At 62.1% G+C, this 56723-nt stretch carries 52 protein-coding genes (1 of these 52 running past the window's edge); 19 read left to right on the plus strand and 33 right to left on the minus strand.

Annotated features, from left to right (window positions below; translation table 11 throughout):
* Window positions 1-498: 498 nt before the first annotated feature.
* A complete protein-coding gene (locus MU848_RS11180) occupies window positions 499-1986 on the plus strand; it encodes a lipopolysaccharide biosynthesis protein (RefSeq protein WP_247231952.1) in 1488 nt (495 codons plus the stop codon).
* Window position 1987: 1 nt separating this feature from the next.
* Here MU848_RS11180 and MU848_RS11185 read toward each other — a convergent pair whose 3' ends face one another.
* Window positions 1988-2416, minus strand: coding sequence for a CBS domain-containing protein (locus tag MU848_RS11185; protein ID WP_097090508.1), 429 nt, complete (start codon window positions 2414-2416; stop codon window positions 1988-1990).
* Between the two features lie 74 nt (window positions 2417-2490).
* On the opposite strand from MU848_RS11185, the gene MU848_RS11190 reads away from it, so the two are divergent.
* Together MU848_RS11190 and MU848_RS11195 are read left to right on the plus strand one after the other, a co-directional pair.
* Complete coding sequence (locus MU848_RS11190; protein ID WP_097090509.1) at window positions 2491-2790, plus strand: hypothetical protein; 300 nt, start codon at window positions 2491-2493, stop codon at window positions 2788-2790.
* Window positions 2783-3160 (plus strand): acyl-CoA thioesterase, encoded by a 378-nt coding sequence (locus tag MU848_RS11195; RefSeq protein WP_097090510.1) that lies wholly within the window; start codon window positions 2783-2785, stop codon window positions 3158-3160. Before MU848_RS11190 ends, MU848_RS11195 begins: the two co-directional genes overlap by 8 nt.
* A gap of 87 nt (window positions 3161-3247) precedes the next feature.
* Here the strand turns inward: MU848_RS11195 and MU848_RS11200 are convergent, their stop codons facing one another.
* The 4 genes from MU848_RS11200 to hisS all read right to left on the minus strand — a co-directional run bounded on the left by MU848_RS11200 (window position 3248) and on the right by hisS (window position 7642).
* Window positions 3248-4024 carry a DUF4167 domain-containing protein gene (locus tag MU848_RS11200; RefSeq protein WP_247231954.1) on the minus strand — a complete coding sequence of 259 codons (777 nt, stop codon included), beginning with the start codon at window positions 4022-4024 and terminating at the stop codon, window positions 3248-3250.
* A 425-nt stretch (window positions 4025-4449) separates the two neighbouring features.
* On the minus strand, window positions 4450-5277 hold the full coding sequence (gene prmC / locus MU848_RS11205; protein WP_247231956.1) for a peptide chain release factor N(5)-glutamine methyltransferase: 828 nt from the start codon (window positions 5275-5277) through the stop codon (window positions 4450-4452).
* The gene (gene prfA / locus MU848_RS11210) at window positions 5274-6365 is read right to left on the minus strand and encodes a peptide chain release factor 1 (protein WP_380800712.1); all 1092 of its coding nucleotides are present in this window, start codon (window positions 6363-6365) and stop codon (window positions 5274-5276) included. Before prfA ends, prmC begins: the two co-directional genes overlap by 4 nt.
* Window positions 6365-7642 (minus strand): histidine--tRNA ligase, encoded by a 1278-nt coding sequence (gene hisS / locus MU848_RS11215; RefSeq protein ID WP_247231959.1) that lies wholly within the window; start codon window positions 7640-7642, stop codon window positions 6365-6367. Before hisS ends, prfA begins: the two co-directional genes overlap by 1 nt.
* Window positions 7643-7794: 152 nt before the next feature.
* Between hisS and MU848_RS11220 the strand changes: the two genes are divergently transcribed.
* Both MU848_RS11220 and ppa read left to right on the plus strand, forming a co-directional pair.
* Window positions 7795-9714, plus strand: a complete 1920-nt coding sequence (locus tag MU848_RS11220) for a M61 family metallopeptidase (RefSeq protein WP_247231961.1) — start codon at window positions 7795-7797, stop codon at window positions 9712-9714.
* 41 nt (window positions 9715-9755) lie between these two features.
* Window positions 9756-10298 carry an inorganic diphosphatase gene (ppa, locus tag MU848_RS11225; RefSeq protein WP_097090516.1) on the plus strand — a complete coding sequence of 181 codons (543 nt, stop codon included), beginning with the start codon at window positions 9756-9758 and terminating at the stop codon, window positions 10296-10298.
* Window positions 10299-10484: 186 nt separating this feature from the next.
* Here ppa and yczR read toward each other — a convergent pair whose 3' ends face one another.
* A complete protein-coding gene (yczR, locus tag MU848_RS11230) occupies window positions 10485-11948 on the minus strand; it encodes a MocR-like transcription factor YczR (RefSeq protein WP_247231963.1) in 1464 nt (487 codons plus the stop codon).
* Between the two features lie 145 nt (window positions 11949-12093).
* Window positions 12094-12555: a hypothetical protein gene (locus MU848_RS11235; RefSeq protein WP_247231965.1), complete on the minus strand. Its 462-nt coding sequence runs from the start codon at window positions 12553-12555 to the stop codon at window positions 12094-12096.
* 86 nt (window positions 12556-12641) lie between these two features.
* Between MU848_RS11235 and gyrB the strand changes: the two genes are divergently transcribed.
* Window positions 12642-15149: a DNA topoisomerase (ATP-hydrolyzing) subunit B gene (gene gyrB, locus MU848_RS11240; protein ID WP_247231967.1), complete on the plus strand. Its 2508-nt coding sequence runs from the start codon at window positions 12642-12644 to the stop codon at window positions 15147-15149.
* Window positions 15150-15182: 33 nt separating this feature from the next.
* Here the strand turns inward: gyrB and MU848_RS11245 are convergent, their stop codons facing one another.
* From MU848_RS11245 to MU848_RS11255, 3 genes are all read right to left on the minus strand, one after another.
* A complete protein-coding gene (locus MU848_RS11245; RefSeq protein ID WP_247231969.1) occupies window positions 15183-16442 on the minus strand; it encodes a pilus assembly protein TadG-related protein in 1260 nt (419 codons plus the stop codon).
* 82 nt (window positions 16443-16524) lie between these two features.
* Window positions 16525-16941 carry a TadE/TadG family type IV pilus assembly protein gene (locus tag MU848_RS11250; protein ID WP_247231971.1) on the minus strand — a complete coding sequence of 139 codons (417 nt, stop codon included), beginning with the start codon at window positions 16939-16941 and terminating at the stop codon, window positions 16525-16527.
* Window positions 16938-17483 carry a TadE/TadG family type IV pilus assembly protein gene (locus tag MU848_RS11255; RefSeq protein WP_247231973.1) on the minus strand — a complete coding sequence of 182 codons (546 nt, stop codon included), beginning with the start codon at window positions 17481-17483 and terminating at the stop codon, window positions 16938-16940. Before MU848_RS11255 ends, MU848_RS11250 begins: the two co-directional genes overlap by 4 nt.
* 93 nt (window positions 17484-17576) lie before the next feature.
* On the opposite strand from MU848_RS11255, the gene MU848_RS11260 reads away from it, so the two are divergent.
* On the plus strand, window positions 17577-18152 hold the full coding sequence (locus MU848_RS11260; protein ID WP_247231975.1) for a COG3650 family protein: 576 nt from the start codon (window positions 17577-17579) through the stop codon (window positions 18150-18152).
* Here MU848_RS11260 and MU848_RS11265 read toward each other — a convergent pair.
* On the minus strand, window positions 18149-20560 hold the full coding sequence (locus MU848_RS11265; protein WP_247231977.1) for a ligase-associated DNA damage response DEXH box helicase: 2412 nt from the start codon (window positions 20558-20560) through the stop codon (window positions 18149-18151). The genes MU848_RS11260 and MU848_RS11265 overlap by 4 nt on opposite strands.
* A gap of 165 nt (window positions 20561-20725) precedes the next feature.
* Between MU848_RS11265 and MU848_RS11270 the strand changes: the two genes are divergently transcribed.
* Both MU848_RS11270 and MU848_RS11275 read left to right on the plus strand, forming a co-directional pair.
* Window positions 20726-22051, plus strand: coding sequence for a cystathionine gamma-synthase family protein (locus tag MU848_RS11270; RefSeq protein ID WP_247231979.1), 1326 nt, complete (start codon window positions 20726-20728; stop codon window positions 22049-22051).
* On the plus strand, window positions 22048-22986 hold the full coding sequence (locus MU848_RS11275; RefSeq protein ID WP_247231981.1) for a 2-hydroxyacid dehydrogenase: 939 nt from the start codon (window positions 22048-22050) through the stop codon (window positions 22984-22986). The genes MU848_RS11270 and MU848_RS11275 overlap by 4 nt, the downstream gene beginning before the upstream one ends.
* An 11-nt stretch (window positions 22987-22997) precedes the next feature.
* On the opposite strand, the gene MU848_RS11280 is transcribed toward MU848_RS11275, so the two are convergent.
* A complete protein-coding gene (locus MU848_RS11280) occupies window positions 22998-23672 on the minus strand; it encodes an HAD family hydrolase (RefSeq protein WP_247231983.1) in 675 nt (224 codons plus the stop codon).
* A 99-nt stretch (window positions 23673-23771) separates the two neighbouring features.
* Here MU848_RS11280 and MU848_RS11285 point away from each other — a divergent pair, with 99 nt between their 5' ends.
* The 4 genes from MU848_RS11285 to MU848_RS11300 are packed head-to-tail and all read left to right on the plus strand — an operon-like array spanning window position 23772 to window position 27345.
* Window positions 23772-24881 (plus strand): ABC transporter permease, encoded by a 1110-nt coding sequence (locus MU848_RS11285; protein ID WP_201515446.1) that lies wholly within the window; start codon window positions 23772-23774, stop codon window positions 24879-24881.
* Window positions 24881-25753 carry an ABC transporter ATP-binding protein gene (locus MU848_RS11290; protein ID WP_097090529.1) on the plus strand — a complete coding sequence of 291 codons (873 nt, stop codon included), beginning with the start codon at window positions 24881-24883 and terminating at the stop codon, window positions 25751-25753. Before MU848_RS11285 ends, MU848_RS11290 begins: the two co-directional genes overlap by 1 nt.
* A 3-nt stretch (window positions 25754-25756) precedes the next feature.
* On the plus strand, window positions 25757-26719 hold the full coding sequence (locus MU848_RS11295; RefSeq protein WP_201515445.1) for an MlaD family protein: 963 nt from the start codon (window positions 25757-25759) through the stop codon (window positions 26717-26719).
* 11 nt (window positions 26720-26730) lie between these two features.
* Window positions 26731-27345, plus strand: coding sequence for an ABC-type transport auxiliary lipoprotein family protein (locus MU848_RS11300; protein ID WP_201515444.1), 615 nt, complete (start codon window positions 26731-26733; stop codon window positions 27343-27345).
* A 51-nt stretch (window positions 27346-27396) separates the two neighbouring features.
* On the opposite strand, the gene pepN is transcribed toward MU848_RS11300, so the two are convergent.
* The 7 genes from pepN to MU848_RS11335 form a co-directional block, all read right to left on the minus strand.
* Complete coding sequence (gene pepN / locus MU848_RS11305) at window positions 27397-29997, minus strand: aminopeptidase N (protein WP_247231992.1); 2601 nt, start codon at window positions 29995-29997, stop codon at window positions 27397-27399.
* Between the two features lie 69 nt (window positions 29998-30066).
* A complete protein-coding gene (locus tag MU848_RS11310; protein WP_201515442.1) occupies window positions 30067-30996 on the minus strand; it encodes a ParB/RepB/Spo0J family partition protein in 930 nt (309 codons plus the stop codon).
* The gene (locus tag MU848_RS11315; protein ID WP_097090534.1) at window positions 30993-31775 is read right to left on the minus strand and encodes a ParA family protein; all 783 of its coding nucleotides are present in this window, start codon (window positions 31773-31775) and stop codon (window positions 30993-30995) included. The genes MU848_RS11310 and MU848_RS11315 overlap by 4 nt, the downstream gene beginning before the upstream one ends.
* Window positions 31772-32413, minus strand: a complete 642-nt coding sequence (gene rsmG / locus MU848_RS11320) for a 16S rRNA (guanine(527)-N(7))-methyltransferase RsmG (protein WP_247232001.1) — start codon at window positions 32411-32413, stop codon at window positions 31772-31774. Before rsmG ends, MU848_RS11315 begins: the two co-directional genes overlap by 4 nt.
* Window positions 32410-34260: a tRNA uridine-5-carboxymethylaminomethyl(34) synthesis enzyme MnmG gene (gene mnmG / locus MU848_RS11325; protein WP_247232003.1), complete on the minus strand. Its 1851-nt coding sequence runs from the start codon at window positions 34258-34260 to the stop codon at window positions 32410-32412. Before mnmG ends, rsmG begins: the two co-directional genes overlap by 4 nt.
* A 59-nt stretch (window positions 34261-34319) precedes the next feature.
* The gene (gene mnmE / locus MU848_RS11330; RefSeq protein ID WP_247232005.1) at window positions 34320-35597 is read right to left on the minus strand and encodes a tRNA uridine-5-carboxymethylaminomethyl(34) synthesis GTPase MnmE; all 1278 of its coding nucleotides are present in this window, start codon (window positions 35595-35597) and stop codon (window positions 34320-34322) included.
* Window positions 35598-35604: 7 nt separating this feature from the next.
* Window positions 35605-35859: a DUF6489 family protein gene (locus tag MU848_RS11335; protein ID WP_097092615.1), complete on the minus strand. Its 255-nt coding sequence runs from the start codon at window positions 35857-35859 to the stop codon at window positions 35605-35607.
* 146 nt (window positions 35860-36005) lie between these two features.
* Between MU848_RS11335 and MU848_RS11340 the strand changes: the two genes are divergently transcribed.
* Both MU848_RS11340 and MU848_RS11345 read left to right on the plus strand, forming a co-directional pair.
* Complete coding sequence (locus tag MU848_RS11340; RefSeq protein WP_247232007.1) at window positions 36006-36704, plus strand: dienelactone hydrolase family protein; 699 nt, start codon at window positions 36006-36008, stop codon at window positions 36702-36704.
* 14 nt (window positions 36705-36718) lie between these two features.
* A complete protein-coding gene (locus MU848_RS11345; RefSeq protein ID WP_247232009.1) occupies window positions 36719-37696 on the plus strand; it encodes a quinone oxidoreductase family protein in 978 nt (325 codons plus the stop codon).
* 47 nt (window positions 37697-37743) lie between these two features.
* On the opposite strand, the gene MU848_RS11350 is transcribed toward MU848_RS11345, so the two are convergent.
* The gene (locus MU848_RS11350) at window positions 37744-38463 is read right to left on the minus strand and encodes a YjbE family putative metal transport protein (protein WP_247232011.1); all 720 of its coding nucleotides are present in this window, start codon (window positions 38461-38463) and stop codon (window positions 37744-37746) included.
* Between the two features lie 21 nt (window positions 38464-38484).
* Window positions 38485-39741, minus strand: a complete 1257-nt coding sequence (rho, locus tag MU848_RS11355) for a transcription termination factor Rho (RefSeq protein WP_097090538.1) — start codon at window positions 39739-39741, stop codon at window positions 38485-38487.
* 283 nt (window positions 39742-40024) lie between these two features.
* On the opposite strand from rho, the gene MU848_RS11360 reads away from it, so the two are divergent.
* On the plus strand, window positions 40025-40960 hold the full coding sequence (locus MU848_RS11360) for a retroviral-like aspartic protease family protein (protein WP_380800716.1): 936 nt from the start codon (window positions 40025-40027) through the stop codon (window positions 40958-40960).
* A gap of 6 nt (window positions 40961-40966) precedes the next feature.
* Here MU848_RS11360 and MU848_RS11365 read toward each other — a convergent pair whose 3' ends face one another.
* The 6 genes from MU848_RS11365 to MU848_RS11390 form a co-directional block, all read right to left on the minus strand.
* The gene (locus MU848_RS11365; protein WP_247232013.1) at window positions 40967-43042 is read right to left on the minus strand and encodes a transglycosylase domain-containing protein; all 2076 of its coding nucleotides are present in this window, start codon (window positions 43040-43042) and stop codon (window positions 40967-40969) included.
* Window positions 43043-43153: 111 nt separating this feature from the next.
* A complete protein-coding gene (gene msrB / locus MU848_RS11370; RefSeq protein WP_097090540.1) occupies window positions 43154-43558 on the minus strand; it encodes a peptide-methionine (R)-S-oxide reductase MsrB in 405 nt (134 codons plus the stop codon).
* 39 nt (window positions 43559-43597) lie between these two features.
* A complete protein-coding gene (holA, locus tag MU848_RS11375; RefSeq protein WP_247232017.1) occupies window positions 43598-44623 on the minus strand; it encodes a DNA polymerase III subunit delta in 1026 nt (341 codons plus the stop codon).
* The gene (gene lptE, locus MU848_RS11380) at window positions 44620-45111 is read right to left on the minus strand and encodes an LPS assembly lipoprotein LptE (protein ID WP_201515433.1); all 492 of its coding nucleotides are present in this window, start codon (window positions 45109-45111) and stop codon (window positions 44620-44622) included. The genes holA and lptE overlap by 4 nt, the downstream gene beginning before the upstream one ends.
* A 97-nt stretch (window positions 45112-45208) precedes the next feature.
* A complete protein-coding gene (gene leuS / locus MU848_RS11385; protein WP_247232019.1) occupies window positions 45209-47725 on the minus strand; it encodes a leucine--tRNA ligase in 2517 nt (838 codons plus the stop codon).
* Between the two features lie 86 nt (window positions 47726-47811).
* On the minus strand, window positions 47812-48261 hold the full coding sequence (locus MU848_RS11390) for a DUF3576 domain-containing protein (protein ID WP_097092617.1): 450 nt from the start codon (window positions 48259-48261) through the stop codon (window positions 47812-47814).
* Between the two features lie 224 nt (window positions 48262-48485).
* Here MU848_RS11390 and MU848_RS11395 point away from each other — a divergent pair, with 224 nt between their 5' ends.
* Window positions 48486-49214, plus strand: a complete 729-nt coding sequence (locus MU848_RS11395; protein WP_097090544.1) for a hypothetical protein — start codon at window positions 48486-48488, stop codon at window positions 49212-49214.
* A 202-nt stretch (window positions 49215-49416) separates the two neighbouring features.
* Here MU848_RS11395 and MU848_RS11400 read toward each other — a convergent pair whose 3' ends face one another.
* Window positions 49417-49977: a thiamine phosphate synthase gene (locus tag MU848_RS11400; protein WP_247232021.1), complete on the minus strand. Its 561-nt coding sequence runs from the start codon at window positions 49975-49977 to the stop codon at window positions 49417-49419.
* A gap of 23 nt (window positions 49978-50000) precedes the next feature.
* On the opposite strand from MU848_RS11400, the gene MU848_RS11405 reads away from it, so the two are divergent.
* Window positions 50001-50735 carry a YggS family pyridoxal phosphate-dependent enzyme gene (locus tag MU848_RS11405; RefSeq protein WP_247232023.1) on the plus strand — a complete coding sequence of 245 codons (735 nt, stop codon included), beginning with the start codon at window positions 50001-50003 and terminating at the stop codon, window positions 50733-50735.
* Here MU848_RS11405 and MU848_RS11410 read toward each other — a convergent pair.
* A complete protein-coding gene (locus MU848_RS11410) occupies window positions 50713-53502 on the minus strand; it encodes a TonB-dependent receptor (protein WP_247232031.1) in 2790 nt (929 codons plus the stop codon). The genes MU848_RS11405 and MU848_RS11410 overlap by 23 nt on opposite strands.
* A 185-nt stretch (window positions 53503-53687) precedes the next feature.
* Window positions 53688-54347: a ligase-associated DNA damage response endonuclease PdeM gene (gene pdeM / locus MU848_RS11415; RefSeq protein ID WP_201515427.1), complete on the minus strand. Its 660-nt coding sequence runs from the start codon at window positions 54345-54347 to the stop codon at window positions 53688-53690.
* A gap of 64 nt (window positions 54348-54411) precedes the next feature.
* Here pdeM and trhO point away from each other — a divergent pair, with 64 nt between their 5' ends.
* Window positions 54412-55239 (plus strand): oxygen-dependent tRNA uridine(34) hydroxylase TrhO, encoded by an 828-nt coding sequence (gene trhO, locus MU848_RS11420; RefSeq protein WP_201515426.1) that lies wholly within the window; start codon window positions 54412-54414, stop codon window positions 55237-55239.
* Here trhO and MU848_RS11425 read toward each other — a convergent pair.
* The 3 genes in view from MU848_RS11425 to MU848_RS11435 are tightly spaced (at most 4 nt apart) and all read right to left on the minus strand, a layout consistent with a single transcriptional unit that may run on beyond the window.
* Window positions 55230-55940 (minus strand): M48 family metallopeptidase, encoded by a 711-nt coding sequence (locus MU848_RS11425; protein WP_247232033.1) that lies wholly within the window; start codon window positions 55938-55940, stop codon window positions 55230-55232. The genes trhO and MU848_RS11425 overlap by 10 nt on opposite strands.
* Window positions 55921-56346 carry a YcgN family cysteine cluster protein gene (locus MU848_RS11430; RefSeq protein WP_247232594.1) on the minus strand — a complete coding sequence of 142 codons (426 nt, stop codon included), beginning with the start codon at window positions 56344-56346 and terminating at the stop codon, window positions 55921-55923. Before MU848_RS11430 ends, MU848_RS11425 begins: the two co-directional genes overlap by 20 nt.
* A 4-nt stretch (window positions 56347-56350) precedes the next feature.
* Window positions 56351-56723 carry the 3' portion of an SCO family protein gene (locus tag MU848_RS11435; protein WP_247232042.1) on the minus strand. 284 nt of this gene lie beyond the right edge of the window, so the window shows 373 of its 657 coding nt (coding positions 285-657); its start codon lies off the right edge, out of view; it ends in the stop codon at window positions 56351-56353.

Below are 56723 nucleotides of genomic sequence, written 5' to 3' on the forward strand. Positions count from 1 at the left end.
GTATTAGGCATGCCGCCAGCGTTCGTTCTGAGCCAGGATCAAACTCTCAAGTTTGATGTCCGATCTCGATCCAGGAGGAATAATCCCAAACCGAAACCGCTCATTTCTAGGAGCCATTCCTGCACAAATCTTACATGGTGTGTAAGGACATTGTGAGGATGGCTGATTTAACTGAGTACCCTACGCCTAGAAGCCGTAAGAACCCAGGGCCGCCGCCCACATGTCCCTTCATCATACTAACAATGTCAAAGAGCCATCCAAACATCGAAGCGGACAACCGATGTTCCCCGATCCTTGCGTTCCGGGGGACTGGTGTCCGACTATGTTGGCGACCGGCCGTTTCAGCGCCGTGTTGGCGTCGTTCCGTCCGGTGAGGCGGCATATATGGAGGGGTTCTCGAACCGTCAAACAGTTTTTGCATTTTTGTTTCAGAAATTTTTGGACTTCCTCCTTTAGGGGTCGATCGGGCGCATGGTGCGCCAGAGGAATGGGTTTAGAATGGCTTTGCAGGATGCTGACGCAGATGATGCGGGCTTTGGCGCGCGCATAAGAAGCGCGCTCTTCTGGCGATCAGGCAGCCAGATCCTGTCGCAGATGATCAGTTGGGTCGTCACATTGGCAGTGATCCGGCTGCTCGATCCTGCGGATTACGGCCTGTTCGCGATGACGCAGGTGATCCTGAACTTCGCGACTTTCCTCAACGGCTATGGATTGGTGAGCGCGCTGGTTCAGTCGGAGACGCTCGATTCGCATAAGCTGCGGCAGGCGTTTGGCATCATGCTGCTGCTGAACGGCGGCCTTGCCCTAGCACAGCTGATGATCGCGCCGTGGGCAGCCGATTATTACGACCAACCCATGGTGGCGGACCTGCTGCGGGTGCAGGCGCTGCTTTACCTGTCGACTCCCTTCATCTCCATCCCTGAAGCGCTCATGGGGCGGGCGCTGGATTTCAAGCGGCCCGCCCTGGTCAACCTGATAGCGGCAGCGGCATCAGCCGCTGTAGCCCTGACAGGTGCGCTGTCAGGATGGGGGGTCTGGACGCTGGTATTTGCGCCGATGGCGGGCTTTTGGGTCAAGGCGGTGGGCTATATCATCGCTACCGGCTTCCGGCCGATTCCCAGCTTTGATTTTCGGGGTACGGGCGCGATGGTCGCCTATGGCGCGTCGCTGCTGGGCGGCCAGCTTTTCTGGATCATCCAGAGCCAGGCGGATATCTTCATCGGCGGTCGCGCGCTCAATCCCCATCAGCTTGGTCTTTATGCCGAAGCACTCTTTCTGACGCAGATCTTCGTGTCCAAATTCATCCCCCCGCTGAACGACGTCGCCTTTCCCGCCTATGCGCGGATGCAAAAGGATCCGGCGCGAATCGCATGGTCATTCTGCAAGGCCGTGCGGCTGCTGCTGCTCATTTCCTGCCCGGTATATTTAGGCATGGCGGTTACTGCCGAGCCGTTGGTGGAAACCCTTTTCGGAGCGAAGTGGCTTGAAATGGCGCCCTTTGTGTCGGTCCTAGCGCTCGCGATGCCGTTCATGACGCTGCAGGTCATGTTCGCCCCGGTAAGCAATGCCCTCGGGCGTCCTGGGATTACGGCGCGAATCGCCGCCGTGGGGGCTGTGCTGATGCCGATCGCATTCCTGCTGGGCATTCGATTCGGAGCGATCGGCTTGGCCTGGGCGTGGCTTGGGGCCTTCCCGTTGCTGACCGCGGTCACTGCGCGCCTAGCCGGGGGAGCGATGGGATTGCGGCTGATGGACCTGATTCGCGCTGCGGCTCCGGGCCTTGGTTGTTCCATTATGATGGCGGGGATAGTGCTGATTGTCGATTCGCTGCTGCCCCCACTGCCGGCACTGGTGCGGCTTTGCGTCCTGGTGCCTTCAGGCGCCTTCGCCTTCCTTGCCGCGCTGATGCTTTGCGCGCGCGGTACATTGATGGAACTCGTCAGCCTGGTGGTGAGGCGGACAGCGCCACAGCCCGCCCCGGCCTGACTTACGCCGACTGTATGTAATCGCGCAGTGCTGCTGCTTCCGATTCGATGCTGTCGATCCGGAATTTGACGAGGTCGCCAATCGACACGAGACCTGTCAGCCTACCATCGACCACAACAGGAAGGTGGCGGACCCGCTTCTTCGTCATGAGTGACAGGCAATGGATCACCGGAGTCTTGTCATCGGTGGTTATGGGAGGGGCGGTCATCACATCCCCCACCCTGCGTTCCAGCACCGACGCGCCATCTCGCGCAATTTGATGGACGAGGTCGCGTTCGGAGAAAATCCCGAGCACCTGACCATCATCGACAACAGGCACGCAGCCGATCCGCCGTTCGGACAAGAGCTGGACTACCGATAGCACGCTGTCCTCCGGTCGGACCTGGGTGACCTCATGGCCTTTGCCCTGCAGAATCGCGGTGATCGTCATGCCCCGTCTCCTTGCGTTCAGACATTATGCGTCCGTCCCTTGATGATCCCACTTTCGTTCCCCAAAGAAAAGGGATGAGAGATAAACAGGGCCTGGACGATCCACGGATCGCAGCGACCGCCTGGGGGCGGTTTCGGCGCATCATGCTTTGGATGGCGCTTGGCGGAGCCTTGTGCGTTGGCGTGGCACTGGGCTGCCTTCGCCTATGGGCTGGCCCGATGCCCTTGCACATGGTCCTGGCCACCGTCATCGGCGTCTGGTTGACCTTCATGCTGGGGACCGGCCTGATGGCCTTGGTATTCCTTTCGAGTGGGACGGGCCATGATGATCAGGTCATGGACCCGCTGAAGGACGAGGTATCCATCGATGACTGAAAAGAGGGGCGAGCTGGTTCTGCGGGTGGTGCCCGGCATTACCGAGATCAACAGCAACGGCCATATTTTCGGCGGATGGATCTTGAGCCAAATGGATATCGCCGGAGGGATCGTGGCGGGCCGATTGGCTGAAGGCGCAGTGGCGACGGTGGCTATCGACGGCATGAAATTCATTTCGCCGATGCTGCTGGGCGATATTGTCACGGTCTATGCGCATGAAGAACGGCGCGGTCGAACGTCCCTCGGCATTCGCGTTGACGTGGTGGCGACACGCGGGACGGATCAGCGGCAGATCGACCTGACGAGCGGTATCTTCACCTTCGTCGCGCTTGACGATCAACATCGGCCACGCGTGTTGCCCGCGCGCTGAATTGCCGCAGCCGAAAGGAAAAAGGGAGCGGCGCATACGCCACTCCCTTCAAAATCCCATCGCCGTTATCCGAAGCGAGACGCTAGATCATTCCGCCGCTTCGGCAGCCGGACGCGCGCGGCGCGTACGCTTGCGCGGCGCTTCCTCGGCAGCGGGCTCGCTGTCATTGTCGGCACGGGCGATCGAAGGCGGCAGGACGGAAAGGTCGAGCCCTTCGCTGCCTTCAGACTTCGCCACATCCGCCTTCCGGGGACGGCCGCGACGGGCGCGGGGCGCTTCCGCTGCTGCCGCAGCTTCCGTTTCAGCCTGAGGTTCAGGCGCACGCTCTGCGACCGGTGCCGGAGCTTCCGGGGCTTCTTCGTCCTGCCGCTCGGCCACTTCATAGGCTGGGCGCTCGCGGCGCGGGCGGTCGCGGCGGTTACGGTTGTCGCGATTATCCTGCTGGTCACGCTGCTGATCGCGGCGGCGATCGCCTTCATAGCCACGCTCGAACTGCTGCTGCGGTTCGCTACGATTGTCGTCGCCCGCGAAGTCCGGGGCGTCGAAATCATCGCCTTCATAATCGCCATTGTCTTCCGGACGGCGGAAGCGCTGCTGCTGCTCCTCCTGCCGGGCGCGATTGTCGGCCAGCACGCGGAAATAATGGTCCGCGAACTGCAGATAATATTCCGCATTCACACGGTCGCCCGCCATCTGGGCGTCGCGAGCCATATTCTTGTACTTTTCGAGAAGCTGGACCGCGTTACCGCGTGCGCGGCTATCAATCCGGTTGCCGCTATCGCCGCCGCCCCGGTTGCCGCCACCCGGACGTCCGTTATTGTTCCGGCCGCGATTACGGCGACCGGCCTGCCTGTTGTTGATCAAGAGCTGGTCCTTGCGTTCACTTTGCCATCATTCACTGAAAACATCGTTCAGTCGCATCCTAAAACACCGCCTGCTCATCAGGCCGGGTAGGGCTCCGCCGGACAGGGGCTGTGCGACAACCCTTGCCCTTACGCTGCCAGAGGCGCCTGCGCAGCAGCGCCATCGTGACTTTGAAGGAGCGGGAAAACGGCCTTTTCTCAGCTAAGCCCCACAGGGCAGATCCTCAGGATAATGCCGTCCCTGCTCTCCATGTAGTGTCTTTGCGGAGATAAACCAAGCAATTTTCACTTGAGCCGAAGCGATTCCGGCGAGTTTGGCGGGCGAACCCACAGGTGGTCGTCCGCAGCCGTCAACGCGGCGCGATACAGCGCGGTAAAACCAGCATATTTCCCGCTCTTGAAGCAGCCCCGGCGCGCCCTCGCCTTTCAAGATTGCGAGGGGCGAGTGGCGATCAGGCAGCGGTCGAGCCCTGCCATGTCCTTGCGGACCGCTACGCCAAGTCTCTCCGCGCGAAGCAGCGCGGACACGCTTTCCCTCTGATCATGGCCGATCTCGATGGCAGCCACGCCGCCATCCGTGAGAAGCCCGGCAATCATGGGCGCGATACGCCGATAGTCGTCCAGACCATCTGTTCCCGCAAAGAGAGCGCTTGCGGGTTCGTGCAGCACGTCGCCGGTCAACTCCTCTTCGCTCGCGATATAGGGCGGGTTGGCCAGGATGAGGTCAAAAGGTCCGGTCATCCCCTCCGCCCAATCCCCCAACCGAAAAGAAGCCCGCCTGGCAAGCCCGAGACGTTCAGCATTATCTTGCGCCACCGCAAGCGCTTTAGAGGAAAGATCTACTCCAATCCCGCTCGCTCGCGGCCATTGATCAAGCGCCGCGAGCAGCAGCGCGCCTGATCCAGTGCCCAGGTCCAGTATCCGTTCCGGCGAACGATCCTTGAAATGCTCGATCGCCGCCTCGATCAACGTTTCGGTATCGGGGCGAGGGATCAGCACATCCGGCGTGACCCGCAGGCTGATCGTCCAGAAATCCCGAACGCCGGTGATATAGGCGATGGGTTCACCGCCAAGCCGCCGGTCGAGAAGAGCGGCGAAGCCATCAGGCACGGACAGATCCTGCTGGCGAAGCAGCAACGCGTTCCGGCCGAGGCCCAGCGCATGAGCAAGCAGCAGTTCGGCATCGAGACGCGGCGTGCCGCTGACCTTGTCGAGCCGCGCAGCCGCATCGCGGAGCGCCTGGGCGATGCTCACCCGATGCCATCCAGCTGGGCAAGGCGTGCGGCTTCATCCTCGGCAATCAGCGCATCGATGATTTCGGCCAGACCTGCGCCTTCCAGGATTTCCGGCAGGCGATGCAGGGTCAGGTTGATGCGGTGATCCGTCACGCGCCCTTGTGGAAAATTATAGGTGCGGATGCGTTCGGACCGGTCGCCTGATCCGACCATCGCCTTGCGCGCGCCTGCCTGCTCGCTCTGTGTCCGCTCCCGTTCCGCCTCGTAAAGACGAGCGCGCAGCACCTGCATGGCCTTTGCCTTGTTCTTGTGCTGCGACCGTTCGTCCTGCTGCGTCACGACGATGCCGCTCGGCAAGTGGGTGATCCGCACGGCGCTGTCGGTCGTATTCACATGCTGGCCACCAGCGCCCGACGCCCGGTAGATGTCGATCTTGAGGTCGCTGTCAGCGATCTGCACATCGACCTCCTCGGGTTCCGGCAGGACAGCGACGGTCGCGGCGGAGGTATGGATGCGCCCGCCGCTTTCGGTCACGGGCACACGCTGCACCCGATGGACGCCGCTCTCGAATTTGAGCTTGGCGAACACGCCTGTGCCCGTGATGCTGGCAACCACTTCCTTGAAGCCGCCCACTTCAGCTGCGTTGGCGGAGATCATCTCCATCTTCCAACCCTGCGCGTCGGCATAGCGCTGATACATGCGGAACAGGTCGCCCGCAAACAGCGCAGCCTCATCGCCGCCGGTCCCGGCACGGATTTCCAGCATGGCCGGGCGCGCGTCGGCTGCATCGCGCGGCAGCAGTTGCAGGGCAAGCGCACGCTCTGCGCCCGGCAGCTGGCTCTTGATCAGCTGCATTTCCTCCTGCGCCATCTCGCGCATCGCGGCGTCCGCGTCGGCGCCGTCGCCACCCGCCATATATTCGAGCGCCTGAAGTTCCTGCCGAAGCCGCCGCACTTCATGCGCTGCGCGCGCGACCGGCTCGATCTCCGCATATTCCTTCGACAACCGCACGAACTCCTCGGGCGCGAGGTCGGCACGCGTCATCGACGCCTGCACCTCGTCCCGGCGCGCCTCGATCTGCGCGATGCGTTCGGCGGAAATATGCATCAAATGGCCGTCAGCTTCTCGACCAGTCCGGCCAACGGCACGGCCTGCTGTTCCCCGGACCGCAGATCGCGCAGACCCACTTCGCCACGAGTCAGTTCATCCTCGCCGATGATGACAGCCCAGGAGGCGCCCGAAACATTGGCGCGCTGCATCCGCTTCTTCATATTCCCCCGAAAGCCCATGTCGCACATAATGCCGGCGCGGCGAAGATCAGCGACAAGGCCCGTCGCCCTCGCTTCTGCCACCTCGCCCAGCGGGATCATGACCACTATGGGCGCGGAAGGTTCCGGCGCATCAACCAGCATGGCGAGCCGCTCAATGCCCGCAGCCCAGCCAACGGCGGGCGTCGCCGGGCCGCCAAGATTCTCGATCAACCCATCATAGCGTCCGCCGCCAAGCACGGTGCCCTGTGCGCCCAGCCGGTCGGTGATGAACTCGAACGCAGTATGGCGGTAATAATCAAGGCCGCGCACCAGCCGGGCGTTGCGCTGCCAAGCTACGCCCGCCGCGTCCAAGCCCGCCGTCACCTTATCGAAGAAAGCGCGGGCCTCGTCCGTCAAATAGGCGTCGATCTCGGGTGCGCTGTCCGCCACAGGCCGATCGCGCGGGTCCTTGCTGTCGAGGATGCGAAGCGGGTTGCGGCTCAGCCGGTCGAGACTTTCTTCAGAAAGCTGGTCGCGATGCGCTTCGAAATGCGCAACCAGCGCGGCGCGCCAGGCGTCCCGGCTTTGCGCGTCACCCAACGTGTTGAGGTTCAGCGTGACGCCCTCGGAAACGCCAAGTTCGCGCAGCAACTGATCGGCGAAGACCAGCAGCTCGATATCCGCCCCTGCTTCGCCAGCGCCGATGATTTCGGCGTCCAGTTGGTGGAACTGGCGAAAGCGGCCCTTTTGCGGACGCTCGTAACGGAACAGTGGGCCATGGGTTGCCACTTTGAGCGGCGCATATTGCTGCCAGCCTTCGGTGACATAGGCCCGCGCGATCCCCGCAGTAAATTCGGGACGAAGCGTGATGCTGTCCCCGCCGCGGTCCTCAAAGGTGTACATCTCTTTCGAAACGACATCGGTGCTTTCGCCGAGCGAACGGGCGAATACGGCGGTGGCTTCAAACACCGGGACTTCGACCCGATGAAAGCCATAGAGCCTGCGGACGCGATCGAAGGTCGCGATCACATGGGCAAAGCGCTCCTGGAACGCTTCAGCGGTGCCCCCCAGCATGTCCTGCGTGCCGCGCACCGCATTGGGTGTCTTTGGGCGCGGATTTTCGATTTTCGCCATGGGGATGCGCCTTTAGCGGCAAAGAAGGCTCAAGGAAACGCGCTTTTTTGTCACATTATGTCGCCGCTCTTCTTCCGGGTGGACGCGGTCATCTTGGTTCGTCATGCTGATTTCATAAGGCATTCCTGCCGCGTCTTTTTTCGGAGACAGACATGATCCGCAGCCTCGCTGCCGCCCTCTTGCTTCCCACCGCCATCATCAGCCCGCTTGCTGCCCAGGATGCCGTAAGGTCAAAGCCTGCCGCACTGCCGGTGAACGACGCCACTGCGGCGCCCCGCGACGTACCTTACCCCGGCGGTACGATCCGGCTGGAAGTCGACGCGACCGACACGACCCAGCGAATTTTCCGGGTAAAGGAGCATATTCCCGTCGCGACGAGCGGCCCCATGACGCTGCTGGCGCCCGAATGGCTGCCGGGCAATCATGCGCCGCGCGGGCAGATCGAGAAGATCAGCGGGCTGACTTTCACCGCCGATGGCAAACCGGTCAGCTGGAAGCGCGATCCGCTCAACGTCTACGCCTTCATCATCGACGTGCCGCAGGGCACGCGCGAAGTCACAGCATCCTTCCAATTCCTGTCGGCTACCCAGCCCAATCAGGGCCGGATCGTGGTGACGCCCAAGATGCTGAACATCCAATGGGAGTCGGTCTCGCTCTACCCCGCAGGCTATTATACGCGGCAGATTCCGATTCAGGCGACAGTGACCTATCCCGACGGTTGGCAGGCGGCCACCGCCTTGCGTGGACAGAAGACCGGATCGACCGTCGCCTATGAGAAGATCGACTATGAGGCGCTGCAGGATTCGCCGGTCTTCGCCGGGCGCTATTTCAAGCCGGTGGACTTGGGCCACAACGTCACCCTCAACATCGTCGCCGACGAGGCGGATGAGCTGGAGGCGAAGCCTGACCAGATCGCCAAGCACAAGAAGCTGGTCGATGAAGCGGGGGCGCTGTTCGGCACCTATCATTTCGACCATTATGATTTCCTGTTCGCGATCACCGATGAAATGGGCGGCATCGGCCTTGAGCATCACCGTTCATCCGAGAACCAAGTAGAGCCGGGCTATTTCAAGAAGTGGAGCGACAGCGACGCGCTGCTGGATCGCAACCTTCTGCCTCATGAATTCGTCCATAGCTGGGATGGCAAGTTCCGCCGCCCGGACCTGTTGTGGACGCCCGATTTCAACGTGCCGATGCAGGACAATCTGCTGTGGGTCTATGAAGGGCAGACGCAGTTCTGGGGCTATGTGCTGGGCGCGCGGTCTGGCCTGTTCACCAAGCAGGAAACGCTCGACGCCTATGCCCATATCGCCGCCAAGCTCGACACCACGCGCGGCCGTGAGTGGCGGGCGATGGAGGATACGACCCACGACCCGATCATTTCGGCTCGCCGTCCCAAGGGCTGGACCAGCTGGCAGCGGTCGGAGGACTATTATAATGAAGGATTGATGATCTGGCTGGAGGCCGACGCCATCATCCGCCGCCAAACGCGCGGTGCAAAGGGACTGGACGATTTTGCAAAGGCATTCTTCGGCATCAATCCGGGCGATTGGGGACAGGTCGTCTATAATCGCGATGATGTCATCCGGACGCTGAACGGCGTCGCGCCCTATGATTGGGGGGGCTTCTTCTCCCGACATGTCGACAGTACGACGCGGGAAACGCCCAAGGGCGGCTTCACCATGGGCGGCTACAAGCTCGTTTATGGCGACACGCCCAACGCCTTCACCAAGGCAGCAGAAAGCGCAGGCAAGAATGTCGATCAAAGCTTTGGCGTCGGCATGATCGTCAAGAGTGACGGCGAGATCAGCAACGTCGTCTGGGACAGCGCTGCCTTCAAGGCCGGTCTGGTCACTGGCGCAAAGATCGTCGCGATCAATGGCGATGAATATTCGGGCGAGGTTTTCAAGGCTGCGCTCAAGGCCGCCCAGCCGATGCAGATCATCGTCAAACAGGATAAATACTACCGCACTTTGACGCTCGCTTATTCCGGCGGCCTGCGCTATCCGCGCCTCGAAAAGACAGGAGAGGGTGACGGCAGCCTCGACCGGCTGCTCAAACCAAGGACATAATCACCCGCAACGCCAACGTGCATCAAAAGGCTTTGAAGTCCATGAATATCGAACTGATCCCGGTCGGCGACGATCCGCCCAACAGCCTGAACGTCATCATCGAGGTGCCGACTGGCGGCGAGCCCGTGAAATATGAGTTCGACAAGGCATCGGGCGCGCTGTTCGTCGATCGCATCCTGCACACGCCGATGCGCTATCCAGCCAATTATGGTTTCGTGCCGCACACCCTTTCGCCCGATGGCGATCCTCTGGACGCGCTGGTAATCTCACGCTCGCCCTTCATCCCGGGCAGCGTCGTGCGTGCCCGGCCAATCGCCGTCCTCAATCTGGAAGATGAAGCGGGCGGCGACGAAAAGCTGGTCTGCGTGCCTGACGACAAGACATTCCCCTATTATTCCAAGGTTGGTGAAAAGGACGACCTGCCCGGTATCGTCATGGAGCAGATCGAACATTTCTTCACCCACTATAAGGATCTGGAAAAGCAGAAGTGGGTGCGCATCGGCACATGGGGCGGCGCTGAAGACGCCCGCCAGATCACGCTGGAAGCGATCGAGCGTTACAAGGCTGACAAGAAGGCGGCATAAAGCTGCGCAGTGAGATAGGAGCCGCGCAGGATATGTCCTGCGCGGCTCTTTTTCATCAAGGCTGTTGCGTCTCCAATCCGTCCTGCCAGCGACAGCTGGCATCTCAGTAGATGGGGCGCAAGTTGGCCTGAGATGCCAGCTTCCGCCGGGAAGATGCTTCAATCGGGGCCTGCCCCCGATCCCACCTTAAATCAGCCGATCCGCCTCCAGCGCCGCCGCCAGCGAATCACGGCCACGCGGCAGACGCGCATGGAGGCGCGCATCCGCCTCCGCCAGCCGCTCGACGCCCAAGGTCAGCTGCTCTTCCGGCAAGGTGAAGGGAAGGCGCAGGAACCGCTCGAAAGCGCCGCTCACTCCAAAGCGCGGTCCGGGCGCAACCCGCACGCCATGGCTTTCCGCGATCGCGGCCAAGGCGGTCGCTTCCGCGCGGGGCAGTTCCGCCCAGAGCGACAGGCCGCCCGCTGGCGATTCGACGCGCCAGTGCGGCAGATGCTTCTCGATCTCCGCGATAAGATGGTCCCGCCGCGCCCGGAGAACCTCGGTGCGCGGCCCCAGCCCTTCCTCGCTGTCGATCAGTTGCGCGGCGGCAAGTTGCTCCACTACCGGGCTTGCCATGTCCATGGTCGTGCGTAGCCGTCCAAGCGCGGCGATCGTCTGCGGATCGGCCCGGATCCAGCCGACCCGCAAGCCACCCCAATAGATCTTGCTCGCTGATCCCATCGAGATAACCTGCCGCCCTGAAGGATCATGGATCGCGACTGGCGGCGGCGCGGGGAAATCGAGCCCCATCGCCACCATGGTCTCGTCAATGATCAGCGGCGTATGCGTCCGCGCGGCCGCAGCGACCAGGGCGCGCCGGGTCGCCGGATCCATGCTGCGACCGGTCGGATTGTGGAAATCGGCGATGATATAGGCGAAGCGCGGGCTTGTCTGGCGAAACGCTGCCTCCATGGCGTCAATGTCCCAGCCTTGGGCGGGGAGTCCGACAGGCACCGGAACAACATGGGAGCGCTGCAAGGCCTGGATCACATTATGATAGGTCGGATGGTCGATCACCACCCGGTCGCCCGGTCCCGTCAGCCATTGCATCAGCAGTGCAAAGCCCTGCTGCGCACCATTGGTGACGATGATCTGGTCGGGACTGGTAGGACATCCACGCCGCTCGAACTGCGCCGCAATCGCACGGCGCAGCGGCGGCAGGCCAAGCGGGTCATAGCCAAGTTCACCGAGGAACGCGGGCAGCGCCTCCACGGCAGCCTTACAGGCGCGCCCCACGCCAGCGGCTGCGGGCAAAGCGGCATGGGTCCAATTGAGGATATTGCCATGCGATGACATATCCAGTTCAGGCGGCTCTGCCTCCATCCGCCCCGTTGGCAGCCGAGTAACGCTGCCCGACCCCTGACGACTTTCGAGATACCCTTCGTCCCGCAGCCGATCGAAGGCGGCAGCGATAGTCGTACGGCTGAGGCCTAGCGCAGCGGCCAGCTCCCGCTCACCCGGCAAGCGTACATTCAAGCCGACGCGCCCGTCCAATACCAGCATACGCAGCGCCTGCGCCAGCTGGCGATAGGCTGGTTCGGCACTTTCCTCCACACGCCAGGCCCCAAGCAAGCGGAGCAGAGAGGGCGGACGGAGGGCAGAGGTGGACATGGCCAATGGTCATCCAAACGGGATCTACAAAGTCCACTTAAGAAAAAATGGACGTTTTGTAAAAGGCCATTTGGCGCCACATGTTGATCGAGACCCTTGTCCCCTGACCGGCCAGCCTGAACCCGCTGGCCGGTTCTTTTCAGTTTCAGTACGCAACAAACCGGATCGAAGCGCTCGAGACCCAGCCGCTAAGGCATGGCCCTTCATAAGGCTGCCTGCGCTCGACTGGTTCAGACAGGCCGCAATCATTGGGAGCAGGCATCAGCACGACCACGCCCAGCCATTTCTGATCGAGACTGCGGGTACAAACATGAACGCGCCCACCCTCAGCCAGCCGTCCGACTTCCTGCGCATCGGCAAAGGGGGCTGCGCGGATCGCAAGACCTCTCGCGCCCACGCGCGCCGCCTGCCCCATCGCGCCGCATGCATCGAGGCGAGGCCCATCTTCTCCGATCGTCACCGGGCGGATGATTTTTGCCTCCAGCCGCGTTTCCGGCATGGCGTCGCGCGGCGCACCGGCGATGGAACTGTTGGGCAGCTCCTCCAGGACGTCGCTGCTGTCGGAGCAGGCGCCAAGCATGAGAAACAAGGGAAAGATGGCGCGCATGCCACCCTGATAGACCGCCCCACCCCCAAGCGGAAGCAGGCATGTTTCGCTTTAGTTTCGGCGGGCCTTTCCCTATATGCTCGGTCATGAGCGAGGAAAGTCTAAGCAGCCCCAACAGCAACGCCTATGGCGCCGACAGCATCAAGGTCCTCAAGGGCCTCGACGCAGTACGCAAGCGGCCCGGCATGTATATCGGCGATACCGATGACGGGTCGGGCCTGCACCATATGGTGTTCGAGGTCAGCGACAATGCAATCGACGAAGCGCTGGCCGGGCATTGCGACCGTATCCTGATCACGCTTAATCCCGATGGATCGGTCAGCGTCGAGGATAATGGCCGCGGCATACCTACCGACATCCACAAGGAAGAAGGCGTGTCGGCGGCAGAGGTCATCATGACCCAGCTGCACGCTGGCGGTAAGTTCGAGAACACCTCGGACGACAATGCCTACAAGGTTTCGGGCGGCCTGCATGGCGTGGGCGTCAGCGTCGTGAATGCGCTCAGCGAATATCTCGACCTCAACATCTGGAGGGACGGCAAGGAGCATTATATGCGCTTTGCCTATGGCGATGCCGTGGCGCCGCTTAAAATTGTCGGCGATGCGCCGGAAGGCAAGAAGGGCACTCGCGTCACCTTCCTCCCTTCGACCGAGAAGGTTCCGGGTGACGGCGGCACGTTCAAGAACCATACCGAGTTCGATTTCGACAAGCTGGAGCATCGTTACCGCGAGCTCGCTTTCCTGAACTCCGGCGTGCGCCTGTTCCTGATCGACGCGCGGCATGAGGAAAAGAAGGAAGTCGAGCTGTTCTATGAGGGCGGCATCGCGGCTTTCGTGAAGTGGCTCGACCGGAACAAGCAGCCGCTGATGCCCGATCCCATCGCGATCGCGGGGAGCCGCGATGATGTGACGATCGACGTCGCGCTGGAGTGGAACGATTCCTATTATGAGAACGTCCTTTGCTTCACCAACAACATCCCGCAGCGGGACGGCGGCACGCACCTGGCCGCTTTCCGCGCGGCGCTGACCCGTACGCTCAACAGCTATGCCGACAAATCGGGCATGCTGAAGAAGGAGAAGGTCTCGCTGACTGGCGAGGACATGCGCGAGGGCCTCACCGCCATCGTGTCGGTGAAGCTGCCCGATCCCAAATTCTCGTCGCAGACCAAGGACAAGCTGGTCAGCTCCGAGGTCCGCCAGCCCCTGGAAAGCCTGATGGCAGACAAGATGGCGGAGTGGCTGGAGGAGAACCCCAGTCACGGCAAGATGATCATCCAGAAGGTGATCGACGCCGCCGCCGCGCGCGAGGCCGCGAAAAAGGCGCGCGAACTGACCCGGCGCAAAGGCGTGATGGACATCGCATCGCTCCCCGGTAAGCTCGCTGATTGTCAGGAGCGCGATCCTGCCAAATCCGAACTCTTCCTGGTCGAAGGTGACTCGGCGGGCGGCTCTGCCAAGCAGGGGCGCAACCGCCATAACCAGGCCATCCTCCCGCTCAAGGGCAAGATCCTGAACGTCGAACGTGCCCGCTTTGACCGGATGCTCTCGTCCAAGGAAGTCGGCACGCTGATCCAGGCGATGGGCACCGGCATCCGCGACGATTTCAACCTTGAAAAGCTGCGCTACCACAAGATCGTCATCATGACCGACGCCGACGTCGACGGCGCGCATATCCGCACGCTGCTGTTGACCTTCTTCTATCGCCAGATGCCGCAGATCATCGAGGCGGGGCATCTCTACATCGCTCAGCCGCCGCTCTATAAGGCGACGCGGGGCCGTTCCGAGGTGTATCTGAAGAATGAAGCGGCGCTGGAAAATTATCTGGTCGACAATGGCGTTGAGTCCATGGCGCTGGAAACGAGTGGTGGCATGCGTTCGGGCGAAGACCTGCGTCACCTGATCGAACATGGCCGTCGGATGCGGGCGGTGATGCGCTACGTGCCGCGCCGCTATAATCCCGCCATTATCGAAGCGCTGGCGATCAATGGCGCGCTTGATCCGGAACTCAGCCAGCAGGCCCAGGCCGAGCGGCTGGCCGCCACCGTCCGCTGGATGGACGCGCAGGATGAAGAAGGAAAATGGAGTGGGCGGATCGCCGAAGAAGGCGGCTTCCACTTCGAACGGCTGTGGCGCGGCGTAACCGATCACCACATGATCGAACATGGCTTCATCGGTTCGGCCGAGGCGCGCAAGCTGCACGCGATCGCCGCCGAAGAAGCGGACAGCTATCGTACCACCAGCCGCCTCGTCACCGCAAAGGCCGCGGCCGCCGCTGAAGAGGCTGGTGACGATGATCTGCCGGTCGTATCCAAAGGCGCGGTATCAGTCACCCGGCCGAGCGAATTGCTGGAGGCGATCCTCAGCTCGGGCCGCAAGGGTCTGGCCATCCAGCGCTATAAGGGCCTTGGCGAAATGAATGCCGAGCAGCTTTGGGAAACAACGCTGGATCCGGACAACCGCTCGATGCTGCGCGTCGAGGTCGAGCAGGCGGACGTGGCGGACGAAATCTTCACCCGCCTCATGGGCGACGTGGTCGAACCCCGGCGCGAATTCATTCAGGACAACGCCCTTAACGTCGCGAACCTGGACGTCTGAACTCGGTAGAGTGAAGCGGCTCTTGCAGCCGCTTCAACTTATCAGCCGGACGGCGCTTATCGACCATTTGGATGCTCCACCTGGAGGATCGCACGTGTTCGTGATGGTAGCGTTTCCGCTGAAGGACAATCGCATCGCGACCATCTGAAAGCAGGTGAGCGACATTCCGGATGTGCCGTTAAAAGTAAGCGTATCGTTGGGGAAGTAAAAAGCGCCGCTCAGGGTTGAGTAGGAATTGCCGTTGACCTGGCAGCATTGATTGCTCGCCGCAGCCCTGCTGTCCCGATAAATGGTAATACCATTATAGGTGCCGCTGGTCGACTGCGAAAGATCGACTTCCGCACCCCCGTTTATGTCCATCGTGGCAAAACTGTTCGCATTGTTGGGCGTGGTGCTGGTCAGCACGAAAGTACAGCCCATGCAGGTAAGATGCCCCTGAGCACCAACCTGAAGACCAGCGTTATTAGCCCCGTTGGCCAGGTAGTAGACGCCCGGCTTCAGCGTCAGCGTGCCTTGCACATTGATCGTTCCATAACAACCTGGAGCGTAAGGACTTCCGCTGCTGCTATCGACCGTTGTCCCGGAAGCAACGTCGATAACATTCCAGTTGCTGCCATTCTTGCACTTACCATTTGAGACGTCGCTGGTCGTAGGGTCATAGTCGTTCCCTGCCAGCGGATCAGTGAGCGCAGAATGGTTGGGCATCAGCATCGTGCCGGACGCATAGGCGGTAGACGGGGGAATGCCGCCCATGGCTACGATGGGCGACACCCTGACGGTCGGCTGGCCGTTAACATTTACAGCATTATTGCTGATCGAATTGGTCCCGGCCCCGCATCCCAGGTCCAGCGTCGAATTGCCCGCAAAGGTGATCCCCGTGTTGTTCCCATTCTCCTTGGCGAAAAAGCAGACTTTGCCATCGGAAACGACCGCTGCCCGCGCTTCGGCAGCCACCGTGGAGGTCGACATTCCGAACAGGGCCATCAAGGCAGTGGGCTGCGTGCTCACCAGCCGGACGTACATTGCCGAGGTGTAGGTGATGCTGCCGCTGGTATAAGCCCCCGGCGTGATCGTAGACGTGGCCCCCGGCACAAGGGCATTCTGCGTCAGCGCCTTGTTCGCCTGAGCGGTCGCGGCGCTATTCCCCTGGTCCTGATACAGCGAATAGGCCCCAGCCATGGCCGCGGAGTCAGCTTCGCGCTGCAATTCCCGCTTCACATGCGCCAGCTGCATCGTATGCACGCCAAGGCCCGCTGCACCGATCATGACCGGCAGCGCCAGCGCTGTGAGCATGAGGGCATTGCCTCGGGCATCAGACCAAAGTGTGCACAATCGCGACAGGCAATTGGAGAGGGGCATCGTCAGGTCCTCGGCTTTAGCTCGCGACATAGGCTCGGCGCGTTTCAGACAGCGTGATCGTCTTGCTGACGAACAGGAAGTTCACGGCCAGATTGTAGCCCATGGTTATCGTCACATAGCTGGGGGACGAACTGCTGGTGCCAGACGTAAAGGTCACGGTCGGCCCAACGATGTCCGCCGGATTCATTCCGAACCGGTTCGACGCGATTCGCGCTTGTATGTCTGCTTCGCCTGGCTTGGGCCAGGTCGTCGCATATCGCGCAGCATCCTCGACGGTGCTGCGCAAACCCGCCTCCGCGTAGAAGAGGACGCCGAGTGCCGGAATACCGATCAGCATTGCGAGCAGGACGGGCGCCACGATTGCGAATTCCAGCACGCTGACGCCGCGGCAGTCGCGTGCGAGTCGGTTGAGAAGGCGAAAAAAGCGGGTCATTGGATCCTCAAGACCCCCGTTGCCGAAATAGGCACGACGCCATTGGAATTGCCCAGCATCTTCGCCAGCGCACTACCCGCAAAGGACGGCGTGAAGGTTGTCGAAATCTGGATCTGGGTATAGCGTGCCGTCTCCCCGGATGGACAGGGGCTGGAACTGGTCGTCCAGGTGGTCGCCGTACCCCCGCATTCAAGCGTCTGGGTGACCGTCACCGCGCTCGTTGCAACATCTGCCTGCGCGGCCGCCTGCGTCTGAATATCGGCTGCGGAAACATTCGTGCCGCCCATCCAAGACATTTCCAGCCCGCGGTTTACGGCTTGCTGAACCTTCATCTTGGCTGCGCCATAGCGGGCAGCATCTGTTGTCCCCATGATTATCATGGCGAGAACCGGAGCCACCATCGCCGTTTCCACAAGCGTAATGCCGGATGTGTCGATCTGCAGCTTGGTCAGTAGGGCGCGAACAAACGCCGGAGCCGCACCAAATGGCCGAACGCGAGGCGAATCACTGATCGCACCGCTCGACAACGCTTGGCTGAACATAAAAGGACGCATCGAAAATCCCTTCGCACCGGGATTTTCTACTCAGCACATGCTGTCCATTGCGTTAAACGGCATGCTTAATAATATGCTAATATGCTGTTTATGCTCAGGTATATATCTGACGTTATATTAATTAGCGGTAAAGAAGCGGGGGAGTTTATGAAGCTTTGGCTTTTTGTTGCGAGCGGCTTGCTCCTCACCGGCTGCGGTCGGAATGAGGATATGGCTGATCGGCCCGCAAAGGACCTGCACATGGCAAATGCGCAGATCGTCGAGGGCCAGACGGCGGAGCAGCAACCGGCCATTTTCTCCAAAGCTGAAGCTCATGCCGACCCGGAGATCGCTTCACCGCCGCCACAAACTGTCGATACGGCGCCGCTGAGCAGCGAAACACGCTACAGGGCGCTCGGCACGGAGCCGTTCTGGTCCGTGACCGTCAAGGGATCCGTTGCAACCCTGGAACGTCCAGACAAACCTCCAAGACATTTCACCGTCAGCCGAACGGATGATGGCCGGGCCGTACGCTATTTGGCAGACGGTTTCGCCATGACGGTGACCGAAGGTCCGTGCAGCGACGGCATGAGCGATGCGCACTGGGCCGATAGCGTCGCGCTGTCCTTCGGCGAAGGGACCTTGAAAGGCTGCGGCGGCGTACGCGAGGACTTCTAATCCGTTCGCATCGCCTCTGCCACCAGCGCCTCGGCTTCCATGAGCAAGGCGTCCTCCGCCGCCGCCTGCGCCACCTGTTCACGGCCGATCAGGATCAGCACCGGCACGGCCAACGGACTGACCCGATCAAGGTCGACGTGCAACATCGTCGCCGAAGCGCGGTCGATCAGATCACCGAGCCGCCCGACATCGGTCATGCGCGCACGGGCGTCGGCCCAGGCCGCCTTCAACAGCAAATGATCCGGCTGATATTTGCGCAGCACGTCATAGATGAGGTCGGTCGAAAAAGTGACCTGCCGCCCGGTCTTCCGCTTGCCAGGATGCTGGCGTTCGATCAGGCCCGCGATGACGGCGACGTCCCGGAACGCCCGCTTCAGCAGGCTTGATTGTTCGACCCATTCGACAAATTCATGATCCAGAATGTCTGCGGAAAACAGGCTTTGCGGGTCCGTCACCGGTTTCATCCCATAGACGGCGAGCGCGTAATCGTTGGACACGAAGCCGAGCGGCATCAAGCCCTGCGCATCCATGCGGCGGGTCAGCAGCATCCCCAGTGACTGATGGGCATTCCATCCTTCGAAACTGTAGCAGACGAGATAATGCCGCCCCTCATGCGGAAAGGTTTCAATGAGCAGTTGCCCCGGTTCGGGCAGGGCCGACCGATATTTCTGCACTTCCAGCCACTCCCGCACATCGTCGGGGAAGCGATGCCATTCCTCCGGCTCGGCCAGAAAATGGCGCACCCGGTCGGCAAGCCGCGTGGACATGGCCATCCGCGTGCCGCCCCAGGCGGGCACCCGCGCCTGCTTTGAGGTGGCGCGCACGACCAGATCGGTGACGTCCATACGCACCACTTCCAGCGCCAGCCCAGAAAAGAAGAAGCTGTCGCCGGGACGCAGCGTCGCGGCAAAGCCCTCCTCCACCGTTCCAAGCTTGCGTCCATTGGCGAACCGCACATCCAACACCGGCTGATCGACGATGATCCCGGCATTCATGCGGTGCTGTTGAATGAAGCGCGGGTGCGACACGCGCCACAAGCCATCCTCGTCATGGGTCAGCCGCTTGAACCGGTCATAGGCCTTCAGCGCATAGCCGCCCCCTTCGATAAAGTGCAGGACGTTGGCGAGCCCCTCATCGGTGAGCGCGCTGTAGGGCGTGGCCGATCGGACTTCGTCCAGCAACTCCGATTCCGCAAACGGTGCCGCGCAGGCCAGCGCCATCACATGCTGCGCCAGAACGTCGAGGCTGCCGGTGCGGAAATCGTCAGCATCCCGCTCCCCCGCCTCCACCGCATCCAACGCCGCGCGGGCTTCCAGATATTCAAAGCGATTGCCCGGAATGATGATGGCCTCGCTCGACTGGTCCAGCCGGTGATTGGCGCGGCCGATGCGCTGGAGCAGGCGGGATGAACCTTTGGGCGCACCCATCTGGATCACGCAATCGACATTGCCCCAATCGACACCCAGATCGAGGCTGGCCGTGGCGACAAGCGCGCGCAGCCTGCCGTCGGCCATCGCATTTTCCACCTTCCGCCGCGCCTCCACCGACAGGCTGCCATGATGGATGCCGATCGGCAGGTTGGCCTCGTTCGCAGTCCAAAGCTCCTGAAAGATCAGCTCCGCAAGTCCACGCGTGTTACAGAATATCAGCGTCGTCTGCCGCCGCTCGATTTCGGCCATGACCTGCTTTGCGGCATATTTGCCCGAATGGCCGGACCAGGGAATGCGCCCTTCCGGAATGAAGATGGCGATGTCCGGATCAGCGCCCTCCTCCCCCATGACCGGCGCGACGCTGTTGATGTCACCGTCGGGCGCAAGCCAAGCGCGATAAGCGTCAACATCCGCTACGGTCGCCGACAGAGCGACGCGGCGCAGTTCGGGATTGATCCTCTGCAAGCGCGCAAGCGACAGACTGAGCAGATCCCCCCGCTTCTGCGTGGCGAAGGCATGGACCTCGTCGATGATCACCGTCTTCAACTGCGCGAACATCAGGAAGCTGTCGGGGTAACTCAACAGGAGGGACAGGGATTCCGGCGTGGTCAGCAGGATCTGCGGCGGCCGAGCGCGCTGCCGCGCCTTGCGGTCCGAGGGCGTGTCGCCGGTGCGCGTCTCGACCCGGATGGGAAGGTCCATCTCCTCGATCGGGGTAAGGAGATTGCGCCGCACATCGACCGCCAGCGCCTTGAGTGGTGAAACATAGAGGGTGTGAAGACCATCGCCCGGTTTTTCGATCAGATCGGCAAGCGTTGGCAGGAACCCCGCCAATGTCTTCCCCGCACCCGTCGGCGCCACGAGCAAGGCATGATCCCCTGCCCGTGCAGCTGCCAGCATCTCCATCTGATGGCGCCGCGGCGACCAGCCGCGCGCGGTGAACCATTGCTCCAGTTGTTCAGGAAGGCCTTGGTTCATATCGACAGATGTAGGAACGCGCACCGGCGCTGTCACGATCCCTCCCTCGCAAGATCATGAAGGCGGCCAGATAAATGCCGGATGACTGCTCTCTTTCCCTTCCAAAGGCGTTACACTCCAGGACATCAGAGCAAGGCTGCAAACCGCCAACTCAGGAGAACAGCGATGACCGGCGAAACAGAGGCCGACCTGTCCGGGGCCGAGCCCACCCGCAACCGGCGCCGTGCCAAAGCCGCCATAATGGAGATCGGCGGGCGCAAGCTGAAACCAGCGACGCTCATGATGGGCCATGGCTATGATCCCATGTTGTCGGAAGGATCGCTGAAGCCTCCCATCTTCCTGACATCGACCTTCGCCTTTGAAAGCGCGGCCGCTGGCAAGCGGCATTTCGAAGGGGTGACGGGGATCAGGCCGGGCGGCGCGGAAGGACTGGTCTATTCCCGCTTCAACGGCCCCAATCAGGAAATCGCCGAAGACCGGCTCGCGGTGTGGGAGGAAGCGGAAGACGCCCTGCTTTTTTCCAGTGGCATGTCAGCGATAGCGACAACGCTCCTCGCGCTCGTCCAACCCGGCGATGTCATCGTCCATTCGGCGCCGCTTTACGCAGCGACGGAATCACTCATCGGCCGAATCCTCGGCAAATTCGGCGTGCAATGGCTCGATTTTCCAGCAGGCTCGACCGAGGAGGAGATCGGCGCGGTAATCGAACAAGCAAAGTCGCTTGGCCGCGTCGCGCTTATCTATCTGGAAAGCCCCGCCAATCCCACCAATGTGCTGGTCGACGTGGAAGCCGTCGTGGCCCGGCGGGATGATCTCTTCGGCGGGGAGGACCATATTCCGCCGGTCGCGATCGACAATACGTTTCTCGGGCCGCTATGGCATCATCCGCTCGCCCATGGCGCCGACCTCGTCATCTACAGCCTCACCAAATATGCAGGCGGGCATAGCGACTTGGTGGCAGGCGGGGTCTTAGGCTCAAAGGACCTGATCAACACGATCCGGCTGATGCGCAACACCATCGGCACGATCCTCGATCCGCACAGTGCCTGGATGCTGCTCCGTAGCCTGGAAACGCTCGAACTGCGCATGAGCCGGGCTGGCGACAACGCAGCGAAGGTCTGCGCGTGGCTCAAGGACCAGCCGCAGGTAGAGAAGGTCGTATATCTCGGTTTCCCGGAAACGGAGCGCCAGGCAGACATATACAGCCGCCACTGCAAGGGGGCGGGCTCGACCTTCTCCCTCTATCTGAAGGGCGGCGAGGCCGAAGCCTTCGCCTTCCTCGACGCGCTGAAGATCGCGAAGCTGGCGGTTAGCCTGGGTGGCACAGAAACGCTGGCCAGCCACCCGGCAGCCATGACGCACCTATCCGTGCCGCCTGAGCGCAAGAAAGCTCTGGCGATCAGCGACAATATGGTGCGCATATCGATCGGCTGCGAGGATGCCGACGACCTGATCGCAGACTTTGCGCAGGCACTGAAAGCAGTGGGATGAGCGATAGCCGTCCCGTCGTCCTGGTCGGACAGCCGCTTCTCGCTCCGCTGCTGCCAATCCTGCGGCCGCTCTATGACGTCTGGCCGCTGTGGGAAGATGAGGGCGCACGCCGGTGCGCTGAAGCGCGGGCGATTGTGTGGGCTGGAGAATTCCCGCTGGCGCCGACGCTGCTCGACATCATGCCGCAACTTGGCCTCATCGCCTGCTTCACCGTGGGCTATGATGGCGTCGACCTGATGGAGGCGGATCGGCGCGGTATAGCGGTGACCCATGGTGCCGACGCCAATGCGGAAGATGTTGCGGACCACGCTATAGGGCTCATGCTCTCGCACCGCCGGGGCATTGTCGAAGGTGACCGGCTGTTACGGGCGGGCCTGTGGATCGCTGGCCCTGAAAGGCTGTCGCATTCGCTGGCAGAAGCAAGGCTCGGCGTCGTCGGCATGGGCCATATCGGGCAAGCAGTCGCCAGGCGCGCGGAGGCGATGCGGATGCAGATCGGCTGGTGGGGCCCGCGCGACAAGCCGACCCTGCCTTGGCCGCGATCGGAAAGCCTGAACGCGCTGGCGCGCGATAGCGATATATTACTCGTCGCAGCGCGTGCCGACAGCGGCAATCGCGGGATGATCGATGCGGGCGTTATGGATGCACTCGGTCCGGACGGGCTCCTCGTCAATGTCGCGCGCGGGCAACTGGTGGACGAACCGGCTTTAAGGCAGGCGCTGCGACAGCGGAAACTCGGCGGCGCGGCGCTGGACGTGTTCCAGCATGAACCTACTCCGGCCGATATCTGGGCGGATGTCCCCAACTGCGTCCTCACGCCGCACATGGGCGGCGCCACCCATGAAGCGGTAGCGCGCATGACCGGGATGGTGCTGGCGAACCTTGAGGCCTTCTTCGCCGGAGAAGCACTGCCGAACCGCGTCAGGCCTGATTGACTGGGCGAGGCCTAAAGCCAGTCCACGCGTGGCCACCCCTTCGCCGCCGCCAGCCTGGCTAGCGGCTTGTGCGGATTGGAGGCAAAGGCCATGTCGGCAAATTCCAGCATCGGCGCGTCGGACACATGGTCTGAATAAGCCCTGATCTGCGCATGCTCGCGGTCGATGGCCTCTGCCGCCATCCACGCCTTGATCATCCGCAGCTTGCCGGTGTCGTAGCAATTCTCGCCCGCGATCTTCGCGCGAACATAGCGCAGGTCCTGGCTCAGATGATCGGTCGCGATCACGGCGTCGAACCCCAGCCTGCGGGCGATCGGTTCCACATAAAGGCGGTAGGACGCGGTGGCGAGCACCAGCCGGTAGCCGTCCGCCCGATCCCGCGCGATCTGCTCGAGAGCGCCCGCTCGAACATTGTTGGCCACGACCTTCGCCGCATAGCTTTCCACATGTGGCATCAGCTTGGCGCGTTCGACATTGAAGCCGATCATCAACGCCTGATTGAGTTCCTTCAGCCGTTGCCGGCTGATCAGCTTGAAGACATAGGCCAGCATCAACAGGATCACGCAGGGCAGCAGGACCAGCCGCCATGGCGCCATCGCTTTGGATACATGAATGAGGAAGCCGGTATAGGTGCCTGAAAAGGTCACCGTTCTGTCCATGTCGTAGATTGCCAGGCGGTGCGTCATGCCGTGTCCGAAACTTTTTGGCCGCTATTGTCGTTCTACCGTGCGGATGGGCCGTTTCGGCTTGCCGTGCAACCGATAATGGACCACTAACCGCCTTTGATGAACAAAGCCGCCGATCTTGTCGAAGAAACGCGCGATGGCGGTGCTGTCATTCGGCTTCTCGGGCATCTCTCCATCGCCTGTCTGCGCGATCTGCCTGCGCGTCTGGATGCTGTGACGGGCCCCGTTTCGGCTATCGATCTGTCCGGCGTGGAACATATGGACACGATTGGCGCCTGGACCGTGCACCGCACGGCCAAGCGGCTGGGTTCGGAGGTGACTGGCGGCAATGATGACGCACAGCGCCTGATCGAGGCCGTGGGCAAGCTGGATGAACCGGTCAACATCCGCCCCGATTATGTCCCCCCCCTCCAACGCGTCGTCGGCCAGATCGGCGAGGCGGTAGTCAACTCCTTCACCACGCTCCTTGGCCTGCTCGGCTTCTTCGGCGCGACCTTGGTGGCAAGCTGGAACGTCATCCGGCACCCCAGCAAGTTCCGCGTCAACGCCGTCGTGCAACGTTTTGAGGTCGTCGGTGTCTCGGCGCTTGGCATCATCGGCCTCATGAGCTTCCTGATCGGCATCGTGATCGCGCAGCAGGGTTCGGTACAGCTGCGGCAATTCGGCATGGAAATGCTGACGATCAACCTCGTCGGCCGGCTAACCTTCCGCGAATTGGGCGTACTGATGACGGCGATCATGGTCGCAGGCCGTTCGGGATCAGCCTTCGCGGCGCAGCTTGGCACCATGAAGCTGACCGAGGAAGTGGATGCGATGCGCACCATCGGCGTGTCGCCCATGGAGGCGCTCGTCCTGCCCCGTACGCTGGCGGTGGTCATCATGATGCCGCTGCTCGGCTTCTATTCGTCCATCGTCGCGGTCATCGGCGGCGGTTTTCTCTGCGCCGTGTCACTCGACATTCCGCCCATCACTTTCATTCAGCGGCTGCGAGAGGTCGTACCAATTACGGACCTTTGGGTCGGCTTGCTCAAGGCGCCCGTGTTTGGGATCATCATCGCGCTTTCCGGCTGTTTCCAGGGCATGCAGGTAAAGGCCAATGCCGAGGAAGTAGGACTGCGGACGACCTCCGCCGTGGTCCAGGCCATTTTCCTCGTGATCGTGATCGACGCTTTCTTCGCCGTCTTCTTCACTTGGCTGGGGTGGAATTGATGGCTGAGGAAGAAGAAGCGGCGGCCGAGGAAGCGCGGGTCGACAAGGCTGTCGAGAAAAGCGATGTCGCCATTTCCGTAAGGGGCCTCAAGAACAGCTTCGGCGATCAGGTCGTGCATGAAAATCTCGATCTCGATGTGCGTAAGGGCGAGATTTTGGGCGTCGTTGGCGGCTCTGGCACCGGCAAGTCGGTGCTGATGCGCTCGGTCATCGGTCTTCAGACGCCGGATGAAGGCGAAATCCACGTCTTCGGCGAATCGATGATCGGCCGCCTGGATGACGAGGCCTTGGCGATCCGTAAGCGCTGGGGCGTGCTGTTCCAGGGCGGCGCGCTCTTTTCGACCCTAACGGTGGCCGAGAATGTCGAAGTGCCGATCCGCGAATATTATCCCAACATCGGGCCGCAACTGCGCGACGAGATCGCCGCCTATAAGATCCGGCTGACTGGCCTCCCAGCCGAAGCTGGCCCGAAATATCCAGCGGAATTGTCAGGCGGCATGAAGAAGCGGGCAGGCCTCGCCCGCGCGCTGGCGCTGGACCCGGACCTGCTGTTTCTTGACGAGCCCACTGCCGGGCTAGATCCGATCGGCGCAGCAGCCTTCGATGATCAGACGCGAAAGCTCCAGCAAACGCTCGGCCTCACGGTCTTCCTCATCACCCATGACCTCGACACGCTCTATTCGATTTGCGATCGCGTTGCGGTGCTGGCGGATAAGAAGGTGATCGCTGTCGGCACCATCGATGAGCTGCTGGCGACGGATCACCCCTGGATTCAGGAATATTTCAATGGCCCGCGCGGGCGCGCCGCGACGGCGGCCGTGACCCGCGAACGGGAAAAGACGGCGCCGCAGCCATCGGACGGAAGGCGATAGGATATGGAAACCCGCTCCAACCATGTGCTGGTGGGCACGGTCACATTGCTGCTGCTGGCGGCGATCATGGTCGCCGCCTTCTGGTTTTCGCGCCTCTCCGAGGGCGACAACATGGAATATGACATCTTCTTCAAACAGTCGGTGAACGGCCTCGCCAAGGGGTCGAGCGTCAATTATTCCGGCGTTCCGTCGGGACAGGTTGAGAAGATCGAGCTTTGGAAGCGCGATCCAAGCTTCGTGAAGGTGCGCATTTCCGTCAAGGAAGGCACGCCGGTCCTTCAAGGGACCACCGCAACGATCGCCGGGGTTGGCTTCACCGGGGTCAGTGAAATCGTGCTGGATGGCGCTGTGAAGGGCGCCCCGCCCATCACCTGTCCGGAAGAAAATCCCCTGACTGCCTGCCCTGACGGCGTGCCGGTCATCCCCACAAAGCCGGGTGCGCTGGGTGAATTGCTGAACAACGCTCCGCAACTGTTGGAGCGGCTCTCCACCCTGACCGAGCGGCTGACCGAACTTCTGAACGACAAGAATCAGCAATCGATCGCGGGCATCCTCGCCAATGTCGAACGCGTATCGGGCGCTCTCGCAGATCGCAGCCCCGAAATCGCCGCCACCCTTGCCGAAGCGCGCATTGCGGTTCAGCGCACGGGCATAGCGGCGGAACAGATCGGCAAACTCGCCGCGACGACGGACTCGATGCTCACCGAAGAAGGCAAGCCGCTGATGGCCGATCTGCGCAAGAGCGTGCAGTCGGCCACCCGCAGCATCGAAACGCTCGACAGGACGATTGCCGAAGCGCAACCGGGCGTCCGCGCGTTCAGCAATCAGACGATGCCGGAGGTCAATCAGCTGGTGCGCGACCTGCGTGAAATGTCGCGCGCGTTCCGCGGCGTTGCCGAAAAACTGGATCAACAGGGTGCGGGTTCGATCGTCGGGTCGCCCAAACTGCCCGACTACAAGCGATGAGAGGGACAGCGATGACGTTCCACAAGAAACCTGCCGCCCTCCCGATTATGCTGGCCTTCGCCGCCGCACTGACAGGCTGCGTGTCCTTCGGCGGCAAGCCGCCCGAACGGCTGCTGTCGCTGGATGCCGCGCGGAAGGTCGCACCGGGCACGCTTCGCAGCATCGCTGCGGGAACAACCATCACGGTCGCGGATCCGGAGTCCCCCAAGCTCCTCGACACGGTTCGCGTTCCCGTACGCACTTCGCCCACGTCGCTCGCCTATGTGACCAAGGTGCAGTGGGCCGACACGCCGCGCCACCTGTTCCAGAAGCTGCTGTCCGAAACGATCGCCGCCAGCAGCAACCGCATCGTACTCGATCCCGGTCAATATTCAGCGGATGCGGGCCAGCGACTGATGGGCGAATTGGTCGATTTCGGCCTGGATGAGGCAAGCAACAGCGCCGTCGTCACCTATGATGCCATCCTTGCGGGCCCCGGCGGCACGGCAATTGCACGGCAGCGCTTTACTGCCAGCGTGCCTGTAGGTGGCAAGATCGACGCAACCACGATCGGCGCACCGCTCAACAGCGCGGCGAACAAGGTTGCTGCTGACGTGGCCGCATGGCTCACTGCTAGCGGACGCTAAACCCTCTGAAGGATGCCATTCTGGATGACGTTCAGCATGGCATCCTCAGCTTTACTCCACGCTCTTGCTCACTTGTTCGGTGACGTCCTTTGACAGACCGGGCTGCGACAATATTCTCTGCAATTCCCCGCGCATCAAAGCGGCTCGCTCCTCGTCGAAACGACGCCAGCGTCCGAGCGGCGGGACCAGGCGCGCAGCCGTTTGCGGATTGAGCTTGTCCAGCGCGATGATGCAGTCCGCCACAAGCCTGTAGCCCTTCCCAGACCGATGATGGAACGCCCACTGGTTGCCTGCAAAGGCGCCGAAGAGCGAACGCACCCGGTTGGGATTGGCCAATGTAAAATCAGGATGCCCGGCCAGCTCCTCGACCAGATCAACGGTGTCCGGATGCGAGGCAAAGGCTTGCGTCTGGAACCACTTGTCGAGCGTCAACGCATCATCCCGATACCGATTGTAGAAGATGTCGAGTGCCGCCTCGCGCTCGTCACTGCGGTCATTCGCCAAGGTAGCGAGCGCCGATTGCCGCTCCGTCATGTTGTCGGCTTCGTCAAATTGCGAGAAGGCCACTGTGGGCCCATCCACCGCGCCCGACGCCACCAGATAGATCAGGGCGCTGTTGCGCAGCTTGCGAGCGCCTTTCGCAGCAGCCGAGAGCGAGAACCCGTTGGCTCTGGTCCGGGCATGGACATCGCGCCAAAGTGGTTCCAGTTCCTTTCCGACGCGCCGCTGCAACGCGTCACGCGCCGCATGGATGTCGTCCGGATCGACCTGCACCATCTGATCGCCGATATATGCTTCGCTGGGTAGCCGAATAGCTTCGGCGATGAAGGCGCTGTCGAGATGCGGATCGTTTACTGTATCGCGGATCGCCGCGATGACTGCTGTCTCATCCACCTCCTGCCCCGCCACTCTGCCCACCAGCGCGTTGACCATCAATTGCTGCATTGCCTCATACCGGGCGAAGGGATCATCATCATGCGCGGCGAGGAAGGCGAGATCGGCCTGACTCCTGCTGGTCTCGACAATCACCGGCGCTGAAAAGCCGCGATTGATCGACAAAACAGGAGCCACGGCAAAGCCATTGAAGGTGAAGCGCTGTTGCTCCTCCGTCAGCATCAGCAGCGTCTCGCCACTGCTGCGGCCGCTATGCCGGTCGAACAGCGCCGCGCGCAGCGGCATAGCCAGCGGCGCTTTGTCGGGCTGCCCCGGCGTCGGCGGCGTATTCTGCTCCAGCACCAGTTCCACCGACTGCGTGATCGGATCATGCGTCAAGCTAGCCCTGACACGGGGTGTCCCCGCCTGTTCATACCAGCGGCGAAATTGGGTGAGATCGATCCTGCCGCCCTCTTCCATTGCCCGGATAAAATCCTCGCAGGTCGCCGCTTCTCCATCATGCCGCTCAAAATACAGGTCGGTAGCTGCGCGAAAGCGATCCGGGCCAAGCATCAGGGCAATCATCCTGATCAGCTCGGCGCCTTTGTTGTAGATCGTCGCTGTGTAGAAGTTGCTGATCTCCATATAGGATTCCGGCCGCACCGGATGAGCCAGCGGTCCTGAGTCCTCCTGAAACTGCGCGGCTCGCAAAACGCGCACGTCTTCGATCCGCTTGACGGCGTGGCTGCCCATATCGGCCGAGAAATTCTGGTCCCGAAAGACGGTGAACCCTTCCTTCAGCGACAGTTGGAACCAGTCGCGGCACGTCACTCTGTTGCCCGACCAGTTGTGGAAATATTCATGGGCCACCACCCCTTCGACGCCATCATAATCGGCGTCCGTAGCGGTCTCCGCGTCGGCAAGAATGTAGCGCGAATTGAAGATGTTAAGCCCCTTATTCTCCATCGCTCCGAAATTGAAATCAGCTACTGCGACGATGTTGAACACGTCGAGATCATATTCGCGGCCATAGACCCGTTCGTCCCAAGCCATGCTGTCCTTCAAAGCTTGCATGGCGTGGCTGGTGCGGGGCAAGTCGGCCTCCTTGACCCAAATCCCCAGCTTGACCGCTCGTCCGCTCATCGTGACAAAGCTTTCGCTGTTGCAGGCAAGGTCTCCGGCGACGAGGGCAAAAAGATAGCAAGGCTTCGGGAATGGATCGATCCACTTCGCCCAATGCCGCCCGTCCGGCAGCTCGCCTTGCTCTGTCGGGTCGCCGTTCGAAAGGAGGATCGGATAGCGGGCCTGGTCGGCTTCCAGGCGAACGGAATAGCGCGAGAGAATATCCGGCCGGTCAGGGAAGAAGGTGATCCGGCGAAATCCCTCCGCCTCGCATTGCGTGCACAGCAGCCCGCCGCTGGCATAAAGGCCCATCAGCTTGCTGTTTTGCTCAGGAGCCAACTCGACCACAGTTTCCACCTGATGCGCGGGTCCAGGCAGAGGGATGACCAAAGCGCCCTGTTCGATACTCCACTCGCCCGGCCCGAGCGCGCGCCCATCGACTTTCACCTCGATCGGCGTCAGCTCGTCGCCGTCAAGCCTGAGTGGCCGGTCATGCCCTCCGTTGCGAGTAACGCTAAGGCTCGCCCGGACGATCGTACGCGCCGGATCGAGGCTGAAATCAAGATCGATAGTGGGGACAAGCCAGTCGGGTGGACGGTAATCCCGACGCCGAACGACTATAGGAGAGGAAGCGCTTGTCGATTGAATGTCAGCCATGACCGCAACCTAAGAAGCCCGCAGTCAAAAGGCCAGTGGTTCGCGTCTGTCAGACGGCAGCCAATCCCATCAGATCCGTTCGCCTGAAAGCCGCTGGCACAGCATGTCCAGCTGGTCGAGCGTCGAATAGCGCAAGGACAATGTGCCGCCCGCACCTTCGCCATGCCCGATCTCTACCTTAACCCCCAGAATGTCGGCAAGATGCTGCTCCAACGCAGCGATGTCGGGATCCTTGCCTGATGAAGGCGCGGAGGGCGCGCGGCTGCGCGGGGCTGCCCCTTCCCCCTTCTTCGACCGGCGAACCAGTTCCTCGGTATCTCTGACCGACAGGCCCTTGGCTTCGACAGTCTGCGCCAGCGTTTCGCAATCGGGAGCGCCAATCAAGGCCCGAGCGTGCCCCATGGACAGCTTCTGCTCCACCACCTGCCGCTGTACGGATGCTGGCAAGTCCAGCAGCCGGATCAAATTGGCTATATGGCTGCGCGATTTGCCAACGATCCGGCCCAACGCTTCCTGGCTGTGATGGAAGTCGGCGATCAGCTTGCGGTATGCCTCCGCCTCTTCAATCGGATTGAGATCCTCGCGCTGGATATTTTCCACAAGCGCGATTTCCAGCGTCTCTGCTTCGTCAAAATCACGAACAATTGCTGGAATACGATGTAGTTGCGCGCGCTGGGCGGCGCGCCAGCGGCGTTCCCCCGCAACGATCTGAAATCCGCCACCATGCGGACGGACGATGATCGGCTGTATGACGCCGCGTTTCCCGATGCTGTCGGCGAGTTCCGCCAAAGCGCCTTCGTCAAAATGGCGGCGGGGCTGTTCCGGGTGAGGCTGGATCAGCGCCACCTCGATGCTCTGGATCGCCTTGGTCGAAGCTGAAGGCGTTTGAGGCGCCACCGGCTCTTCTCGGGAAACATCGCCCAACAATGCTGACAAACCGCGGCCAAGTCCATGGGGACGTTTAGCCACCTTCAGCTTATCATCACTATCGCTGCTCACGCTGCAGCCTCCTGTCGGGGCAGTCGTGAAATCAGTTCGCGGGCAAGGCGCATATAGGCTTCCGATCCGGAGCAACGAAAATCATAGATAAGTGCGGGCACGCCATGACTTGGCGCTTCGGAAAGCCTGACATTACGCGGAATCACCGTGGAAAAAACCAAGTCTCCCAGGCAAGCCCGGACATCATCAGCAACCTGGTCAGTCAGCCGGTTTCGACGGTCATACATCGTAAGAGCCACCCCCAGGATCGAAAGACCGGGATTGAAACGCCCACGTATCCGCTCGACCGTTTGCAACAACTGCGACAGCCCTTCTAACGCAAAGAACTCACATTGAAGAGGGACAAGAAGCGATTGTGCCGCCACCATCGCGTTGATGGTAAGCAAGCCAAGAGAAGGAGGACAGTCGATCAGGCAAATGTCCCACCGCCCTGCCTGGGCTTCACTGAGAACCCGCTCCAGCCTGTGGGTCCGCTCTTCATATTCGATCAACTCGATTTCAGCACCAGACAGGTCTTGGGTTGCAGCGACGATGTCCAACTTGGGCACGCGCGTTGGATGGATAGCGTCTTCGATGGCGCAATTACCAACCAGCAGATCGTAGCTCGACCATGTCCTGTCAGCTTGATTAACGCCCAAACCCGTGGATGCATTTCCTTGCGGATCGAGATCGATCAGCAGCACCCGCAACCCCGTCGCTGCCAGCCCTGTAGCCAAATTTATCGCGGTCGTGGTTTTCCCCACACCGCCTTTCTGATTGGCAATGGCGATACGGATCATTTGCGACCTTTCTTGCCCCTTGGCGCGACTGACCGTGCTATAATGATTGCACTTTCCGGATCAGTGATGCTGCGTTCCACGTGAAACACACCTTGCCATGAGGATCGCGCCGCCTCCAGTTCAATTTGCGCATTGCGCCCTTTTGGTAAGATCCACAGGCTTTTATCCGTGGACAAATGCAGCGCCGATGAAAGCAGTCGGTCCAGAGGCGCATAGGCCCGCGCGCTAATCACAGCTGCCTCACTCGCGGGGGCACTCTCGACCCGACCGCCATACACATCTGCATTGTTGAGCGACAATTCACCGACAAGCCGGTTCAAAAAATCGATCCTCTTTCTGCGCGACTCTATCATCAGAACGGGCCGTTCACTCAATATAGCGACCACGATCGCCGGCAAACCTGCCCCTGATCCCAGGTCGATCCATAGCCCTTCATTCGCGGTGCCATCCAACTTCATCAACTGGGCAGAGTCTACGATGTGCCTCGACCACACATGCTCGCGTGTCGATTCCGCGATCAAATTCTGCTGATCCATTTCCGCCAAAAGCATCTGCACATAGCCGTCCAAGCGTGCCCATGTTTCACGTGGAACGTCGAAATTCGCCTTCAGCCACGTCTTTGCTTCGTCCTCGGTCATGCCGCCTGCCGACGCACATGAACCAGCAATGCCGCCAAGGCCGCGGGCGTAATGCCCCTTATGCGCGCTGCCGCTGCGAGTGTATCAGGACGAGCCCGGTCAAGACGCTCCACCATTTCACTGGAAAGGCCACCGACTGAGGAGAAATCAAAATCCAATGGAATGATAACCCGCTCATCACGGCGCAGGGCCGCAATCTCTGCAGCCTGGCGCTCGAGATAGGGAGCATAATGCGCATCTTCCAAAATCTCTTCGCGGAGGTCAGCGTCGATGTTGGTAAGCGATGGCGCGAGGGCAAACAGTAGTTCGCGCTGCACCTCCGGAAAACGCGCCCATTCAAACAGGGTGCGCCGCGCGCCGTCTTGCCGTACATTTGCTCCAGCACGGGCAAGCTGGGTGGCGCTGAACTGCTCTCCGAGCTCCTTGTCGACGACGATCCGTTGCGCCGACAATCTGTCATAATAAGCGAGCCGCTCTTCACCCAGAAGACCATGCTCCCGGCCGATATCCCCAAGCCTCGAACCCGCATTGTCTGCCCGCAATCGTAGCCGATACTCCGCCCGCGCGGTCAACATCCGGTAAGGTTCAGTCACCCCCTGAAGCACCAGATCATCAATCAGGACGCCGATGTAGCTACTCGCCCGGTCAAGGATCATCGGCTCGACGCCTTGCGACCGCGCCACCGCATTGACGCCAGCGACGAGCCCCTGGGCAGCGGCCTCCTCATATCCGGTCGTGCCATTGATCTGGCCTGCACAGAAGAGACCCGGCACGTCCCGCATCTCCAACGTATGCTGAAGGGCGCGCGGATCGATATGATCATATTCGACCGCGTAGCCCGGAACAACGATCTCGACCTGCTCCAGCCCGATCATCGAGCGGACCATGCGTTCCTGGACATCTGCAGGCAGGGACGTGCTGATCCCGTTCGGATAGACCAGCTCTGTATCCAACCCTTCCGGTTCCAGGAAAATCTGGTGACCATCCCGATCCCCGAAACGGATCACCTTGTCTTCGATCGACGGGCAGTAGCGCGGCCCCCGCCCTTCGATCGCGCCACTGAACAAAGGTGATCGCCCCAAGCCATCCCGTATGATGGCGTGCGTAACCGCGTTCGTACGCGTGATCGCGCAACTCAATTGAGGAAGCTGCCGATGCTTCGACAGCGCCGACATCGTCCAGCCCGCGTCATCCGATGCTTGCTCTTCCAGTACAGCCCAGTTGATTGTACGGCCGTCGAGCCGCGGCGGCGTACCAGTTTTCAAACGCGCCATCGGCAGCCCAAGCTCACGGAGTTGTAGCCCAAGCGCCGCCGCAGCCCGCTCTCCCGTCCTCCCGCCAAAGCTTGTTTCTTCGCCTCGGAAAAGCTTTCCGCCAAGAAAGGTGCCGGTTGCCAGTATGACGGCGGGTGCCGACAGGCTCGTGCCGTCCGCCAGCGCCAGTCCAGCCACTTCACCCTTGTCCAGCAACAAGGCGGAGGCTTCACCTTTAACCAGGGTCAATCCCACCTGAGCCTCGATCATGCGATGGATGGCGGCGCGATAATACGCTCGATCCGCCTGCACTCTTGGCCCCTGAACTGCGGCGCCCTTACTGCTGTTCAGCATGCGATAGTGGATGGCGGCAGCGTCCGCAGCTCTCGCGATCAGCCCATCGAGCGCATCGATCTCTCGGACCAGATGGCCCTTGCCCAAGCCGCCTATAGCAGGATTGCAGGACATCGCGCCTACGGTCGCCTTCTCGAAGGTGAGAAGTGCCACTTGCGCACCCTTTCGGGCAGCAGCAGCCGCTGCTTCGCACCCGGCATGGCCGCCGCCAACCACAATCACATCAAAAGCTGTCCGCATGGCCGTGCCCATAACAGACTTGGCGGAGCGGGGCAAAACTGTTCCACGTGGAACAGCATTCATTTGCCGATACAAAATCCCGCAAAAAGGCGGTCCAGCATATGCTCGGTACTGGCGCGGCCAGTCAGACTATCAATGGCTGCTCGAGCGTGGCGTAATTCCTCCGCAACTATCAGGAAGTCGCCACTTGCCGCTGCGCTGCTCAAATGTTCGGCAAGCGACAAGACCCCCCGCCGCTGGCGCTCATGTAACGCATACTCGCTTTCGCCAGGCAGGAGCGCAGCGGCTCGCTCCAGCAATGTGGATATGAGTTCGGCCATTCCTTCCCCTGTGACGGCCGATATCGGCAAGCCTTGGGCGACGGCCCGGCGGTCGCATTGGGCGGCCACCAATATTGCGTCGGGCCGGGGCAGTTCCGCAGCGTCTCCAAGCCACAAGATGATATCCGCGCTCTCCAACGCCGCGCGCGCCCGATCCATTCCGATTATCTCGATGGCGTCCGACGTGCTATCCCGCAATCCAGCGGTGTCGGTAAAGAGGAAGGCTGTGCCCGCCAGCGCCGCAGGTACTTCGATCCGGTCGCGCGTCGTCCCGGCAACTTCGGAAACGATCGCGGCATCCCGCCCAACGAGCGCATTCAGCAGCGTCGATTTCCCGGCATTGGGCGGTCCGGCAAGCACCACCCTGATACCGTCGCGCAGCCGCTCGGCCGAGGGGGCAGCGAGAACCGATCTCACCTCAGTAGCCAGCTCTCGGGCGCCACTGGCAACAAACGCTTCGGCACCAGCCTCCGGTACGTCGTCCTCGTCGGAGAAATCCAGCACAGCCTCAACCATTGCGGACAGATCGAGCAGCCGTGTCTGCCACGCCTCCAGCCGTCGAGAAAAATGCCCTTCCGACATGAGCAAGGCTGCGCGCCGCTGCTGCTGTGTTTCGGCAGCGAGCAGATCGGCCAGTCCTTCGACTTCATTCAGATCCATACGCCCGTGGGCAAAAGCACGCCGCGTGAATTCACCCGGAGCCGCAAGCCGCAGGCCGGAGAAGGATTTCAGTGCGTCTTCAATCCCGGCCACCACGGCGCGCCCGCCATGACAATGGATTTCAGCCAGATCTTCACCGGTCGCAGTTGTCGGCCCAGGAAACCACAATATCAGCGTCCGATCGAGCGGCATCCCGTTGCGGGGGTCCTTCAATAATGCCAAACGCGCGCGCCTGGGCTCAGGAAGGTGTCCCGCCAGACCCTGAAGCACCGCAGCCGCAGAAGGCCCGCTAATCCGGATGACGGCAATGGCTGCCGGCGGCGCACCGCTCGACAGTGCAAAAATCGTGTCAGCCATCAACGGCTCAAGGCTTGTCGCCATTCTTCCCCGGAACGCTGGCCAAGCCGATATCCATCATCTGCCGGAACAAGCGCATCCCCGCATCACCTAGCGGAGAGAAGCTTTTGAACATGGTTTCCATCTGCTCGACATTGGCAATGCCGTCGAAGCTGTCGAGCATGGTCTTCACATATTTGTCGTGTATCGGCGTCACGTCGGGAAGGCCCAGGAAAGACCGTGCTTCGGCTGGGGTACAATCTACGTCCACGGTCACTTTCATGTCATGCGCCTTCGTCTGCGGAGCCCTGATCGTCATGCCGCAACATGGGCCTCAAACGCAAATAAATTGGCAAAAGCGGCGTTGGCGGCTCACCCAAAGCCGATTATCTTCGCCACAAACTCCGATATTAGGGAAGGATAACAGCCATGGGATCATTCACGTCAGTTTCGACCCTGGAAGGCGATGGCCAATTCGACGCCTATGTCGCGCAGCCGCAAAGCACGCCCCGCGCGGCAATTATCGTCATTCAAGAAATCTTCGGAGTGAATGAGGGCATCCGGCGCAAATGCGACAATTGGGCGGAACAAGGCTATCTTGCTGTCGCGCCCGATCTGTTTTGGCGCGATACCCCGCATGTCGAACTGAACGCGGATGTCGCCGAAGATTTCCAGGCAGCGATCAACCATATGCAGAAGCTGGATCAGGACCGCGCCATCTATGATATCGAGGCAGCGATCAAGTTCGCGCGGGCCCAGCTTGGCGGTGATGGCAAGGTGGGCGTTGTCGGCTACTGCCTTGGCGGCCGCCTGACATTCATGGCTGCCTGCCGGACGGATGGCGATGCCTTTGTCGGCTATTATGGCGTTGGCATCGACAATCTCCTGAGTGAGCAACATGCGATCGGCAAGCCGGTGATGCTGCACATTCCCACCGCTGATGGCTTCGTGCCGCCGGACGTTCAGAAGAAGATGCATGAGGGCCTGAAGGACAACCGCCATGTGGTCCTCCATGATTATAAGGGGCTCGATCACGGCTTCGCCGCCGAGATGGGCGTCCGCCGGGTGGAAGAAGCCGCTCAATTGGCGGACCAGCGGACAGCCGACTTCTTCGCTACACATCTCTAAACAGGCCGCAATCAATGGCTCAGGCTTGGCGCATGGTCATTCGCGAGACCGGCGGTCCGGAGGTGATCGAGCGGGAGGATTTCCATCCCGCTCCCCCGGCAAAGGGTGAGGTGCTGATCGCGCAGGACGCCATAGGCCTGAATTTCATCGATACCTATCACCGATCCGGCCTTTACAGCACCCCACTGCCTCTCACCCTCGGCGTGGAGGGCGCGGGCTATGTCGCGGCTGTCGGGCCGGGCGTCGAGGGCCTGGCCGTCGGGGACAAAGTCGGCGCGGCGGGCGGTTTTGGCGCTTACGCCAGCCATCGTACCGTCGCGGCCGACCGGGTGATCAAGATTCCGGCGGAAATCGGCACGGACGAAGCGGCCGCTATGATGCTGAAGGGGATGACCGCATGCTTCCTGGCCGAAGACACGCTGCCGTTGCAGTCCGGCCAGGTGGCGCTGGTTCATGCGGCGGCGGGCGGTGTCGGATCAGTGCTGGTGCCTTGGCTTCGCGACAAGGGCGTGGCCGTCATCGCGCATAGCGGCTCTGCAGAAAAAGCCGCTCAGGTCGAGGCGGACCATAGCCTGCACTGCCCATTCACAGACCTTGCCGGCCAAGTGCGTGAACTGACGGAAGGAAACGGCGTCGATGTCGTCTATGATGGCGTGGGCAGGGACAGCTGGACCGCGTCACTTGCCTCGCTCAAGCGGCGCGGCATGATGGTGAGCTACGGCAATGCGTCGGGTCCGGTGTCGCCCATTTCGCTGCTGGAGCTCAGCCGCGCCGGATCGCTCTATGTGACCCGGCCCACCCTGTTCGACTATATCGCCACGCGGGAAGAGTTGGATCATGTCAGCGCGCGTCTGTTCGATCGCATGCGCCGGGGCATCGTTCGCCCGCATATCGGGCAGCGCTACGCCTTATCGGATGTTGCCGAAGCGCACCGGGCGCTGGAAGGGCGGAGGGCGATAGGCAGCACCATATTGGTGCCCGACGGGGATTAAAAAGCAGGAAAGCAGGCGGCGGGCATCAAACCCGCCGCCGCCGCTCATTAGCTGAAGAGCGTCAGGACGCCGACTTGGTGGTCGACGAAACCTTCATAGATCATCTTGACCGCGACATAGATGATCACGGCGAGACCCAGATAAGCGATCCACCGGAAACGCTCGATATATTTGGCGATGATGTTCGCCGCGACGCCCATCAGAGCGACCGACAGAACAAGCCCGATGATCAGAATGCCGGGATGATCCCGCGCCGCGCCCGCAACAGCCAGCACATTGTCCAGGCTCATCGAAACGTCGGCTACGGCAACGGCCCAGGCTGCGGCCGCGAAGCTCTTGGCGGGCCGCAGCCCCGAAATGTCGTCGTCGCTGGGGTCCGGCGTATCCGCACCCCGCTTCGGATGCAGCTCGCGCCACATCTTCCAGCTGACCCACAGCAGCAGCAACCCACCGGCCAGAATCAGACCAACGATCTGCATCAACTGGGTCACGACCAATGCGAAACCGATACGCAGCACCAACGCCGCGATGATGCCGATCAAGATGACGCGCTGACGCTGCTGCACCGGCAGCCCCGCTGCCAGGGCGCCCACGACAATCGCATTGTCGCCAGCTAGCAGGATGTCGATCATCAGCACCTGGCCAAAGGCCGCCAGAGCAGTCGGAGAGCCGATATTGCTGAAGTCGTTGACGATGTGCCCCCAAATGTCGGCGGGCGATCCCAGACCCTGCGCAGCGGCAGCGGCAGTCGTAAGAAGGTCGATCATAACGGCCTGATATAACTCCGCTTACTGGTTCATCGAATCGAAGAAATCTTCGTTGGTCTTCGAATCCTTCATCTTGTCGAGCAGGAATTCCATCGCATCGACCGTGCCCATCTGCATCAGGATACGGCGCAGCACCCACATCTTGCTGAGCTTGGCCTTGTCGACCAGCAGCTCTTCCTTGCGGGTGCCCGACTTGCCGACATCGAGCGCCGGGAAGATGCGCTTGTCCGCAACCTTGCGGTCCAGCACGATTTCCGAGTTGCCGGTGCCTTTGAACTCTTCGAAGATGACTTCGTCCATGCGGCTGCCGGTGTCGATCAGAGCCGTCGCGATGATGGAGAGCGAACCGCCCTCCTCGATATTGCGCGCCGCACCGAAGAAACGCTTCGGACGCTGCAGCGCATTGGCATCGACACCGCCGGTCAGAACCTTGCCGGACGAAGGAACAACCGTGTTGTAGGCGCGGCCCAGACGGGTGATCGAATCGAGCAGGATCACCACATCCTTCTTGTGTTCCACGAGGCGCTTGGCCTTTTCGATCACCATTTCGGCAACCTGCACATGCCGCTGCGCCGGTTCGTCGAAGGTGGAGGACACGACCTCGCCCTTCACGCTGCGCTGCATGTCGGTGACTTCTTCCGGACGCTCGTCGATCAGCAGGACGATCAGGAAGACTTCCGGATGATTGTCGGTGATCGCCTTGGCAATGTTCTGCAACAGCACCGTCTTGCCGGTGCGCGGCGGCGCGACGATGAGCGCGCGTTGGCCCTTGCCCTGCGGCGACACGATGTCGATGACACGGGCCGACTTGTCCTTGACCGTGGGATCAAGCGTGTCGAGCACCAACTTCTGCGTCGGATAGAGCGGCGTCAGATTGTCGAAATTGACGCGGTGGCGGACGACTTCGGGATCGTCGAAATTGACCGAAATCAGCTTGGTCAGCGCGAAATAGCGCTCGCCATCTTTGGGCGCCCGGATTTCGCCTTCCACCGTGTCGCCGGTGCGCAGGCCGAACTTGCGCACCTGGTTGGGCGACACATAGATGTCGTCGGGACCGGCAAGGAAGTTTGCCTCCGGGCTGCGCAGGAAGCCGAAGCCATCGGGCAGCACTTCAATCGTGCCCTCGCCCATGATCTGCTCGCCATTCTCCGCCTCGGCCTTGAGGATGGCGAACATCAGGTCCTGCTTGCGCAGGGTCGACGCGCCTTCCACGCCCAATTCTTCCGCCATGGTGACAAGATCGGCGGGGGATTTCTTCTTGAGGTCCTTAAGGTGCATTCGACTTGAGTCCGATGGAGAGAGATGAGGAACGAAACTGCGATAGAAAAGGAGAGATCTGCCCGGTATGGAGAAACACGGGACTCCGGCGCGGGACGGCCGGGATAGACTGTCCGCGTTTAGCGATCAGCGCCCATGCAAGTCAAGGCACCGCGTCGCGTCCCGTTCCCGGAAAATGCGCGCTCCGCCGCTCCTGTCGGCAAATGGTGCAACAGTTGCGGCAATGGACCCGCGCCGCTCATCCATGCTATGATCTGGCCTTCCCGCTGAAGAGGCGAAGGGCATGAGAAACGCGTATCTCGTCCCGCCATTGGCAATGCTGATGCTCTGCCTGCCCGCTGCCGGTCAGCCCGTCCCGGCGCTTGATCCGCCCGCTATTGTCCGCACCCTTGCCGCCAGCGACGACCGTGTTTCCATCCCGATCCACATTGGTGGCCGGGGCCCCTGGAACTTCATCGTGGATACGGGCTCGCAACGCACCGTCATATCCCGTAACCTTGCCGATCAACTCGCCCTCCCCGCCCGCCGCCCCGTCACCATCGTCAGCATGGCAGGGCGCAGCGAAGCGCGGACGGTTGCCCTCCCCCGCCTCGGCTATGGCAAGGAAATGATCGACGATATCGAGGCTCCGGTTTTGGAGGCTGATCATCTCGGCGCGGCTGGACTGCTGGGGCTCGACAGCCTGCATGCCAAGCGTCTCCTCCTCAATTTCCGCACCGGACGCATGGAAATCGGCGCCAGCCGTCCCTCATGGCGAGATCCCAATGCGATCATCGTCGAGGCGCGGCGGCGCAAGGGACAGTTGATCCTGCTCCATTCCGACGCGAACGGGCTGAAGGTCAACATCATCCTCGACACCGGCACACACCTCAGCGTCGGCAACCTGGCGCTGCGCGACAAACTGATCCGCAAGAAACGCGCGCCCTCGATGAGCGAGGTCAGCCTGATCAGTGTCACGGGCGAGACCTTGACCGGGCAACTCGGGCGCATCGGCAAGATCCGCATGGGGCCGATCTCTCTGACCGACCTGCCGGTCATGTTCGCCGATGCGCAGCCTTTTCGGGAACTCGGCCTGGCCGACAAACCCACTTTGCTGCTCGGCATTCAGGCGCTCAAGATGTTCGACCGCGTTGCCATCGATTTCGGCCGGGGAAAAATCGACTTCCTGATGCCGGGCGCGAGCGCCCTCGACCGGCAGCGCCTGGCCAGCACCGGGTAAGGCCGGTTAGCGCGGCGGGGGCCGCCGCCCTTCGCGGCCGAGCACCTGGTCGATCCACTGCTGATCCAACCGGGGCGGCGTCGTGCGGGCGGGAGGCGCCTGCTCGACGGATTGGTCGTCCGGCTCCGTGCCGTCATCCTGTTGCTGCTGCTGGTCCTGGCTGATTGGCATGCCATTTTCATCCACCATCATGCCACCGCCCGATCCATTGTCGGGCTCGCCATAATAGGCTTCCTCGTCCGGCTCCAATTGCCATTCGGGCAGCGTTACCTGCGTCTCGAACTGTTCCACAGGGCGGCGCGAAACCGCGACCTTCATATAGTCGGCAAAGGCATGGGCGGGCGCGCGTCCCCCCTGCAACACGCCGACAGGGCGCGCATCGTCCCGGCCCATCCAGACGCCCGTCGTGATGCCGCTGGAAAAGCCCAGGAACCAGCCATCCTTGTTGCTGCTCGTCGTGCCGGTCTTGCCCGCTACAGGGCGGCCGATCTGCGCGGCCTTGCCCGTGCCTGTGCTGACCGCCGTCTGCATGAGGTCGGTCATGCCCGCGGCCACCCACGGCGCGACAAGCACGCGGCTGGTATCATCCTGATGCTGGTAAAGCAGCCGCCCGTCGGCAGTCGTTACCTTGGTGATGCCATAGGGCGTCACCGCCACGCCCTTGCGCGCTATGGAGGCAAAGGCGCGCGTCATGTCGATCAGGCGCACGTCGGACGTGCCCAGCACCATCGAGGGATGCGTGTTGATCGGCGTCGTCACGCCAAAGCGTCGCGCCATGTCCGCCACCGTGGGAAAGCCGACTTCCACGCCCAGCTGCGCCGCGACCGTATTGATCGAATAAGCGAAGGCCGTGCGCACATCGATGTCGCCCGAAAAGCGGCCGGAACTGTTGCGCGGGCTCCATCCATTGATCGTGACGGGCTTGTCGGTCACGCCCGTATCCGGCGTGTAACCCGCCTCCAGCGCCGCCATGTAGACGAAGATCTTCCAAGCCGAACCCGGCTGCCGCGTCGCAGTGGTCGCGCGATTATAGTTGGACGTCACATAATCGAGCCCGCCGACCATCGCCCGCACCGCCCCATCGCGATCGAGCGACACCAGCGCGCCCTGCGCACCACGAGGCACATTGGCCTGGATCGCCGCGGTCGCAGCCTTCTGCATGCCTAGATCGATAGTCGTATACACTTCCAGCGGTTCATTGGGCTCATCTACGAGCACGTCGAGCTGCGGCAAAGCCCAATCCGTGAAATAACGGACGCTGTTTTGCGGCGGCTCCGGCGCCATCTTGACGTCGTCCAGGTCGATGCTCGCGCGCTCGGCCGCGCTGATCGCGCCATTTTCCTGCATCAACTGCAACACCACACCCGCTCGGCCAATCGCCGCCTCGGCGTCAGCGGTGGGGGAGTAGCTCGACGGTGCCTTCACAAGGCCTGCGATGATCGCGGCTTCCGGCAGATCGAGCGTGGTCGCGGGATGACCGAAGAATTTGCGGCTTGCGGCATCGATGCCATACGCGCCGCCACCGAAATACACCTTGTTGAGATAAAGCTCCAAAATCTGCCGCTTGGAAAATTTCCGCTCCAGCGCCAGCGCCAGGATCATCTCCCTGACCTTGCGGCCCCAGCTATAGCTGTTGTTGAGGAAGATGTTGCGCGTCACCTGCTGGGTGATGGTCGATGCGCCCTGCCAGCGGCGGCCCTTGCCCCGGTTCTCCAGCGCAACCCAGGTCGCGCGCGCCATGCCGATCGGGTCGACACCGGGATGCATGTAATAACGCTTGTCCTCGGTCGACACCATCGCATCGACCATGACCGTGGGGATCTGATCATAGGACAGCCAGCGGCCAAAGCTCGGCCCCAGAGAGACGATCACGCTACCGTCGGCGGCATGGACCCGGATCATCTGGCCATTGGGCGATGATTTCAGCGATTCATAGCTGGGAAGCGACTGATAGGCGATCACCACCGCAACGATGATCGCGAACAAAGCGCCAAGGGTCGCGACCAGCCCGAACTTGAACGCCCTCACGAGCCACCGCTTCGCGCCCCCGGGCGTGTCCTTGCTCTTGCCTGATCGTGCCATCTATCCCGCCCGGATACGCGCTAACTGATAGAGCCGCCAGCGCAAATCGGACGCGAGCCTGCCCATGAGCCTGTTTCTCAAGAGGGACGACGCTTTACCGGCGATGAATGATTATTCAACCTCGTCGCGCGGCTTGAAATCCAGCGACGCGCTGTTCATGCAATAGCGCAGGCCGTTGACGCCCGGCCCATCAGGGAAGACGTGGCCCAAATGCCCTTCGCACTTGGCGCAACGTACTTCGGTGCGGATCATGCCATGGCTGCTGTCGCGCACCTCTTCCACCGCGTCGATGTCCACGGGCGCGGTAAAGCTCGGCCAGCCAGACCCGCTGTCATATTTTTCCTCGGCATCGAACAGTTCGGCCCCGCATCCAGCGCAATAATAAACGCCATCGGCCTTGTTGCCATTATATTTGCCGGTAAAGGCCCGCTCGGTCCCGGCCTCTCGCAACACATGAAATTGTTCGGGGGAAAGGCGCTCGCGCCATTCGGCATCGGTCAGGTTGAGCTTGTCCATGGCCGCAATATGGCGACGGCTCTTCCTGCGATCAAGCGCCTAACGCTCCCGCGCCGCCTGCCGGGTAATGGCGAGCAGTTCGTGCCGCACCATCAGGTCGCCAAGCCCCCTGCCCGATCGGCTCGCCCGCTCTGCCTGCGCCAGACGTTGGATCACGCGGGCGATGCCATGCGCGTCCCACAGCCGTACCTGCCGGGTCACGACAGGCTTGTCCTTCCAGAACACCTGCTTGCCCGCCGCCTCGACCGCGCCTTCCAGCCGCCCGCTTTCATCGAAGGACGTACGAATATTGGCGATCAGCATCGCCCGCGTCAGCAGCGGACGCAACACCGCGGCCATCGCTGTTCCCGCCTCGCCCAGGCGGCCCAGTTCCCGGTGCATCGCGCGCAAGTCGCCTCCCAGCACCGCGTTCACCAGCGGAGCAGCGTCCGCATCGGGATTGTCGGCCGACAAGGCATCCATTGCTTGCGCCGTCGCCTCGGCAGGGCGATCCGGCGCGGCGTCGAGATAGAGGATCAGCTTCTCGATCTCGCCGCTCATCAGCGCGCGGTCGCCATTGGTAAGGTCCACGATCCGCTTGGCAAGGTCGTTGGGCAGGCGCAGCCCCCCTTCCCGCGCCACCGCGACAGCGATCTGCTCGGCCTCTCGGGCATCCGGCTGGTACGAAATGAACGCCATGGCTCGCGGACTATCGAGCACCAGCTTCAAAAGCTTCGACGTGCCCTTCAACGCCCCAGCCGTCGCGATCACGGGATTGCCTGCCGCCTCCGCCTCCAGCAGCGCCGTTACGGCAGCCAGCGATTCCTCGCCCATGCCATTCACCCGCACCCAGCGGCGGTCGCCGAACATGGAAAAGGACGCAGCTTCATCAGCCAGCCGCGCAGGATCGTCCCGCAAAGTGGGCCCGTCCAGATCGACGCGCTCGGCCTCGGGTCCCATCGCCCGCTCAAGCCTTTTGCCTAGCGCGGCGCTCCCTGCCTCATCAGGGCCGTAGAGCAGGAAGAAACGGATATCGGCCGGGGGTGCGTCGAGCGCCTTTTCAATCTGGCCGCGATTGGCCTTCAACGCCGCTGGTCCCTCGCCGCGAACAGGGCGAGCCGGGATATGATCTGATCCGCGATCGTCTGCGACAAGCGCTCAAGCGCAGTGTCTTCCGCCGCGATGGTCGCATATTCGCTCGACGTGACGTCGATGCCCGCGTCCGATCCCGCCGTATCGTCGATAATCTGTGCGCCCTTGTCATCAATCAGCTGATAGCGCGCCCGCAAGGTCCGCCGCTCGCGCGTGATCGCCTGGTCGGCGCGCAGGCCAAAGCCGCTGATCTGGTCATCCAGCTTCACCACCAGACGATATCTCGGTCCTTCGCCGCTCATCGCGGCCAGGCGATCGTTCAGCGCGTTGCGAACCAGCCAACCAGCCTTGCCCTCGATCGGCGCGATGTCGATGCTACCCAACTTCTGCGCAACAGCGCCATGACTGCCGCCGCCATAAACGGGACGCAGCCCGCAGGCGGAAAGGGTAGCGAGGAGCAAGAGGGGAACAGCGTATCTCATCAGCAACCCTATATCCGTTCGGGCTGAGGCTGTCGAAGCCCCCTTCTTCCTCTTCGAAAGAAAAGTGCCCAAGCCCGCTCAGCCCCAACGGCGATCTTCAAATCACCAGATTGACCAGCCGGTCAGGCACCACGATCACCTTCTTCGGCGTCGCGCCGTCCAGCGTCCGCGCCACATTGGGCGCCGCCAGCGCGAGCCGTTCGAGTTCCTCCTTGGCCGTCCCCTTGGGCACGGTAATGGTATCGCGCAGCTTGCCCATCACCTGGCAGGCGATCGTCACTTCATCCTCGACCAGCAATGCCGGATCGACCTGCGGCCAGGCTGCGTCGGCGATCAGGCCGTCCTCGCCCATGTCCGCCCAGGCTTCCTCCGCCAGATGCGGCGTCATCGGCGCGACCAGAAGGGCCAAAGCCCGGATCGCCGCGCTTCGACTGGCGGATGGCTTGGCCTTCTCCACCGCATTGGTCAGCTCGTAGATCTTCGCTACCGCCTTGTTGAAGGACAGCGCCTCGATATCCTTCGCCACGCCGTCGATCGTCTGGTGCAGCTTGCGGTCGAGCGCCTTGTCCTGCCCCTCGGCAGCCTTGTCGGCCTCACCGAACAGCCTCCACAGGCGATTGATGAAGCGCCAGCTGCCCTCGATCCCGCTCTCCGTCCAGGGCAGATCGCGCTCCGGCGGGCTATCGGACAGCATGAACCAGCGTACCGCGTCCGCGCCATATTGGGCGATGATGTCATCGGGATCGACGACATTCTTCTTGGACTTGGACATTTTCTCGACGCGGCCAACCGTGACCGGAGCACCGCCTTCGACCATGACCAGTTTATCGCCTTGCCGCTCTACATCCTGCGGCGCGAGCCAAGCGCCCTCGGGCGACTTGTACGTTTCGTGCGTCACCATGCCCTGCGTGAACAGGCCGGTGAACGGCTCGGCAAAGCCGATCTGCCCCATATGCTGGAGTGCACGGGTCCAGAAACGCGCGTAGAGCAGATGCAGGATCGCATGTTCCACGCCGCCGATATATTGCCCGACCGGCAGCCATTTCTCTACCGTCTCGCGGTCGAAGGGCTTGTCCTTGGGCTGGCTGGCGAAGCGGATGAAGTACCAGCTTGAATCCGCGAAGGTGTCCAGCGTGTCCGTCTCGCGCTGCGCCGCCTTGCCGCACTTGGGGCAATCGACATGCTTCCATGTAGGGTGACGATCCAGCGGATTGCCGGGAATGTCGAAGCTGACATCTTCGGGCAGCACGACCGGCAACTGATCCTTGGGCACGCCCACCGGCCCGCAATCCTCGCAATGGATCACCGGGATCGGGGTGCCCCAGTAACGCTGGCGCGACACGCCCCAGTCGCGCAGGCGGAACACGGTGGTGCCGTTGCCCCACCCTTCGCTCTCCGCCCGGCGGATCACCTCGTTCTTGGCATCCTCTACGCTCATGCCATTGAGGAAATCGGAGTTTACGAGACGACCGGGACCAGCATAGGCCTCGTCACCGATGCCCTTGTCCTCATCGCCCTCGGCAGCGACCACGCGGTCGACCGGCAGCATATATTTGCGGGCGAAATCCAGGTCGCGCTGGTCATGACCCGGCACCGCCATGACGGCGCCCGTGCCATATTCCATCAGCACGAAATTCGCGACGAACAGCGGTAGCTTACGGCCGGTAAAGGGGTGGATCACCGAACGCCCGGTGTCATAGCCCTTCTTCTCCTGCGTCTCGATCTCCGCCGCAGCGGTGCCGCTATGACGGCATTCCTCCGCAAAGGCGGCGAGCCCCGCATCCTTCGCCTCCAGCGCCAGCGCGATCGGATGATCCGCCGCGATCGCCGCGAAGCTCGCGCCGAAAATGGTGTCGGGCCGGGTGGAGAAAACCTCCAGTTCCTCGATGCCGTCCACCGGCTCGTCCAGCTGGAAGCGGAACTGCAGGCCGACCGACTTGCCGATCCAGTTCTCCTGCATCAGCCGCACCTTTTCGGGCCACTGGTCGAGTGTCTTGAGCCCCTTCAGCAGGTCATCGGCAAATTGCGTGATCTTCAGGAACCACTGGCTGAGCTTGCGCTTCTCTACCGGCGCGCCAGAACGCCAGCCCTTGCCGTCGATCACCTGCTCATTGGCCAGCACGGTCATGTCGACCGGGTCCCAATTGACCGCGCTTTCCTTGCGGTAGACCAGCCCCGCTTCCATCATGTCCAGGAACAGCGCCTGTTCATGGCCATAATAGTCCGGCTCGCATGTCGCGAGTTCGCGGCTCCAATCAAGCGCGAAGCCCAGCTTCTTCAGCTGCGCCCGCATCGTCGCGATGTTGGATCGGGTCCAGTCGCCCGGATGCACCTTCTTTTCCATCGCCGCATTTTCGGCCGGCATGCCAAAGGCGTCCCAGCCCATCGGATGCAGCACTTCATGCCCCGTCATCCGGCGGAAGCGCGCCAGCACGTCGCCCATCGAATAGTTGCGGACATGGCCGATGTGGATGCGCCCGGACGGATAGGGGAACATCTCCAGCACGTAGGATCGCGGCTTGGTGCTCGTATCCGACGCCTTGAACGTCTGCTTCTCGTCCCAGACAGACTGCCAGCGGGCGTCGGCCTCCAGCGGGTTGAAGCGCCTTTGCATCTATTCCAAGTCCTCAAAATGCAGGCGGGCTGAGCTTTCGACAAGCCCAGCCCCAGTTATTCAGGAAATCCTTTGAAGGGAATGGCTTATCCCGCAATGGCCATGCGGCGCAGGTCGCGCGCCTTGGTCAGGATGATCTCTTCCAGCTTCTGCACGGTCGCAGCCTGCACCGGCGCATCGACCCACTGGCCGCCCTGGTTCACCTGGCGGCTGGCCGCGACGCGCAGCGCGTCGGCGCGCAAGTCCTGGTCCAGGATCGACACGGTCAGCTTCATCCGCTCGTTGGGCGTGTTCGGATTGGCGTACCAGTCCGTGACGATCACGCCGCCGTTAGAATCGGTCTGCACCATCGGCATGAAGGACAGCGTGTCCAGCGTGGCGCGCCACAGATAGCTGTTGACGCCGATCGTCGTCACCTTGGACGCGGCCAGGTCGGCCTTGGGCCGCTCCTTGGACCCGCCACCGCACGCGGCGAGCGGCAGAAGCGCGGCCAGCAGCAGACCGGCGGAAACAGGAGCGGGTAGGCGGCGGACCATCAGGATATGTCCCATATTTGAAGAAAACGCCCCGCATCTATAGAGAAGCCGTGGCAATGGGCAAGGGGGCCGTCGTCGCCGCTGAAACGCTTGGCCGCCTCGCGCGTTTGGACTCTGTGTGTTCCGTGCAACAGCGCGGACAAAAAGGTCATGACGCACTACCCATCGCAGGCACATAGGTGTACAGCTTTAAAAAATTAGTCGGTGGGGAAGAGATTCGTGTGATGCGCATGAATAGGGGACATTTGGCGTTAGCGGGCGCGGCAGTTGCCGTCGCTGGCTTCATGCTGTCTCCTGCCATTGGCGCTGCCACCGATCTTGTGAAGCTCCGCGCCGATGTCCCGGTCTCGCTCGGCGCGCTGGGCAGCATCTCCTCCTTCACGCCCACGACCAAGGATCCACGTCTGGCTGCCGCCTATGCGCGCATCGCAGCCTCGGCTGGACGTCAGAATTTCAAGTTCACGCCCACCAGCGGTTCGCTCAGCGGACAGCGCTCGGTAACGGTCATGGTCCGTGCGGCCGATCTTAATGATCGCGTGACGGTCAGCCGCACGATCGACCCGGTCGGTATCGCGCCCGTCGCCTTCAGCCTGAACAATGCGCATAACTGGCGCAAGTTCGCCCTGCCCGAAGCGGTGGGTCGCAAGGAACTGGACCCGGTTTCGATCGAGCAGATGGCTGGCGCGAAGAATTTCTCGCTGGATCAGGGCAAGAATCGTTTCAGCACCAAGGTGATGATCGAAAGCCGCCGCGATCCGGGCACCGCGATCCGCAACCCGAACGCGGACAAGGATTATTCGCTGGATCTCGCCAGCTCCTATTCGCTGACGCGCAACCTGAACGTCACCGCTGGTCTTCGCTACAACAATAGCGTGATCGGCCGCCTGACCCCGATGACCGACGACCGTCAGGATAATCAGGCGGTGTATCTGGGCACCGTATTCAAGTTCTGATCCTGGTCCCCAGCTGCCTTCCACCTATGATTTGAGCCACTCCCCCGTCATCCCAGAGAATGTTGGGATCTCGTGGGGGTGAGCGCTATGGAAAACCAACAGGCCTGGGGCGCATTGTCTACCGGCCAAGATCCAAAACATTCCCCGTTCCCCAACCCTCTCCCCTGAAGGGGAGAGGGAGAATTCACTCCTGTGCAAGCCACTATGATCCCTCAGTAAGACCATCAATCGCCGCCCAGCCCGAAGCGCCGATCCCCTTCAGCATCAGCCGATGTTCCGCACGAACGCCTCCCAATGCGACGATCGGCACCCTTGCCCTGCGCGCCAGAGCCGCGAAAGCGGCCCGCCCCAGCACCCTCCCCCCCGGATGCGACCGCGTCGCGAAGAGCGGCGAGAGGAAGACAAGGTCCACCCCCGCCCGCTCGGCCGCTCGCAATTCGCGCTCATTGTGAACGGCCATGCTGCGAACCAGAGGCCGCGCCGCCCGCCAGTATCCCCGCCCATGCCAGCCATTGGCACCCCAGGCCGCTGCCTCACGCGCCGATCCCGCCAACAGCAGCATGAGACCCCGCCGCCGCGCCACCTGCGCCAGCCTGTGGAACAGGTCCCGTCGCGCACCCACGCTGGTATGATAATGGCGGAACAGGATGCCTCCCTGCCCCTTCGGCAACCGCGCGGCGCTCGCCAGCAGCGCCTCGGTCGACACGCGCTCGTCCGTCACCAGCCAGATCGAGGGCAGATTTTTAGCGTAGCGGGCTCTCATCGCCCTCGCCTATAGCAGCCCCTATGACGACCGACAGCATCGAAGCCGCCGACCGGCTGAACGCCCTGCGCGACAGCATGGGGCGTGCGGCCCGCCTCACCGGCCGCACCGCCGATGATATAACCCTCATCGCCGTCTCCAAGACGCAGGAAGCCGCCGCCATCCGGCCGCTCATCGCCGCGGGCCAGCGCATATTCGGCGAAAACCGTGTTCAGGAAGCCCAGGCCAAATGGCCAATGCTGCGAGAGGAAACCCCCGGCCTTTCCCTGCATCTTGTCGGCCAACTGCAATCGAACAAAGCGGCCGACGCCGTCGCCCTGTTCGACGTCATCCATTCGCTCGATCGCCCTTCCCTGCTCACCGCGCTCGGCAAGGCGATGGATGCGGCCGACAAGCGCGTCCCCTGCTTCATTCAGGTCAATATCGGCGCGGAAGAGCAGAAGGGCGGCTGCCCAATCGCGGAAACCCCGGCACTGATCCGCGCCGCCCGCGACGCTGGCATCCCCGTGTCCGGCCTCATGTGCGTCCCCCCAGCGGACGTCGAGCCCGCGCCCTATTTCGCGCTGTTGGCAAAGATCGCCCGGGACGAGGGCATGGATCAGCTATCCATGGGCATGTCGGGCGATTTCGAAACGGCGATCATGCTGGGCGCCACCCATATTCGCGTCGGCACGGCCCTGTTCGGCGAAAGGCCTTCTCCCGCCCGCCCTGTTCCGGCGAGCGGGAGAGGCATGATCAGAAACTCCCGCGAAGGGTGATGCCGTAGGTGCGGGGTTCAGCCAGATAGGCCGAGATAAGCTGGTTTGCCATTGGCGCGCCAAGCGCGAACTGACCCGTCGTCGATGTCGAAGGACTGCTCGACTGCAACGGACTGCTGAACGCCACCTGGGTATAATCCTGGTTGAAGATATTCTGGCCCCAGAATTCCACTGCCCAGCGCTGCTCGGGTCCTCGAATGCCGACCCGCGCGTTGAACACGGCAAAGCCATCCTGCCGCTTTTCGGGGAACAGGTCCGACCCCGTGTTGAAGTCGCTGGTCATGCGCCCGTCGATATAGAAGAGCGCGGACAGCCCAGAGGAGCCGATCTCCGGCGTCCAAGATGCGCTGACCGTCGTCACCACCTCAGGCGCCTGGCTGTTGAGCGATCCCGGCAGCAGGAACAACGCCGGATCGAGCGGTACGGACCCGTCGCCACTGCCCACCAGCCGGTTGGCGAATTTCGCCCGCGCATAGGTAAATCCGCCCGCCACGCGGACATTGCGTACTGGCGACGCCGACAGTTCCAGTTCGACGCCCTGGCTGATCAGGCCCGGTCCGACATCATCGCTGTCACAGGTGCGGCCGGCCGAAAGCGATCCATCACAGCCATTGATGTTCTGGACGACAAAGCTGGTGCCGTTGAAGGTGTTCAGCTGGAAATTCTTGAACTCCTGCCGGAACGCCGCGATGTTCACACTCCACTTGGGCTGGGTATATTTCAGCCCCACTTCAAAGGCATCGACCTTCTCCGCGGCAAAGCGAAGGCTGCTCACATCGGCATTGCTGCGCGGAGAGAAGACGGCGGGAACGGGGTTCAGCCCGGTCGATCCAAGCTGGAACCGATCGAGATTATAGCCGCCCGCCTTATATCCCTTCGAATAGCTGCCATAGACCAGCATTTCGTCCAAAGGCTTCCATGACAGCACGGCCGTTCCGGAAAACTCGCCATCGCTGATCCTGTCGTTGAGGTTCAGCGTATTGAGCCCGGTCGAACTGTTGCCCAGGCAACCCAGCGTCAATATACCCTGCGCCAACGCGGCGGCGCTCCCCAATGCAGGGGTGGTGGCGATCTCGAACAGGTCGTTCAGCGCCCCGGGATTGCGCGCCTGCAACGCAGCGCAAGTTCCGTTATTATTGCTGAAATCTGCCGAGAAACGCTTTGTCTCATGCGTGTAGCGCAGGCCCAGCGTCAGATCGAGCTGCTTTGTGATGTGAATGATGTTGTGGGTGAAGAGCGCCCAATTTTCGCTCTTCTGACGATATACCGACGCCAGATCGCCCGTGCCGCCGGGAATCGCCGCCAATGCGCGTAGCCCGTTCCCAAGGCCAGTTGAAAGTGCGCCCGCGGCGCCAGCACCGATCGCAGGCGTCAGACCCGCATTGAGCTGCGCCTGCGTCCCGCTGATCAGCGCCTGTGTCGCGAGGCCACTACCGCACGCCGCCAGTTGCTGCGCCGTCAGGTTGCTGTTGACCCCAGCCCCGGCCATCAGGCGGCACGCGGCAAAGCGGCCATAGTCGTCGCCGAAGACAATATTGTCCTCCAGCGTCAGCTTCTCATGCGCATAGTAGCCGCCGACCAGCCAGTCGAGAACCTCGCCAAAGGCGGAGCCTTGCGCGCGCAATTCTTGGGTGAAGGTGCGGAACTGACGGTAGGTGCTGGGATCGCGGTACAGCAGGTCAGCGCCGCTATAATCATAATCGCCATAGTCCTGGCTCTTATAATCGCGATAGGCGGTGATGCTGGTCAGTTTCGCGCCGCCCAAGTCGTAATTGACCTCGCCCGACAGGCCCCAATCCTTGACCTTGCTGACATAATCGCGCCCGGGCGTGATCGTCAGCTCGCGGTCGTAGGGATCGGACGGGAAGACACTGCCCTGTCCCGCCAGGATCGCGGCGATACGATTGAAGGGAGCCGTGCTGTACCCGCCGCCCGCCACCGGCCGCCGCTCGCGCGTCTCGATATAGGCCGCGCCGCAGCAGCTTTCGTCACGATTGGTATAATCGCCGATCAACCGGATCGACAGCGCGTCATTAGGTTCGAACAACGCCTGCCCGCGCAGGAAATAGCGATCGCGATCATTGGTCTCGCCAACCTTGTTTCCGCTGGTGTCCACCAGGTCGAAAAAGCCGTCCCGCTTCGACCAGACCCCATCCAGGCTGAGCGCAAGCTTGTCGGATACGGGCCCCGTAATGCGCCCGGCGAGCCGCCAATAGTCATAATTGCCGTAGGTGACCTCGGCCTTGCCGCCCAATTCGAACTCCGGCGCCTTGCTGATCACGTTGATGAGGCCAGCCGAGGCGTTGCGCCCGAACAGCGTCCCCTGCGGCCCGCGCAGCACTTCCACGCGCTCGATCTCGCCCAGTTCATTGAGGCCCGCGCCAGTGCGGGAACGGTATACGCCGTCGATAAACACCGCGACCGAGCTTTCCAGCCCCGGATTGTCGCCGACCGTGCCGATGCCGCGAATGCGGGCGGACGCATTGGCTTCCGACCCGGTCGAAGACACCAGCAGCGATGGCGCAAGCTGGTTGAGCGACCGGATATCGCTGGCGCCGCTATTCTGCATGGCCTGCGCCGTCACGGCGGATACCGCGATCGGCACGTCCGACAGCGGACTGGCCCGGCGCGTCGCCGTTACGATGATGATGCCTTCATCCTCTGCCGCGCTGGTCTGCGATTGGGTTTCCTGCGCCTGCGCATGGGATACGGATCCAGCCAGCGCGATCATGCCGGCGGACAACAGCCAAAGATTCTTCTTGCTCATGAGACCCTTTCCTCTCCTGCAGCGCATGATTGTCCCATGTCGTCTACGGAGTGCGATTATGCGGACACAGCAGGCCAAAGGCAAGGCAAGCCAGCTTTTCCAACCCTTTGCGTCCGTTGGTTTACCTGATTACAGGCTTCTGTGGCTTAGCAGCAACAGCTTAACGCTACGTTTCCGTAGCGTTGCTAGCCAAGCGGGAAACGCAGCATCCGGTCGGCCACCGGCACCATCGCCATGGCGCCGGGCCCGACGGCGCGACGGATTTCGCCATGTCCTGCGTCCAGCCCGCCGGTTAGCGCGCCTAAAGCAGGCAGAATCAGCTTGGAAGAAGAGCCGACAAAGCACCGCCGCGACACCCGCCGCCCACGCAACGACAGGCGGAGCTTGGGGTGGAAATGGCCTGAAATTTCCGGGCGCGGATCGACCGGATCGGCCTCATGTCGCAGCCAGATGCCATCGACCTCGGCTTCCACGACGCGCCGCCCGCCCGGCGTCGCATCCATGCCGGCGTCATGATTTCCAGTGATCCACAACCAATCCAGCCGCGCCGTCAGCGCCTCCAGCCGCTCGCGGGCCCTGGACGGCAGCCGCGCCGCGCCATCGGCATCGTGAAAGCTGTCCCCCAGCGACCACACCGCCCGCGCGCCCGTCCGCGCCACCAGCGCCTCGATCACGTCCAGCGTCGCCTGGCTGTCATGCGGGGGCAGGAACTGGCCGAACCGGCTGAACCAGCTCGCTTTCTCGAAATGCAGGTCCGCCACCAGCAAAGCCGATCGGGCGGGCCAGAACAGCGCCGCCTCCGGCAAAGCCATGAATTCGTGACCCGCGAACGAAAAGGGAACCATGGCTCGCCTATGCGCGCTCGCGCCCGCCCTTTCAAGAGCGGTTTGAAGCCGCTATGGGCGCGCCATGGCTTCGCCCTTCACCATCGCCGCGCTTTACCGCTTCGCCAGCTTTGCCGATCCTGAAGCTCTGGCGGTTGAGCTGCGCGAAATATGCGCGCGGCTCGGCACATGCGGCACGCTGATCCTTGCGCGCGAAGGCATCAACGGCACGGTCGCGGGCAATGCCGAAGCGATCGACGCCCTCCTCGCCCATATCCGTACGCTTCCGGGCTGCGCCGATCTCGACGTCAAATTCGCCACGGCGGAAGAACCGCCCTTCGCCCGCATGAAGATCAAGGTGAAGGCGGAGATCGTGACGCTGGGCGCAGGCGACCTCGACCCCGCCTCCCAAGCCGGGCGCTATCTCGACCCGGCCGAATGGAACGCGCTGATCGCCGATCCCGACACGATCGTGATCGACACCCGCAACGCCTATGAGGTTGCCGTCGGCAGCTTTGACCGCGCGATCGATCCCGGCACGCGCTCCTTCCGCGAATTTCCCGCCTGGTTCGACCGCTTTGCCGAGCAGTTGCGCGAAGACGGCCGCGAGCCGCGCATCGCCATGTTCTGCACCGGCGGCATCCGCTGCGAAAAGTCGACGGCGCTGGTGCGCTCGCGCGGCTTTGAGCATGTCTATCATCTGCGCGGCGGCATCCTGCGCTATCTGGAAGAAATGCCGGAAGACCAGAGCCGATGGCAGGGCGACTGCTATGTGTTCGATGAACGCGTGTCGGTCGGCCACGGCCTGACGCCCGGCAACCACATCATCTGCCGCAGCTGTGGCCTCGCCCATCGTCAAGACGCCGCGCATGTCTGCGTGGCAGAAGGTGACACCGCCTCATCTCAGGCGTGATAGCGGTGCAACCCCGACCCATGCTCCCTTAGCCAGGCGCGTGCGGGCTTGGGATCTTCCCCCAATATCCGCGCATGGGCCGCATGAAAGGCAGGGCTGTGGTCCATGTGCAGCAGATGGGCGAGTTCATGCGCCACCGTCGCGCGCCGGACATGCGGCGGGCACAGGATCAAGCGCCAGCTGTAGCGGATCGCCCCGCTCGACGCGCAACTGGCCCAGCGGCTGCGCGGATCGCCTATGCCGACCGACGCCACGATCAGGCCATGATCGCACGCCATCGCATGGCTTTCCTCTTCCAGCACCCCCCTCGCCCGCGCCCTGAGCCAGCGCAGCACACGCGGCCCCACCGATTCGCGCACGCCGCCAAGCGTCAGCCGGTCGCCCTCGATCCGCACCGTACGCGACGCGTCCGCCATCCAGCAGATGCGGACCTCCCGCCCTTCCAGAGGAAAGCATGTCCCATCCTCTAATCGCACCAGCGCGGGCCGGGCCGCCATCTGCGTCCGGACCCAGCCTTCATGCCCCTGCGCCCACCCCAGCGCGCGGTTGAGATTGGCCCGCATCGGCAGCGACAACCGCAATTCCCCGCGCGCATGGTCGAGCGACAGACGATAAGCTTTGGCCCGCGCTGACCGGCGGATGCGGACAGGAACGGCAACCCCGTCGATCGTGATGCTGCTGTCAGAGTTCGCGGTCGACAAGATGATTTTCCCAATCGCCCGCGTCCGCCTCCGCAATCGTCCAGCCGCGCACTGATTCCTGCGCACGATGCACCGCCTCGCGATCGCCGCTGATCAGATAGTGCCAGGACGGCAGCGGCTTGCCCTCGCCCCGCAGCCGATAGGCGCAAGTCCGCGGAAGCCAACTGATGGTCTTCACCTTTTGCGGGGTCAACCGGACGCAATCGGGCACGAAGCGCCGCCGTTCGCTGTAATTGCTGCACTGCCCGCTATGCCGGTCGAGCAAACGGCAGGCGACGTTGGTCGGATAGACGCGCCCCGTATCGTCATCCTCAGCCTTGTGCAGGCAGCATTTGCCGCACCCGTCGCACAGCGCTTCCCACTCCGCGCGGTCCAGCTTGTCGAGGGGCTTTTCCCAGAAGTTCAAACCGTCACTTGACCCATTTTTCCAGGAAGGCACGTACATCATCCGCCGTGCCTTCCTGCTTGTCCGCCGTTCCCGGATCATCCACCGGCACCAGAGCCACGGGCTGACCGTCTGGCCCGAACAGATAAGGCGTGCGGCTATGGCTTACCAGATAGCCGCTCGCTCCTTCCGCCTTTTCCTTGTTGGCGATGACGACGAAATCCTTCGCCACCTTCGCGATGTCCTCCGGCGTACCGGTGAGGCCGATCAGCTGGGGGTGAAACGCCGCGACATAGGTCTTCAGCACGGCCGGCGTGTCGCGCTCCGGATCGACGCTGATGAAGATCGGCTGGACCTTCGCGGCGCGTGCCGCATCCGCCTTCTCGAACTGCGAAAAG

This window comes from Sphingobium agri, from assembly GCF_023051225.1.
In the GTDB taxonomy this organism is placed as follows: Bacteria; Pseudomonadota; Alphaproteobacteria; order Sphingomonadales; family Sphingomonadaceae; genus Sphingobium; species Sphingobium agri.

What these genes read in the sequence shown, in the direction of transcription:
- MU848_RS11180 (WP_247231952.1), top strand. Translation starts at nt 499, where the DNA reads ATGGCTTTGCAGGATGCTGACGCAGATGATGCGGGCTTTGGCGCGCGC.
- MU848_RS11185 (WP_097090508.1), bottom strand. Translation starts at nt 2,416, where the DNA reads ATGACGATCACCGCGATTCTGCAGGGCAAAGGCCATGAGGTCACCCAG.
- MU848_RS11190 (WP_097090509.1), top strand. Translation starts at nt 2,491, where the DNA reads ATGAGAGATAAACAGGGCCTGGACGATCCACGGATCGCAGCGACCGCC.
- MU848_RS11195 (WP_097090510.1), top strand. Translation starts at nt 2,783, where the DNA reads ATGACTGAAAAGAGGGGCGAGCTGGTTCTGCGGGTGGTGCCCGGCATT.
- prfA (WP_380800712.1), bottom strand. Translation starts at nt 6,365, where the DNA reads ATGCATATTTCCGCCGAACGCATCGCGCAGATCGAGGCGCGCCGGGAC.
- hisS (WP_247231959.1), bottom strand. Translation starts at nt 7,642, where the DNA reads ATGGCGAAAATCGAAAATCCGCGCCCAAAGACACCCAATGCGGTGCGC.
- MU848_RS11220 (WP_247231961.1), top strand. Translation starts at nt 7,795, where the DNA reads ATGATCCGCAGCCTCGCTGCCGCCCTCTTGCTTCCCACCGCCATCATC.
- ppa (WP_097090516.1), top strand. Translation starts at nt 9,756, where the DNA reads ATGAATATCGAACTGATCCCGGTCGGCGACGATCCGCCCAACAGCCTG.
- yczR (WP_247231963.1), bottom strand. Translation starts at nt 11,948, where the DNA reads ATGTCCACCTCTGCCCTCCGTCCGCCCTCTCTGCTCCGCTTGCTTGGG.
- MU848_RS11235 (WP_247231965.1), bottom strand. Translation starts at nt 12,555, where the DNA reads ATGCGCGCCATCTTTCCCTTGTTTCTCATGCTTGGCGCCTGCTCCGAC.
- gyrB (WP_247231967.1), top strand. Translation starts at nt 12,642, where the DNA reads ATGAGCGAGGAAAGTCTAAGCAGCCCCAACAGCAACGCCTATGGCGCC.
- MU848_RS11245 (WP_247231969.1), bottom strand. Translation starts at nt 16,442, where the DNA reads ATGCTCACAGCGCTGGCGCTGCCGGTCATGATCGGTGCAGCGGGCCTT.
- MU848_RS11250 (WP_247231971.1), bottom strand. Translation starts at nt 16,941, where the DNA reads ATGACCCGCTTTTTTCGCCTTCTCAACCGACTCGCACGCGACTGCCGC.
- MU848_RS11255 (WP_247231973.1), bottom strand. Translation starts at nt 17,483, where the DNA reads ATGTTCAGCCAAGCGTTGTCGAGCGGTGCGATCAGTGATTCGCCTCGC.
- MU848_RS11260 (WP_247231975.1), top strand. Translation starts at nt 17,577, where the DNA reads ATGCTGTTTATGCTCAGGTATATATCTGACGTTATATTAATTAGCGGT.
- MU848_RS11265 (WP_247231977.1), bottom strand. Translation starts at nt 20,560, where the DNA reads ATGAACCAAGGCCTTCCTGAACAACTGGAGCAATGGTTCACCGCGCGC.
- MU848_RS11270 (WP_247231979.1), top strand. Translation starts at nt 20,726, where the DNA reads ATGACCGGCGAAACAGAGGCCGACCTGTCCGGGGCCGAGCCCACCCGC.
- MU848_RS11275 (WP_247231981.1), top strand. Translation starts at nt 22,048, where the DNA reads ATGAGCGATAGCCGTCCCGTCGTCCTGGTCGGACAGCCGCTTCTCGCT.
- MU848_RS11280 (WP_247231983.1), bottom strand. Translation starts at nt 23,672, where the DNA reads ATGACGCACCGCCTGGCAATCTACGACATGGACAGAACGGTGACCTTT.
- MU848_RS11285 (WP_201515446.1), top strand. Translation starts at nt 23,772, where the DNA reads ATGAACAAAGCCGCCGATCTTGTCGAAGAAACGCGCGATGGCGGTGCT.
- MU848_RS11290 (WP_097090529.1), top strand. Translation starts at nt 24,881, where the DNA reads ATGGCTGAGGAAGAAGAAGCGGCGGCCGAGGAAGCGCGGGTCGACAAG.
- MU848_RS11295 (WP_201515445.1), top strand. Translation starts at nt 25,757, where the DNA reads ATGGAAACCCGCTCCAACCATGTGCTGGTGGGCACGGTCACATTGCTG.
- MU848_RS11300 (WP_201515444.1), top strand. Translation starts at nt 26,731, where the DNA reads ATGACGTTCCACAAGAAACCTGCCGCCCTCCCGATTATGCTGGCCTTC.
- pepN (WP_247231992.1), bottom strand. Translation starts at nt 29,997, where the DNA reads ATGGCTGACATTCAATCGACAAGCGCTTCCTCTCCTATAGTCGTTCGG.
- MU848_RS11315 (WP_097090534.1), bottom strand. Translation starts at nt 31,775, where the DNA reads ATGATCCGTATCGCCATTGCCAATCAGAAAGGCGGTGTGGGGAAAACC.
- rsmG (WP_247232001.1), bottom strand. Translation starts at nt 32,413, where the DNA reads ATGACCGAGGACGAAGCAAAGACGTGGCTGAAGGCGAATTTCGACGTT.
- mnmG (WP_247232003.1), bottom strand. Translation starts at nt 34,260, where the DNA reads ATGCGGACAGCTTTTGATGTGATTGTGGTTGGCGGCGGCCATGCCGGG.
- mnmE (WP_247232005.1), bottom strand. Translation starts at nt 35,597, where the DNA reads ATGGCTGACACGATTTTTGCACTGTCGAGCGGTGCGCCGCCGGCAGCC.
- MU848_RS11335 (WP_097092615.1), bottom strand. Translation starts at nt 35,859, where the DNA reads ATGAAAGTGACCGTGGACGTAGATTGTACCCCAGCCGAAGCACGGTCT.
- MU848_RS11340 (WP_247232007.1), top strand. Translation starts at nt 36,006, where the DNA reads ATGGGATCATTCACGTCAGTTTCGACCCTGGAAGGCGATGGCCAATTC.
- MU848_RS11345 (WP_247232009.1), top strand. Translation starts at nt 36,719, where the DNA reads ATGGCTCAGGCTTGGCGCATGGTCATTCGCGAGACCGGCGGTCCGGAG.
- MU848_RS11350 (WP_247232011.1), bottom strand. Translation starts at nt 38,463, where the DNA reads ATGATCGACCTTCTTACGACTGCCGCTGCCGCTGCGCAGGGTCTGGGA.
- rho (WP_097090538.1), bottom strand. Translation starts at nt 39,741, where the DNA reads ATGCACCTTAAGGACCTCAAGAAGAAATCCCCCGCCGATCTTGTCACC.
- MU848_RS11360 (WP_380800716.1), top strand. Translation starts at nt 40,025, where the DNA reads ATGAGAAACGCGTATCTCGTCCCGCCATTGGCAATGCTGATGCTCTGC.
- MU848_RS11365 (WP_247232013.1), bottom strand. Translation starts at nt 43,042, where the DNA reads ATGGCACGATCAGGCAAGAGCAAGGACACGCCCGGGGGCGCGAAGCGG.
- msrB (WP_097090540.1), bottom strand. Translation starts at nt 43,558, where the DNA reads ATGGACAAGCTCAACCTGACCGATGCCGAATGGCGCGAGCGCCTTTCC.
- lptE (WP_201515433.1), bottom strand. Translation starts at nt 45,111, where the DNA reads ATGAGATACGCTGTTCCCCTCTTGCTCCTCGCTACCCTTTCCGCCTGC.
- leuS (WP_247232019.1), bottom strand. Translation starts at nt 47,725, where the DNA reads ATGCAAAGGCGCTTCAACCCGCTGGAGGCCGACGCCCGCTGGCAGTCT.
- MU848_RS11390 (WP_097092617.1), bottom strand. Translation starts at nt 48,261, where the DNA reads ATGGTCCGCCGCCTACCCGCTCCTGTTTCCGCCGGTCTGCTGCTGGCC.
- MU848_RS11395 (WP_097090544.1), top strand. Translation starts at nt 48,486, where the DNA reads ATGCGCATGAATAGGGGACATTTGGCGTTAGCGGGCGCGGCAGTTGCC.
- MU848_RS11400 (WP_247232021.1), bottom strand. Translation starts at nt 49,977, where the DNA reads ATGAGAGCCCGCTACGCTAAAAATCTGCCCTCGATCTGGCTGGTGACG.
- MU848_RS11405 (WP_247232023.1), top strand. Translation starts at nt 50,001, where the DNA reads ATGACGACCGACAGCATCGAAGCCGCCGACCGGCTGAACGCCCTGCGC.
- MU848_RS11410 (WP_247232031.1), bottom strand. Translation starts at nt 53,502, where the DNA reads ATGAGCAAGAAGAATCTTTGGCTGTTGTCCGCCGGCATGATCGCGCTG.
- pdeM (WP_201515427.1), bottom strand. Translation starts at nt 54,347, where the DNA reads ATGGTTCCCTTTTCGTTCGCGGGTCACGAATTCATGGCTTTGCCGGAG.
- trhO (WP_201515426.1), top strand. Translation starts at nt 54,412, where the DNA reads ATGGCTTCGCCCTTCACCATCGCCGCGCTTTACCGCTTCGCCAGCTTT.